A 42,231-nucleotide genomic window follows, 5' to 3' on the forward strand; every position below is an offset into this window, starting at 1 on the left:
ATGAAGCCGCAATCGATGGAGCTGACGGAAAAAGCTACGATGTTCTGATTGATATTACAGCGGTGAGCGGTGAGACCAATGAGGCAGATCACTACCTCATTGTTATTTCGGACATCACTGAACAAAAAAATGCTGAACGCAAGCTCTTAAAAATTGCGACCTACGACAGTTTGACGGGTTTAGTGAACAGACCGCTGCTGCTAGATAGGCTTGAACACGCCATTGGCTTGGCGCGTCACAATGCGCATCGTGTTGCGGTAATGTTTGTAGATTTAGATCGATTTAAGGGAATTAACGACTCCCTGGGGCACGACTATGGCGATAAGTTGCTGCGAATTGTTGCCAATAGGATGAGAAATCTCGTTGCTGAATCAGGAACCGTTGCACGACTTGGCGGCGACGAATTTGTTATTGTGATTGAAGAAGTCAATGCTGACGACGACTTGAGCCCGTTTGTCGCACAAATTATTGAATCTGTAGAAACCCCTATATCACTCGCTGAAGAGGTGCTTCGTGTCTCATGTAGCATTGGTGTGGCGTTTTACCCGGAGGATGCGTCTGAGCCTGCTGAACTGATAAAGCAAGCAGATGTGGCAATGTACAGTGCCAAAAAAGATGCGCTTAGCGGATTTACCTATTTTACCAGCGATATGAATGAGCGAGCGAAAACGCGTCTTCAATTAGAGAACAAGGTAAAGCGTGCTTTTTCCGAAGACGGCTTCTTCAATAACTATCAACCCATCATTGACGCGAGAAATAATTCCACTGTTGGGGTTGAACTGTTGCTGCGAGGAAGGATTAACGATGAGCCACTTTACCCAGACCAGTTTATTCCGGTGCTAGAAGAACTCAAATATATTATAGAAGTGACACGACAAGCTATGCGTCGGGCTGCGGCAGATTTATCATCATGGTATGAGCAAGGTTTTAAAGGGTATGTCTCAATTAACTTGTCGGCATTGCATTTTAAAACTGAGTTTGATGTCGCCGGTGTTTTAAGTCTTCTTGAAGAGTTTGGCTTACCTAAAGAAGCTTTCCGTTTTGAAATAACGGAAGGGGTACTGATGGACGACAGCGACAACGCGCTTAGACAAATTCAGCGTTTCGTCAATGAAGGCTTTATATTAGCGCTTGATGACTTTGGTACAGGGTATTCATCGCTTAGCTATTTAAAACGCTATCCACTATCGGTCTTAAAGATTGATAAGAGCTTTGTTAATGAAATGGCACCGGGTAACGCCAATGAAGCGCTAGTGACGACGACGATTACACTTGCCAGTAATTTGAAAATGACGTGTATTGCGGAAGGTGTTGAAACAAAAGCGCAAGTAGAAGAACTGAAAACTAAGTCTTGTTTTTTACATCAGGGCTATTTCTATGCAAAGCCATGTAAAGCGGAAGATATTGTTCCATTACTATTTAAGTCATGGTGATTAGGGCGCGTTGTTCTTCGCAGTATAAATGGTGCACAAAGTGCTGAAAAAGTGCACAGCAAGGATGAACACACCCTAATAAAAAATTCGTTGGTTTGGTCTTTTTTACCTATAACGATTAAAAAGCCCGAACTATAAAGAAACTAAATTTAACGCTATAGCCCTTGTCTTTCTTCGCATAGAAAGTAAACGCTTGTTTAAAAAAGCTTGTCATTCATTGAAAAATAAGGCTTATTAGAAGTCTGTGAAATCATTGTAAAAATGATCTACATTATAACAACATATGAGTGACTTATGCCGCTAGACATGACAGCAAATACTACGGAAGCAATAACATCGCCATTGAGTATGTTGTACCACTGGGAAAAAAGCCGAGGGGACGACGTATTTCTTACTCAACCAATTAAGGGTGAATATCACGATCTCACTTGGAAGGACGTCGCTGAACAGGCTCGAAAAGTCGCAGCAAGACTTCGTGAATTAGATTTCCCCGCTGGCAGCCGCATTGGGATTTTTTCAAAGAACTGCGCAGAGTGGTTTATTGTTGACCTTGGGATCATGATGGCGGGTCACATATCTGTCCCAATCTTTTCTACTGCCGGACCTGATACCGTTCAATATGTGCTAAAACATGCTGATGTTCAGCTTTTATTCGTCGGTAAACTGGACAATACCGCCGAGCAAGTCGCCTCTATTCCGTCAGAGTATCTTACCGTGGCTTTTCCATATCCCAATATTGCGACTAAGCAGCAGTGGAATGAGTTTATGGATATAGCGCCTATCGATGACTCGCCGGTTCAAGATATGGATGACATTATGACCATCATCTATACGTCGGGTAGTACAGGGCAACCTAAAGGCGTTGTCCACAGTTATAATACTGCGTGTTGGGCTGCGCGTCGTTCTCTTGATCAATTAGGTATTAATCAAAACGATCGCACTATGAGTTATTTGCCGCTTGCTCATATTACTGAGCGGGTATTGGTAGAGCTTTCAAGCTACTATAGCGGCGGGAAAATTCACTTTGTTGAGGATTTAGCCACATTCCAACGTGATGTTGGACACTGCCAGCCAACGTTATTTATTTCTGTGCCTCGCTTATGGACTAAATTCCAAATGGGTGTGCTAGCGAAAATGCCACAGAAGAAGCTTGATACGCTTTTAAGAATTCCAATATTGAACAAAATCGTAGCGAAGAAAATCCGCAACGGCTTGGGTATCAACAACGCGCGTTTGTGGGCGAGTGGCTCTGCGCCTTTGGCACCCGCTGTTATTGAGTGGTTTGCCAAAATAGGTATTTATATTTCTGAAGGGTGGGGGATGACTGAGAACAGTGCCTACGGTACAGGTAGTGTTCCGTTTCGCCACGACAAAATAGGTTGCATCGGAAAACCTTACGATGGCGTTGATATCCGCACGTCAGAAGAAGGTGAAATTCAAGTTAAGTCGCCATGCAACATGTTGGAATATTATCTAGAGCCAGAGAAAACCGCCGAAGTTTTTACAGAAGACGGCTATTTGCGAACTGGAGACAAGGGTGTCATTGATGCGGACGGTTACGTCAAAATTACGGGGCGTCTGAAAGATATCTTTAAAACAGCGAAGGGCAAATATGTTACGCCTGCGCCCATCGAAGCTAAGTTCATGGAAAACCCGATTGTTGAACAAGTATGCGTAACAGGCACAAACTTACCTCAGCCCGTGGCGTTACTGGTGTTAAGCGAAGAAGCTCAGAAAAAAGATAAGGCGGGTATTGAAGCGAGTCTCAAGAAAACATTCGAAGCCATTAATGCTAAGTTGGAAAGCCACCAGGTAATGGATCGTGTAGTCGTTATGAAAAACGAATGGAGTATCGAAAACGATTTGCTAACGCCAACCCTGAAAGTGAAGCGCCATGTTCTAGAAGCGCGTTTTGAAGACATTATTCAAGGTGATTACAGCGATAAATTAGTTTGGGTTGACGCTTAAGTAACGTGTCTTTTAATCAGCGTTTATTACTGAAAAGCTCTGCCTATAGCAGAGCTTTTTTTGTGTTTGTATTCGTTAGGATTGGTAATTAAAAAGGGTAACGGGCGTGCAAACCTTCGTAAACTAAATCACTGAATTCAGGCTTGGTTAAATCGAGTGCATCCATTATCTCCACTAGATGCTCGTTATCTTCACGGCCATCCCACACTTTTACATAGGTGCCTTCTTTGTAACCGTTATCTTGACGGAAAAAGTTGAGTACATTTTTCCCTACATATTGACGATAGAGTTCATCTGCCGACATTTCGCATTGATTGACGATGAACATAAACAGCGGAACGCTAAAACGTTTTGCTGCGCAAAGGCCAGTCATCAGTTCTAAATTATCTAAAAGCGACTGATTTGAGGCGTCGTAATCTTTATTATCAAACGTGACGAGAGTTTTGCCGCTTGCGAGTTCAGAGGCAATACTTTTCGCAGATTCTTCAATATTTCCTTTATATTCAATAATACAGGCACTAAGTGCGAAGTGCCAAATATCCACTAGCTCCATTTGAAGTTGAGGCAAATCTTTGTGCTGTGCTTTCCACCATTTCCAGCCGTGGTGTTCGATAGCTTCAACCGACTCGACCATTGCCGCACGAAGATAACCATAGCCAGCATTTAGCCAGTCTGGATTGACTTTGGCGTTCATTTTATCTTGAAGAGAAAGCATGGTGGCGAGTTGTTGCGCGGTTAACATTGTTGCTCCTGACCGTTAAATTGTATTGTGTTTATAAGGATGAAAGTGTACTTGAATGGAACGCATGGAGAAACTGCTAATTGCGCCGATCATCTGATCAAGTAGACGTTTGATATTAGCAACTTTAATGCTTGCTTATGGTGCATTTGCACCAGAGTAAAACTGAAGGTCTACAACTAAAGTGTAAGATATCGATTAAGTTTATGATTTTTAAAGAATAAAAAGTTGGCATTCAATCTGCAGAATAAAAAGTGTTAACAGTGCTGCGCAGTAGCGCTAACGTGAATGAGTGCCAGGCAACGCTTATTCACGTTGTTACTGGGTAGACCGTAAACCTTACCCATACAGATTTTTCGTGTCCTGAGGTCTGTATGGGTTTTTTTTTACTTTATCACAGTCCATCGCCTAACCTTTTCAATATTCTTTCAAACGACTTCTCCGTTTAACATTTTAAAACTTGCCTGCGCCTTCTGAATGGGCAACTCTCTATGCGGATTGGTATAATTACTTTGTCTAATGCGATACACTGAATTATAACGTAGACGTGGTGTGCACGGTCTTCGTATAGTATCTAACGGCACGTTTTACAAAGGATTTTTCGATTGCTTGCGCTATATCCCTCTAATAAATTAGAACACCTGAGCTTTCTTCTTACTACGCTTTTACGGCAACAGCCTTTGGGGGTGTTTACCCCAGAAACTATTTTGGTTGAAAGCCCAGGTATGCAGCACTGGGTAAGCATGCAGTTGGCAAATGAGCACGGCGTGGCCATGAATATCGACTATCCGTTGCCGGTACGGTTTATGTGGAATACAGCGCGCACCGTGCTTGGGGCTGACAAAGTGCCAAAGCAATCGCCTTATCGCCGTGAAGTTCTGACCTGGCGCATCGATAATATTCTTCAAGATGACTCGTTAATGAGCGGTGAAGCGTTTGAGCACGTTAACCGGTATTGGCAACATGCTGGAAGTGAGCAAGAGCAGGGGCTGCAGCGTCTTCAGCTTGCTACGGCGCTGGCTGACGTTTACGAGCAGTACTTACTGTATCGTCCTGATTGGTTGTTTAAATGGGAAGCTAACGAACGCGCAGCGTTTGACGACATGGAAATATGGCAAAGCGAAATTTGGCGTATTTTGGTTAGCGATCAGCCATTACATCCAGCACGCCTTCATCAAATGACACTTGAAGCGTTAGCAGCGGGGAATGTACCTAGCAAGTTGCCAAAGCGTGTTATTGTTTTCGCTATCAATACCATGGCTCCCCAACTTATTGCGTTTTTCGATGCGCTTGCGCAGCACATCGATATTCACATCTTTCACCTTAACCCGAGTGTAAACTACTGGGGCGAGGCAAAAAGCAATAGCGAGCAGGCAAAGCAGCTTCGTTTGGAAGGGCTTAAAAAATGGATGAACGAAGACCAGTCTAACCCTTTGCTTGGTAATTTAGGCAAACAAGGGCGAGAGCTGTTTAATCTGCTCACTGAACTGGACACGTTTGAAATAAGTGCTTTTGATTCGCCAGATTTTGAAGGGGCGGAGGGAAACGGTGAGAACCTCCATAGCCGCGGTCTGCTCGAGTATATTCACAACGACATTTTACACGCCGCTCCTCCCAAGCCACTTTCGTATGAATTAAGAGAAGAAGACGACAGTGTTACTATCATGTGCGCGCATTCTGCCCTTCGTGAAGTACAGGTATTGCACGACCACTTATTGCACTGGTTATCTCAAGACAAAGCGCGAACACCCTCAGATATTCTTGTGATGTGTCCAGCGATAGAAAACTATGCTCCGTTTGTCGATGCGGTATTTCACAGAGTCGGGACTAAATCTTTAGAAGGTACAGGGCAAGTGCGTCTTCCCTGTACCATCGCAGACAGAAGCCCGATGGATGCAGAGCCGCTTATAGCCGCGTTTATGGCGTTGCTACAGTTACCGGATAGTCGCTTCGGTGTATCGGATATTCTGGATTATTTGCAGCTCGACGCTGTTCAACAGCGCTTTTCTGTAACGCAAGGTGATATCGAGCAAATGGTAGTGTGGTTGAAACAGGCACACATTCATTGGGGGCTTAATAGCGCTCATAAAACAGCGGTATCAGACGGCGTAACTTTAGATGACACGTATAGCTGGTGGTGGGGAATTCGCCGACTGCTTATGGGTATGCTTGCGCCGGATAGCGAAGTCATTGTGAGTGATTTACTTACCATCCCAGATGTTGAAGGGCAAACCGCGGTTACCCTGGGCAAGCTTATTGACGTTGTGTCATTGCTGGGTGAGTTCGCGCAAGCGTTAACGGCTCCGAGGACCCCTGCGCAGTGGTCTAAAGCGTTAATAACGCTGCGTGATGCCTGTTTTATGCCCATAAAAGACCAGCAACAAAGCTGGGATCTTATTGCTAAAGTTGCTGCTGACCTTGCTGCAAGGTGCGAAGAAGCGGGCTATGAGCACGAACTCACCCTTCGCCAGGTACGCGATCTTTTACTCAATCGATTTTCGTCACCTGATGCCGGAAACCACTTTATGACTGGTCAAGTTACAGTGTGTTCTATGCTACCAATGCGAAGTATACCGTTTAAAAAAGTGTGTATCTTAGGGCTAAACGACAGTGAATTTCCCAGAAAATCAAGCCCCTTAGGGCTCGATCTCATGGCTGGCGCGGGCCGCAAGATAGGCGACCGCTCAAGGCGTTTAGAAGATAGGTACTTGTTTCTTGAAGCCATTATTTCAACCCGCGAAAGCTTATATTTGAGCTACCAGGGAAATGATGTAACAAACAACAGCGAACGCCAACCCAGTCTGGTATTGGCTGAGTTCATGGATATGATGGAAAATGGCTACGCAATGGACCTGTCAAAATACATTGTCCATGCACCGCTACATCCTTTCAGCGAAGAGGGGTTTACAGGCAAGTTACCGAGTTACGAAACAGGATGGCTTCGGCTCGCCGATGCGCTGCAGCAAACGAAATGGCATAACGATAAGGCAGATGGACCTGACGATGTTGACAAGGTGACGGTGTTAAATCAGTCAGCCAATACCTTACCAACACAAGCGCTTCGTTTATCAAGCAGCCAAATTGCTAGAGCGTTTAAAGATCCGCTAGAGCATTTTTCTATTCAAAGGCTTGGCGTAAACTTATCCCAATCATTTACGCTGCTTGAAAATAGTGAGCCATTTGAAACCAATGCGCTGCTGCGGTATCAGGTACTCGACGCTATTTTTTCGTCTCCAGAACGCAATACTGCAGTAGAACCAGACGCCGGCAATCTTACATACGGTAAAAAAGCGATCGCTTTTGCCATGTTGAGGGGAGATATCCCCAATAACCCGGTTGCCAAAGATGAAGTTGAAATGTGGAAAGAGGGCGCATTGGCACTGAGTCAGTCTATGGGGCCCCATGACGTTGAACCTAAAAAAGCGCATTTTCAAGGCCAATACATTACTTTTACGACAGCCGCTCTAGTAGGCAGTGATGCCTTGGTCGAGCTTTGTGCAGGCAAGGTTGACGCACACCGCGCCTTGGGTTTCTTCATCTCCCAATTAATATTTTCAAGCAGCGATGAAGCAACCCGCTACAGCAACTATCCGCTGGATATCTATTCCTGCTCGTGGGAAAAGGGTGAAACCGTTTTGAAAAAACAGCGCTTTCCTGCTTACGACCGGGAAACCGCTGTGCGGTTACTTTTGTTTATTGAACAGCTTTACATGGCAGTTTACACGTCGCCGACACCAGTGCATTTAAGCTTATTCGGTACCTTTATGCCGGGAACCAGAAATTCAGACACTAAACCGGTCGTTGAAAGCATAAAACCTGAGATGTTTAGCGATATCTTGCGTGTACTGCTTTATAGCGCAGACGAGACCAATGAAACCGACAAAGCGATACTTGTCCAAATTCAAAAGGCCATTGACGAGGTATGTCCGTTTGCTGACAAAGGCAACGCTGTAGCTAGCGACACGGCAAGTGATAAACACGCAAAAGCGAAACAGATAAAAGATCAAGCCGCCGCTCTCTTTGATACCGTTGAATTACAGCGTGCGCTAACTGACTGGCAGCAGAGCAGCGGGCAGTTTAGCGCGGATATGACAAACAACCCTTATCTAAATTGGCTATTTCCCCAGGGCGTGAGTTGGAACGATATGCCGCATTTAAGTACTTTTGTACTGCTTGCCATGGTCAACAATGCGTCCCAGGAGGAGAAGCTATGAGTTACAATCAAACATCCTCTGACCGACCTATGAACGAGCCCGCTCTTCTACAAACCGACGAAAACGGTGGTAATGAAGCCCAATTGCTCGATGTAGTCGTCATGCCGTTAAGAGGGCGCCACCTTATTGAAGCCAGCGCAGGGACAGGTAAAACCTTCAACATAACGCGTTTGTACCTGCGCTTATTGCTTGAGAAAAAGCTCACCGTTAAAGAAATATTGGTGATGACATTCACCAAAGCCGCCACAGAAGAAATAAAAGGGCGTATCGCTAAAACGTTAAGAGAGGCATTACTTGTTTGGCAGCAAGCCAAAGATAATGGCAATGAAATAGACAGTGGCTGTGATCCGGTTTATCAGCATTTATTTAACAGCTGTGATACTGACGAGAGTTTGGCACTGCTAAAAGCGGCGCAGCTAGAATTAGATGAAGCATCAGTGTTTACCATCCACGGGTTCTGTCAGCATGTGATTACCCAGCTAGCGTTTAACAGCGGCTTTGCCATGTCGCTCAATTTGGGCAATGACACCAGCGATTTATATCTTGAAGCTGCCGAAGACTTTATTCGAAAAATAAGTAAAAGTGAGGACGAGTTTAGATTACTGGCAGAGTCAGGGTGGCATACACCTGAAAAGCTGCTGCGTGAATTTAACGCCAGCATTAAAAGTACGCTGACCCCGTTAATGCTTAGTGAACAGGATATCGAGGCGGCGTGCAAAAAACAGTTAGATAATGCGCCACACACGTCTTTTATCTACTTAAAATCTTTACTACAAAGTGTGGAAGACAATGAAGGGCTAATAGTAGAGCAACTTATTAAAACACCGGCCCACAAAAAAGAACGGCCGCAGGAGTTGGCTGCGCTTAAAGCCTGGTTGCACTCTTGTGTAGATGAACAAAATTATTATCTACCACCGCCAGAAGCAGAGGCCTTCGTTAAAGGTACTCGATACGCTAAAAATTCTTCAGGTGTAAAAGAAGTCTTAACGCCTATCAAAGAATTCGCTGCAGCACTTAAAAAAGCATTTGGCGAAAAAGACAAGGCCCTTGGTAAAGTGCCCGTATTCAAGCTGGTGGTTGAAGCCATTTCCTTTATTAAATCTCGTGTTGAAAAACAGAAAAAACAGCTTGGCGTTATCGACTTCGACGATCTTATTCGCATGCTGGCTGATGAAGTGGTGAAGCCGAACAATACCCTTGTGCCTGAGCTTCGTAAAAAGTTTCCCGTAGCGCTTATTGATGAATTTCAAGATACGGATGCAAAGCAGTACGCGATTTTAGACGCAGTTTATCCGAATCTTGCGGATGCTGACGAAAGCGCGTTGTTAATGATAGGTGATCCCAAGCAGGCTATCTATCGCTTTCGCGGCGGAGATATCTTTACCTATTTAAAGGCGGGCAGGCAGGCTGATTACCGGTGGGTGATGAACACCAACTGGCGCTCGGTAGAGGGGATGGTTAAAGCCTATAACCGGTTATTTTACGGTGCGCCTGTGGCATCAAATCAACCCGGCGATGTGTTTGGCTTTGATATCAAATACAACCCTGTCGAGTTTACGCCTAAAGCGGCCGCGGCAAAAACACCACTTATCGACCCTGCCGAACAAGACAGTGTAATGAAAGGTGGCGCAATGAAACGCAGCGCAATGAACTACATTAGTATGTGTTTGGAAGAAAAAGAAAACTCCCACATTATGCGCCGCAAAATGGCCCAGTGGATTGCGCAAGAGATCTACCGCTTATTGAACGAAGCGCACTTCCAAACAGCCAATGGTGGCACCGTCCCGGTGAAGCCGCAGGATATCGCCATCTTGGTCAAAGACAGGACGGAAGCGGGCGCTATTAAAAGCGTACTGCAGCAAAAAGGTTTGGCGTGCGTTTATTTAAGCGATCGCAGTAACTTATTTGCCAGTGCCGAAGCCAAAGATGTACTCAGACTGCTCAACGGTATCTGGCACGCTAACGACACCAGCAAGGTGGCGTCGAGCTTAGCGTCGCCGCTTTGGGGGTATAGCGCACAAACACTCATTGAACTGCTGTATCATGAAGATGACGCGCAGTGGGATGCTGCTATCGACAAAGTGCTGTCGCTGAGAGGAATGTGGTTGCAAAAAGGCTGTATGAGCGTGTTGCTTTATTTAATGCAAGACAGCTATCAACCTCACGCTGACAGCGTGGAACGCGCCCTTACTAACTATCAGCATCTAGCCGAAGTACTGGAAAAAGCCAGCACGACTCATCAGCGCCCCGAGCAGCTACTCGACTGGTTGAATAAGCAAATTCATAAGCCCGAGAGTGATGAAGAGCTTACTTTGCGCCTTGAAAGCGATAGTCAGCTGATTCGAATTATCACTCAACATGGCTCGAAAGGGCTAGAGTACCCCATCGTGTTTGTTCCTTATGCCACCGGCTACAGAGACGCCGCTAAAAACGGCAACACGACGTCGCAAATATTTACCTACTACGATGAAGAAAAGCAAGATTTGCAAATGCAGCTTGGGCAAACGCCACAGGCCATAGCCCGTGTTCAAAGTGAGAGCGAAGCGGAAGACATGCGACTGGCCTATGTGGCGGTGACACGAGCCGCACATCGCTGCTACATGGGTGTTGTACCGCTAACCAATCACGAGAGAAGCGCATTAGCACGGGCCCTTGGCATAAGTGGCGATGACAGCAACAACGATTGGTCAAGTGTGTTAAACCGTATTGCTGAAGAAGAAGCGTCCTATGCCAGCCACATCAACGGCGATGAGTTTGAGGAAGTGTATTCAGGCTTTGAGCAAGAAGATGTGTTGCCGCAGCTTACAGTATCGCAATTTGCCGGAACGGCAAGCGAAGAATGGCGGCTGTATTCATTCTCAGCTATGAGCCGGTTAACGACGGTTGATGCGAGACAAAACACAGGGGCAGGCTCAGAACAAAATACAATAGCGTCAGCGCCTTTTGGTCAAAATTTACCTAGTGTACCCGTGCTGCGTACCATCCGAGATGAAGAAGTGTATGCAAGCGAAACGCTTATGGACGCTATCGAGATGCCCATGGCTGAACGAGAGGCTGCAGCCGCATTGAGCTCGGGCATCCACTCGCAGACGGGTTTAGCGAGTCCCGTGAGTAAAAGTGATCTGCGCTTCACTCTAGAGAAAGGCGCAAGTGCAGGGAATCTGCTTCACGACATTCTTGAACACAGTGATTTCAGTGCCCCTGAATGGGAAGAAACAGGCAAAGAGCTGGTTAACCGCTTTGGGTTAGATGAAAAACGTACACCGCTACTTTATGACTGGCTAGAAGAAACGCTTCAAACGCCGCTGTACCCTAACATGCAGCTAAGCATGAGTGATTTACCTTTAGATCAAACCCTACGTGAAGCAGAGTTTTACTTCCCAATGGACGATACGCATTGGGTTCAGCTTCGCAATGTGCTTACGTTCCATCGACAAGCCGTAGCAGAGGCGCTTGGCGGCAAGGCAGAGGCAGCCCCCCATTTAATCACGGCAACATTACAGGGAATGATGCACGGCTTTATTGACTTGATTTTCGAACATGAAGGTCAGTTTTTTGTGGCCGACTACAAATCAACATGGCTTGGCGATACGCTAGATAGCTACACGCCGACTGCGCTGTTTCACAATAACCAGCATCATCTTTACGACCTTCAGTACTTGATTTACTGCCTGGCGCTACATCGTTATTTAAAAAATACGCTGCCAAATTACGACCCAGACATTCATTTTGGGGGCGTATATTACTTGTATTTACGCGGCATGCACCCGGAGAACGAGCGTGGGGAAGGGGTGTTTTACACCAACATACCATCGTCAGTACTCAACCAACTAGACGCCATATTTGCGAGTAAACACAACGAGAGGCAAGGTGATAGTTCAAAGCATGCCGACACGGGACGTGAGCCTGTATCAAGCGATGCGAGCACGACGGCGTTGAGTGCAAGCGAAACGGACATATCAGCGAAGACTTCAACAAGGACAAATTCAAAAAAAGCAGGAAGTTCTCGCCAGCCTTCAGAACAACAGCCTTCTGGTCAACAGCAGTTTAGTTTCGATGACGAGTAGTGAAGCAAAGGAAAAAAATGAATAACAATCAACATTCTATGTCGTCGTTTTTCGATAATTTGTTTGGCATCGAGGCTATCGACAAGTTTGTCGCAAAAGAATTTGGCTTTATTGACGAGCTTGCTGAAGACGACCGTTTAATATGGGCAGGGAGCTTGGCGTACCTGTCATACATGCAGCGCAATGGTCACAGCTGTGTTTCTCTCAAAGAAATGGCAGGTACCACGCTTTTTAAAGAAGCAGTAATCGAGCAAGAAGGTGCCGTAGCGACAGAAACGGGCGTGGGTGTTAGTGAGTCTTTGGGCGAAGTTTCGCAAGCGCTTAGAGAACAAACTGAGCAGCAAAAAACGCCTAAAACAGGTGTTGATGTGCCACCGCTGACGCCTTTACTTAACATTGTTAAGCGCGCGTTGTGCAACGAACAGATTGCTCAATTATTCGTTTATGACAACGGCAAACTATATAGCCGTCGCTACTATGAATTTGAACAAGAAGTGGCGCGAAATATAGTGAAAAGAGCAGCGCTTGCACCGTTAACGGATGATGCGAGCGAAAGAGTAAAGAAACTGTGGCCCGCTATATTTCCAACCGAAACAACAGATCAACAAGATTGGCAGCAAATTGCGGTAGCCAAGAGCCTGATGCAGCGTTTTTGTGTCATCAACGGTGGGCCTGGTACCGGTAAAACTTATACCGTTCTGCGTTTATTGCTGGCACTACAAGCTTGTGATGAAAACATCAAAATTGTTCTGGCCGCCCCCACGGGTAAGGCGCAGCAGCGTATGACCGAGTCTATTATGAGTAGCATTGATGGCCTTCGCGGCAGGGTAGACGATGCCGCGCTTGATAATGTGCCTACCGATGCCGTGACGCTGCATAGATTGCTAGGGTTGCGTGAACACGGCGTATCGACAAAGTACAACCAGCACAATCAATTATCTGCAGATGTACTCATCGTTGATGAGGCGAGCATGGTCGACTTAGCGCTAATGACTCGGATAGTGCGTGCGTTGCCAGACCATGCACGGCTATATTTTATCGGTGACGCCGACCAACTCCCCGCGGTTGAGCTTGGTAATGTGCTAGAACAGCTAGTCAGCGACGGTGCAGCAAGTGTTGACGAAGGTGAGAATGCTATGACTGCCGTTGCGAATCGCTCCGCGAACTCACGAGGTCATAACGACGGGCTTTCTTTGGGTGGCGTGCCATCGTCAATGCGTCAGCATATCGCTACGCTGTGCCCGCATTTACCCTTGTTACCGGTTAATGAGAAGGCAAAAAGCTATGTGGCAACACTTCAAGCACCACAGCGCTTCAAAGGGCAGGTGGCTAAAGTTGCGACAGCCATACAACGAGGTGATGCGAGTGGCGCACTTTCCACCATTAAAGAAAACGGTGCTGACAATAACGAGGCGCAAGGTCTAGGTTTAAATAATAACTCACGCTTACAGCCTGGTGTTCATTTGTGGCCTGTAGATCACGTTAATGGCAATGACTTACACAGGTTGGCCAAGGAAAGCTTTGCGCCTATTTTCGACGCCAGCAGTGCAGAGGAAGCACTTAATCGTTTGAATGTTGTTAGGTGGCTCACACCTGTTCGCAAAGGCGCGATGGGCGTTGAAGGCCTGAATAACTTGGTGTTCGATGCCATCAAGCACAAAATAAGAAGAAGGGAAGGACACTTTTATCAAGGCCAGCCCATTATGATTGTAAAAAATCATCACCCACAGCGACTCTCAAACGGTGAGGTTGGCGTAATTTGGCCTGACAACAAGGGAAAGCTATATGCGTGGTTTTACCAAGATAGCCAAGGTTCAGGTCAAAAGGGTTCGCCAGATAAGTGGGAAAGCGCTGATGAGGCTCTAGAGCAAAAACACGCGTTACGCAGTATATCGCTATCACGAGTACCACAGTTTGAAACTGTGTATGCTATGACGATACATAAATCTCAGGGCTCTGAATTTAACCATGTCGTGCTTATTTTACCGAAACCCGATAGCGAGAGAGCCACTAATCTATTTCACCGAGGTCTAGTGTATACAGGGCTAACCCGAGCTAAAGACGGCTGTTTGATCATTTCTGATGACGCTACCTTTAGCCACATGATCCAACGGGTTGATAAGCGTTATTCAGGACTGTCTGAGGCGATTAGTCGTCATCTTTAGAATAATTCTCACCCCCGCTCTTAAATCAAATAAAAAACGTACACTGACCCCCAAGGTTTTAGGTCAGAGTACATTTCTGTGGGGTTATTTCACAGGTGTAAACAGGCACAAGCCGCGTTTGTTAATATCAATGGGGGTTTTGCTCACAAGGTAAATACGGGTGGGCGCAGTAACCCGCAAAATACCACCCTCAGCGTTTAAAAATTGAGAAGGCAAAAGCACAGATGTATTATCGGAGTCTGTTTTATTGGTTTCTGGTGTTATGACAAAGTGAGACAAGCCAAAGTGATCCAGCCAACCTAATATATTATCTGGCGTTGCCACAAAATTATCGTGCCTCAATACGCTGCTATGTAGCGTAATATTCGCACCGAAGACGGGCTTATTTTCTATCGCCATTTGCGTATTGGGTTTTAAATGAAGCCGGTATAACCCATGTGCTTCAGGCACAATCTCATCATTTGCATCTGTATTATTCACTAGCGTAAGCATACAAAGTTTCGCATGGTAGTTCTGATGGTATTATTGTGGTGGAGTTACTGCTTCACTGCGTTGATGTGGATCAACTGCTCAATGGTTTTGGCATTCTGCCCTCTGAACTAGATTTCTTGCGCGAAAAGCATATCACCAAGACGCTTGATAGCTTCTGTTTGCGCAGTCTGAGTACTATCAATAAAATTGAAGCGCAGGCAATGTCGATATTTTCCTGTTGCTGAAAATAGCTGACCGGGCGCGACATACAGTCTGCAATTGTAATTGTGACTGCTTTTGCCGTAATTGGTTTTCCAAGCTTCTCGCTGTGGGCCGCGGTAGGTGCAAAAATACGCGTAGGGCTGAGTTCGCCCATTCGCAGACGTTTGGGCGTCAGCCTATAGGCTATCGCCTCTAAAAATTTTACAAAAGGAGCAGGTCTTCATGGAATTGAACCAAGTTACCTTACCCGTTACTAACATGGCCGAGGCGGTAGAATTTTACCTGACACTTGGGTTTACCCAAATTGTAGATACACCGCATTATGCTCGATTTACGTGCCCTCAAGGCTCGTCTACGTTTTCGCTCTCTTTAGAAAGTGAGAGTGTGCAAAATTACAGTGTGATTTATTTCGAGCACGAGGCGTTAGATGAGCTGTATACAACACTTGTAGAAAAAGGTATTCGTTTTGAGCAGCCGCCAACGCAGCAACGCTACCTTTGGAAAGAGGCCATTTTAAACGATCCATCGGGTAACAAAATCAAGCTGTATTGGGCGGGAGAAAACAGAGTGAACCCGCCTTGGAAAGTAGAAATAGAGCAATAATTATTCAGAGAAGCCCCCATTGAAAACCGAGATAAACAGTGACAGAACCCCAAACTAGCGTGCACTTTCGCTTAACAAAGTTAGATGCCATGCAGGCGTATACACTAAAAAGAGAAATTGAAGGCGCTTACTTTATTAGGAGTGACGTCTGTGTTGATGAACAAAGCCCAGAGGTGTTTATCGGCATGGTGCCTTTAAAAGAAAGCCTGTTCGACGAACTTAACGACTATGTTATTCGCCAACAAATTAAATATGACGATTGCGATATTTTTGTTGAAGCAAAAAGCCCTAGCGGTGATGTTGCAGTGCCGAGGGTGGTAAACAAATTGCTCAAGTATATCGACTGTAGATTAACGTTCGCCTTAGCCAACTAGCGCCCATTAATGTAGGCTATGCCGCCTTGCTTTTTTAGCGTTGCAATAGAAGAAGGCCGCCGTATTAGATGTTTCTGCATCGCTAGATCTCGGCGACCACAATATGCCTCAGTCTCTACAACCATTCCCCCGGTCAGCAAGCCATCGACATTGCTAAAAAGAAAATGACCAACGAGCGACCTCGCCACATTAACAACATCGCTATCAGTGAAAAAAGAAAGCTGCATTTTTTCTGGCCGATTGAAGGGGTGATTATGATGATTTCGTAATTTCGCTATGAGATTTCAAGACTTTACTACCATCGTCCTGTTCGATGAGATAGGCAGGGTCGCTGTCGCTGGCCTCACGCTTTACCGACGACCCTTTAATGGTGCGCTCTACATCGCGGGTAAATTTTTCTCTAATATTGCCTGTGGCGCTGCCGTTACTCCATTCCCACTCAACTTCTGTATTTATCGCATAATGTTTCATCATCGCTCCTTGTGCTTTTTTAACGCCCTAGATAATCATTAACGAAGCCGAAAGGGTTTGAGTTCACACACCGCGTTTAAAATTACGGCAGAGTTTTAACGTTAAGACAGTGTTTCAATCTGCTTTTCTTTCTGAGTTATAGAGCTACCAGCAGTAGCAATCACCACCAATGCCACAGCGAACCATTGAGAGAGTGTTAGCATTTCATCGATAATAATAAACGCTGCTATCGCGGCAACGGCAGGCTCTGCGCTCATCATGATACTAAACGTTTGTTTTGGCATATTTCGCATAGCACTCATTTCTAATGTATAGGGAATAGCTGATGAAAATATGCCTACAGCGCAGCCAATAAAAATTACATCTGGGGACAGTAGCGCACTGCCTTGACTTATTACGCCAATCGGCACAACACAGAGAGCGGCTACCAGCATACCTAAGGTTACTGTTATACCGCCTGACCCTTCGTTACCTGTCTTATTACCAAATACAATATAACCTGCCCAAAACGCACCTGCAGTAAGCGCAAAAATGACGCCGATGGGATCTAGGCTTTCTGCCGATGCGCCACCAATATCAGGAAGTAATAAGCAAACGCCTGCAACAGCCAAAAGCGCCCACGCAAAATCTCGTTTTTTTCTTGCACTGAAAAACGCCACGGCTAACGGACCCGTAAACTCAAGGGCTACACCTATGCCAAGGGGAATGCGCGCAATGGCAAGATAGAAAATGATGTTCATCGAACCAAGGCATGCACCGTAAAAAAAGACGTTTCGCCATCCTCTTGCGCTTAGGCGTGCTCGCCAAGGCCTAAAAATTAGCGTTAAAATAAGTGCGGCAAAAAAAGCACGAAGCGCGCTAGTGCCCTCGGGACCGACTATCGGAAAGAGTTGTTTGGCAAACGATGCGCCAGACTGAATGGTTACCATCGCCAGAAGGACTGCGACTATAGCAAGTAAAAAACGTTGATTCACAATATATTGCAACGAAAGTTAAAGAGAGTTGGAGTATACCAATTCGCATAGATAATTACCCACTCAGCGAGATTTATACTATTCGTCATCGCGCCGTATTACCGCAGGTATATTTGTTCTAAGAAAGAAATGCGCGTTGCTAAGGTAATCTATTGAAAATTAACATGTACTGACTCGGCCTATTACTAATAGGGGAACATAGTAAATAGCAGCTAGATGTGTAACATGGCTTAATTGAATCGCGAAATTGAAACCAAAACCCTGCTTTGATGAGTACCAAGTAGACGGTGATCAGATCGATATAAAGCGGGTGTTAACGCAGTGCTTTCAATAAGGCCAATGCCTCTTTATGCAAAAAGCCAAGTTTGCAGGTGAGTTGTCAGCGCTTCCATGACCTATACTTAAACATAGATCAAGGCATCTAGTGCTTGACCGTCTTAACTTAAAATCTTTTTGAATACACGAAGTTTTTGGTTTAACGCGTTATTAACGGTTTCTGTTTCCTACTTAAGGAAAGCAATGCATACACTGACCCAATTACATATCGACATTGCTCGAAATGCGACGGACGATTTTAATCTATTTCACGACCCTATGCGGTGGCACGTCATCAAGGGAAATCCCTTCCAAGGTACGATTGCCCTTGGATTTCAACTTGGCCTTTTTGTCGAGACACAGATCAATCAGGGCGCCTCTACTATCAAGCCGAGGCGATATTCGGTGTATGAATTTACCTTTGTGAATCCGGCAAAAGAGGGGGACGAGCTTAACTTATTGGTTAAGCCTTCTCGAGTTTCTAGAAATGAGCAGGGGGAGCAAGAGTCTCAGCGAGTGATTTTAAAAGCGTCGGGAAAACCAAGTTTAATGGGGTTTTATCGGCAGTCAGATTATTTGTCTGTCACCTCCTTTTTGTTGAACTTCAATAATGAGGAATTATCAAAAATGAAAGACCGAACACTGTTAAAAGACAGTGTTTTTTTAAAAAGAAAATGGATGATTGTTGGTAATGCTAAAAATTACTTGTTAAGCGCTTTTGCTGATCAAACACGCTATATTGATGAGTTCGCAAACAAAGTGCGGTTCCCACAGTTTTACCCACTTTCGTTAATGTCATCCGCATTGTTAGAACGAGCTCAGGCCCTGAATTATGATCTCATTCAAAACCCAATGATCTACGTTTCACAAAACCTTTGTCTCGACAACGAGCAATTGGCACAACTTAGCAGCAATGATTGTTTAAATATGTTGGTTGCGCCTCTAGAAACTGACCCCAGCCATCTTACGTGCGCGGGATGGGTAAACAGCGAGTCCCCACTTTTTTGTGCAGAGGTAAAGCTTATGCCGTTGTCGGATATGATAAATAAATGAACCCCACTTTGACCTAAGCATTTATCTGCATTTGCGTTTAACTCTCATAAAAAACGGCGTAGACACGCCGGATTTCATTTCTATTCGGGATAAATGGTATGGCGTTTTAAAGTGTAAAAGGCCTTTTGTACACGGGGGTTAGATTATCAAAGCGGTCCATTTTGCTTTATGCAATGTCCGCTGATCCGATTCTCGCTGTGCCGTTTAATCGTTCACAATTTAGAAGGCCGTCAAGCCGAGCGTTTAAGCGCCAATTCCTTCCTGACTATCTCTGCGCCTGCACTCAATGCCTCAAGCTTACCTCGTGCAACTGAGCGAGACAGTGGAGCCATGCCACAGTTTGTACAGGGATAAAGCTTATCTGCATCTACGTACTTGAGCGCTTCGCGTAATGTTGCTGCCACTTCCTCTGGGGTTTCTATCGTATCTGTGGCTACATCGATAGCGCCCACCATCACTTTTTTGCCTTTAAGGAGCGAAATCAGTTCAATGGGCACATGAGAGTTGTGGCACTCTAATGACACCATATCGATATTGGATTTGGCTAACTTGGGAAAGCTTTCTTCATATTGACGCCACTCTGAGCCCAATGTCTTCTTCCAATCCGTGTTGGCTTTAATGCCATATCCGTAACATATATGAACTGCAGTTTCACATTTGAGCCCTTCAATTGCCCGTTCTAGCGCAGCAATTCCCCATTCGTTTACTTCATCGAAAAACACATTAAACGAGGGTTCGTCAAACTGAATAATATCAACTCCGGCTGCCTCTAGTTCTTTCGCTTCTTGGTTGAGAATTTTTGCAAATTCCCACGCTAGCTTTTCGCGACTTTTATAGTGGTCGTCGTACAGGGTATCGACCATCGTCATAGGGCCTGGCAAGGCCCATTTGATAGGCTGGTCAGTTTGGCTTCTTAAAAATTTAGCATCGTCAACAAACACGGATTTTGGACGTGTGACAGCCTTAATGACGACAGGCACGCTAGCATCATAGCGGTTGCGAATACGTACTGTTTTACGATTTTCAAAGTCGACACCATCAAGGTGCTCGATAAACGTTGTGACGAAGTGCTGACGGGTCTGTTCACCGTCGCACACAATGTCTATGCCAGAAGCAACTTGTTCCTGAAGCGTAACGCGAAGGGCGTCTTTTTTGCCTTCTTTTAACGCATCATTCTCCAGCTTCCACGGTGACCATAACGTTTCAGGCTCTGCAAGCCACGATGGTTTTGGAAGGCTGCCAGCAATAGAAGTGGGGAGTAGTGTTTTCATGTAAATTGGTTTCTTTTCATCAATAAATTGTATGGATACACAAAGGGCAGCGCTCACAGCCCTCTACCATTATTCGTGTCTTTGAACCCTGTGCCCTTGGTGTCACAGGTGTTCAAAGGATTCTATTAGGCATAGCTTGCCGCGAATTGCGCTAACTTGTGTTGATAGGGTTTTATAAAGTGCTCTTCTACAAACTTACCTTGCTCAACGGCTAATTGAGAACGCTCTTCACGGTCATATACAATGCGAGTTACAGAGTGATCGCTGTTTCTTAAGTTGGGTTTGTAACTTAATCCTGCCTGGGCATTAGCGTTATAAATCTCGGGCCGATAGATTTTCTGAAACGTCTCCATCGTCGCAATAGTGCTAATTAGCTCTAAGTTGGTGTAGTCATTGAGTAGGTCGCCAAAGAAATAGAATGCAAAAGGAGCTGCACTGTTAGGTGGCATAAAATAGCGCACGTTAAGGCCCATCTTTTTAAAATACTGCTCGGTGAGCGACGATTCATTCGGCTGATATTCCACGCCTAAAACAGGGTGATGATTTTCTATTCTGCGATAGGTTTTGTTGTCAGAAACACTCAAGCAAATAACCGGCAGCTTTAAAAAGTGCGCTTTATAGGCCTCTGAATTGACAAAGTACTTAAACAGTTTTCCGTGGAGATCGCCAAAGTCATTGGGTACGCTAAATGATGACTGACCGCGATTGTGATTAGATAGACGAACACTAAAGTCATAATCGCGAACGTAAGATGAGAAGTTATTTCCCACTATGCCTTGGGTACGCTTCCCTGTTTTTTTATCGATGATGTTGGTCTGCAAGATCTCGATAGTAGGGAAGGTGTTGCCGTTACTATCTAAATCGATATCTACCGACACAATTTCAAGTTCAACGGCATAGCGGTTACCATTTTCGTTATCCCAACTCGCTAATGCGTTAAAGCGGTTGTTTATCATACTCAGAGCATCGCGCAAGTTCTCTTTTCGGCGCTGGCCGCGAGCTAAGTTAGCGAAGTTAGTAGTGATACGCGTGTTATCTGAAGGGCGATAATCTTCATTAAACTGAACGCTGTTAATAGTAAAAGAAAAATTTGGGTTCACGTTGTTGTTCATGAGAATACGCTTTTATTCCTAAGATTAAACCGAATGTCGTGGAGCCTTTAAAGCTGTACGTACGTTATACGCGGTCTAAACTATGAATAAAAATGACTTATTTTCATTGAACTATGAATTTTTCTCAAAGTTTAGGGTTTGTGAAAAGCACTAGAGGTAGAAAAATAAAATCAAACCATCCATGGTAAAGGTAGAGTTGAAAACCCTTTAGTTTTCATCATCAATAAATGTTGCTAAGACAAGCGTAAACTCTCAGAACTCGAACGCTTCCCATAACGCTCTTTTCTGCGAGTTAGGGTCTTCTTCCTCAACCGACTGGTTGTCGAAGCGCATCGTTTTGCGGCTCTCTTTGGTGTATTCACTCCATCCTGGTGCCCCCTGTTTTGCAAATCTCACCCAATAGTTTTGCATCGCCTGACTCAGTTCTTCAGAAGGGTTATTGCCAACAAAGTTACTTGCTTCTTTTGTGTCTATAGTATCGAACGTATACGGAACATCGACAAAATGCGCGGCTCCTAACTCACCACCGTAAGCGTCCGACTTCCAGCCAAAATTGTATTTCCACACAGTATTGCCTTTTTCAGTTAAAAGCTCTGCGATGTGGATAGCAGGCATTCTAAACGTATAATCAGACTGAATGTCAGCATAGATGTCGCCATAGGAATCATGACGGTTTTTTTTGTAAACCTTTGGTGCATTCTCACCCAAGTTTAAATCATGTAAGAAAAGCGACACCTTGCGCTCGTCAATCGTTTCAATTTCATTGCCAGGCACTAGATACAATCTCGATTCTTGATCTGTACTACCAACGATGGTTGGAATAGACGGGTTGGCGCCGTTCTTGAGGCTCAATATTGGTGAATTGATGATCAGTTCGCCATCAACTACGGGTAAAAATGCGGTACCGCCCCATGATAGCATTCCCCATTCACGTCGATTATTAACAGCGTTACCGATATCTACCACGCCTTTGACTAATGCATCAAACGCCACATTTGATAGTGCTGTTAGTGTAGGTTCAATATTCAGTTTTTTCGCAAATGCTCGGGTCACCTCTGCGGCTTCCGCTTTAGAAATAGCCTGCATAGGGGGGCTTTGCATTATGGCTTTATGGAACAGGGTATTTGCCCGACGGCTTCCTAGAAGGATTGCTACGCTGCCTGCGCCCGCAGACTGCCCGAATAAGGTAATGTTGCTTGGATCCCCACCATAATCTTCAATATTGTTTTTAACCCACTTAAGGGCAAGAATTTGGTCTAAAGTACCCCGATTATCAGGGGCGCCATCAATATTCATAAACCCATCTACGCCTACTCGGTAATTGACAGTGACGATTACTACGCCTTTTTGGGCAAAGTGTGACCCATCATAAACACTTTCTCCGGCGTCGGCTCTAATATACGCGCCCCCTGGAAGCCATACCATAACAGGCCTTTTTTCATTATCTGAAAACGCGTCTTCAGGCGCCCAAATATTTACGGTTAAATCGCCAGGTGCGCCGACTAATGTTACATTCTTTCCTCGCCCTGGCTGTGGTACTGGCGGTTTCATCTCTATTGCACGAAGTGTATCTCGCCACGGTTCTATCGGTTCTGGTGCTTGAAAGCGTCTAGTTTTGACAAAAGGGTCAGCTGCATAGGGAACGCCGTAAAAAGTAACAACATGAAAAAGGTAACAACATGATTTTTAAGCCTGCCTTGCACCTTGCCAAGATGAGTTGAGATTGTAATTGTGTCATTCGATTCCATTGGCATACTTGTCGCCTTACTGAGGGGAGAAGCTGCAGCAATACACAGTATTGAGCAAAAACAGAGCAGTCTATATGGGCTGACCATAGTCCATTCCTTTAATGGTTGCGCAAAGCCTTGATTAATTGGTCTTTGCTCATGTTCGAGCGGCCTTCAATACCCACTTCTTTGGCTTTTTCATATAGCTCATCCTTGGTACGGCTTTCGTACTTCTTACCTTTTCCCCCGTCCTTTGACGGTGTTTGCTCACTGTTAGCTTGTGCGTTGGCAATGCGTGCTGATTTCTCCTTACTATAGCCTTCATCGCGCAAGGCTTCGTAAGTGTCGTCGTTTTTAATTTGGGTACCGTGATCCTTAGCCATAGTTAACTCCTGTTTTGCAGACTGTATTAGTTACTTATTTTCCTGTTTATTCATACTTGTTATTTGTGGAGATGGTTTACGCATTTGTTTATGACATGTATTTATTGAACATCGTTAAAGGCCGATAGAAATAGGCGCATCGCAGACGCTATAAAAATGTCACTCATCGCAAACGCTAAAATGTTCAAAATAATGTTGCACCGTAATGTAACGGCTTAACACGTTAAAACTTATTATGTTGTCAATTTTAGTGCGTCTCGTGCACGTAAAAAGGGCATTAGTGTCAATGCTTTAGCGTTTTTAGGCTATTGCGCGTACAAAATTAAGCCTTTAGTCTAAAGACATTCTAGATGGAGGGCAGAGCGAAATATGAATAAAAACGTACAACAAACCTTGGTGAATTCTTCTCGTCGTAATTGGTTAAAATCTGTGGGATTAGGCGCCGGAGCCGTGGCGCTGACTACCAGCGTCGACAGCATAATGGGAGACCTTCGTGCGGCAGGCATGCCGACCGAACATTTTCCATCAGCTACGCCGAATGTGCACGATGGTCTTATTCGCTTGTCGTCAAATGAAAATGCCTTTGGTCCCTCGAAGAAAGCTGCGAAAGCCATGCAAAGCGAGCTTTTAAATCTCGCGCGTTATACCGACGCTACGGTTGATGTGCTGGCACAAAAAATTGCTGAGCAAGAGGGCGTGTCTGCCGATCAAATCGTTATTACAAACGGTTCTTCACCTATTTTATTTGGTTACGCCGACTGGATCACGAAAAATGGCAACAAGCTGGTAACCTCGATGGCTACTTACGAAGGTGTGCCGCGAGGGGCAGAGTTTATGGGAGCAGATGTAACTTATGTGCCGCTCGCTGCCGATATGACTTTTGACCTAGATGCTATCGAAGCAGCAGTGACTGACGATACCACCGCTGTTTATGTGTGCAACCCAAATAACCCGACTGGCAGTATGGTAGATGCAGCCAAGCTTACCGCTTTTGCAAAACGGGTGTCGAAAAAAGCGCAGGTATTCATTGATGAAGCCTACATTGAGATGTCGGACGCTTACCCTGCTAACGTGCAATCGAAGCTGGTCGCAGAGGGGCACAACGTGGTGGTTTGCCGCACGTTCTCAAAAATCCACGCCATGGCTGGCCAGCGTTTAGGTTACGCTATTATGCCTGCTGAGCAAGCGAAAACCATGGGCGGCATGCTGCGCATGGGCGGTGTGAACTACTTGGCACTCGTTGCAGGCATGGCAAGTATGGATGACCACGCAAACTTAAACACCATGCGTTCACGGATTAAAACTGAACGTGATAAGTTAGTAAAAGTTGCCAAGGAATTAAAACAGCCTTATGCCCCAAATCCGCAGGGCAATTTCATTTATATGGACACGGGCATGCCACACGATAAATTTGCAGAGAAAATGAAAGCCGAAGGCATAAAGGTAGTAGGGCGTACATGGCCAGGGTATGACTCATGGTCACGTATAAGCGTGGGTACGCCCTCAGAAACAGATGCTTGCGTTAAAGCATTAAAAGCAGTACTTGCTTAAAGTAATAATAACACCTAGCGCAGAGAGAAAAGGCTGAACACACGTGTGTTCAGCCTTTTCACTTGAATCAATCGGTCAAATCAACCGACGAATAATCTGACTACATAGTTATATGGTTTTAACTACGACTCAAACAAAATTAAGCCTTTACAGAGCATTCACGTAGCAGCAAACGTTTCATTGAACGGCTAAACCAAGCCCCACGTGTTATCGCTGATCCTGACTCAGTTCTTTGCGCTGCTATTTCTCGATGGCGAACGTTAAGCCCGCCTTTTCTTCTAAGCGACTAATGAGCTCATGACCGAAAGCGGCCGCTGGCGTAAAGAAACCACCAGACAAGTTTACATCTTTACACAGGCAAAGAGCCGACTCAGAAATCATTTTGCTTGTTGAGCCATAGCCAGGGTCTTTATCGCCTTTTACCGATACCGCAAGCATGTCACCATTTTTTGCAGTACCCACAAACATTACATCGTAAAAACCGTTTTCACGTTCCTCTTTGCTTGGGCCTTCTCCTGGCTTGGGGCCATCATCGCTGGCGAGTGATTTATCTTTTGCCACATGATTAGCCATGGCTTCGCCTTTTTCGCCAGGCCCTGTCATCAGCATTTCATCATACTGGAAGTTTTTGCCGTAGGCATAGCCGTTCAAGTAATTCGTACGATGGACGTTTTTAGTGTTAATCGCTGCCATGATAAACGGCGCAACCCATGTGCCCAATTGTTCATCGAAGTAAGGTTTGTTACCGTCAGGCTGCGGTTGATTTGAAGCGCCATCGGTTAACGAGTGGGGATTAATCAATGCCGCCATGACTGACTTATCCTCGCGCGCAGCAGCCATGGTTGCTTTTAAGCTAGCGGCTGTTCCGCCTGAAAACGTCCCTTGCATCTTACGAACGCGACCTTTTGCATATTCAATGACGTCGCCGGTTTGCTTTTTAGCATGCTCTTGAAGATAGTACACACCCAAATCAAAAGGCACAGAATCGAAGCCACACGAGAACACAATATTCGCGCCAGTCTCTTTAGCTTTTGCTTCGTACTTATTGATCATTTGGTGCATCCAAGCTGGTTCACCGCACAAATCCGTGTAGCCTGTGCCGTTGTCAACACACGCAGAGAGTAGCTTTTCGCCGTAAATTTGATATGGACCAACGGTGGTAAGTACTACCGCCGTGCGCTTGGTCATGGCATCGAGTGCGTCAGCATCATCACCATCAACAACGATGCTAGTAACGCTCTCGCTAATACCTAATTCCTTTTTTACGTCATCTAGCTTGGTTTCGTTACGACCTGCAATTGCCCATCTAACGCTGCTGTCGTTACCATATTGCGCTTGAAAATACTCAGCCACTAACTTTCCAGTAAAACCTGTAGCACCGAAAATGACTACATCAAATTCCCGTTCGTTACTCATTGTTTTGTCCTGTTTTATTTCGTTTCGACACGTGTCATCAATATACGTTACTCAATATACGCACAAGCACCGATATCTATCATTTTTTTAGGTAATATTTGTCTATTCACGAAATTAAACGACGGGACTAAAGCCTTCAGCGCAATGTTTTGACAAACTCACCTAGCCGCGATAACCCTTCGTTCAAACGTTCAATGCTGGTAGCGAAAGACAGCCTGACGTAATGATCTGCATTGTGTTCCCCAAAATCGTTGCCTGGCGTTAGCGCCACATGATATTGCGAAAGCAGGGCATCACAAAATGCGACAGCACTTAGCCCTGTGTGTTTAATGTTGATGTATGCGTAAAATGCACCATCAGGCTGAGCATCAAGAGTCAGCCCCATGTTTTTAAGCGCACTTAAAACGAAAGAGGCTCGCTTCGCCAGCGTCATTCGGTTTTGTTCGCACTGTGCTAAGGCCTCAGGTTCGAAACATGAAAGGGCGGCTTTTTGCGAGAGTGTAGACGGGCAAATAAACAAATTCTGCGCAAGCTTTTCAATGATTGGCGTCATCGCATCAGGCACAACACACCAGCCCAAGCGCCAGCCTGTCATGCCAAAATACTTAGAAAAACTGTTTATCACGATCACAGTGTCCCGAAGCTCTGCATTAGCGAGTACGGTTTGAAGTTTGGTGTCAGCGCCTCCAGATGATTGGGACGGACAAACTTCAGTTAGTGCATCATCAGTAGAAAGCGAAAGATCCAAGTAAATCTCATCAACAATTAAAAAACCGCCTTTGGCTTTGCAAAATTCTCCAATTTTAGTCAGTTCTTGTAAATCTATTGCCGTCCCTGTTGGGTTGGCGGGGGTGGCTATGAGCACGCCCTTGGTGTTGTGCTTCCAATTATGAGCGACACTTGCAGCAGTTAGCTGAAAGTTTTCTTCACTGCGTGTTGGTACCAGCGTGACATCTGCGCCGAAGGCGTTTAAAAATCGCCTATTACATGGATAAGAAGGGTCACCCAATATCACGTTGTCGCCCGATTCAACCAAGGCAGCGCTTGCCAAAAGTAATGCGCCAGACGCCCCAGCGGTTACTACCACTCGAGAAGGGCTCACTACCACGTTGTGCTTGGTTCCATAGAAACTGGCGATAGCCTCACGCAGTTCCGTCATACCCAAAGCTGATGTGTATGGGTAATCTGGCGCGTTTAAGCTGTTTTTCATTGCAGCAAGTACTGGTAGAGGCGCGCCGAAGTCAGGCTCGCCCAGATTAAGGCGGATGACGTCTTTACCTTGCTGTTCCAGTGCGGTGGCTTTTTCGCCATAGGCCATGGCAAGAAACGGAGAAATGGCGGTAGCGCGAGAGGCAAACTTCAAAATAAAACCCTTATTAGTCGTGCCAGTTAAAAAAGTAACGCAATTAAGGCTTACTCTTGTTTGTGATTCAAGTCATTTCGTAAAGTGGCCAACAAGCCAGAAGTACAAGAAACATCTACTCTGCGGTCTTAAATAACAAACCAGTAAATAAAATAAATATTGATTAAAATATATATTCGGAAATTGCAAATAATGGTGAGTTTTATCTATGATTGAAGAGGAATAACAAAGATAAGCCACTCGAGGGTATCTCAATTATGTTATCGAGTCCCCTCAGGCGCAAGGATGGAATTAGATGGAGCAACCATGTCTATAAGACGACTAGTTGAATTCGATAAGGCAAATAGTCAAATTGGTCAAAGTCATAACCAAACCTGCTGGACCGTGTTGAGTGTTGAAGACGACACCTTTTATCAACAAACGCTTCGCTTAGCATTGAAAGGTTTGCAGGTAAATGGAAAGAGTGTCGAACTTATCTCTGCAAGTTCCGCTGCTGAGGCTTCACTCATATTGTCCTCAAGAGATGACATATCTGTAATTCTTCTTGATGTGGTTATGGAAACGGACGATGCCGGACTTCGTCTTGTTGATACCATAAGAAGTATCATGGGTAACAATCGAGTGAGAATAATCTTACTGACTGGTCAACCCGGAATGGCGCCACATGAAGACGTCATGAAGCAATATGATATCGATGAATACTGGATAAAAACGGATACCACCGAAGCGCAACTGCGTTCATCGGTGACCAGTAATGTTCGCACCTGGCATTATTTGACGGAACTTTATAACGCAAAACGCAGCCTGCAAATGCTTGTTGACGCTTCAAGGGTAATTACATCGAAGCGTGACATTAAAAGTTTTACGAGGACGGTTTTATCTGAGATAGCCAAGGTTATTGGAGTTCCCAGTGAAGGGGGAATTGTTTGCGCGCACCATTCTGCAAATAAATCGCTTAAAGAGTCGGAAGTGATAGCGGTAAGTGGTCGCTTTCAAGTACATCAGGCAAACCTTGTCCAGGATATTCTGGAAAACCCAGATTTTAGAGAGAAGTCAGAGGTTTTATCGTTATTGGAGAAGGCTATGCTTAGCCGAGAACACTGCTTTTCTAAAGGTTTTTCGGCGCTTTATTTTTCGACCGAAGATGTCGACAAGCGCGCTTACATGATTTGCGTGCAAACCCCAAATACACTGTTGCCAGAACACATTACCCTACTAAAAGTATTTTGTGAAAACATTCACAACGGTTTCAAAAATTTGGCGCTTTTTAACAGGTTGTCACAACTTGCCTATTATGACTTAGAATTGAATGCGCCCAATCGAAACTGGTTAGAACGAGAGATTTCTCAACTCGATGATGAAACCTTATCAAATTCAACATTGGTACTCGTTGATGTAAAAAACTACGCCGAAACGGCAGTGATGTTAGGTAAGCGCTACATACGAAGCTTGATTCACTCTTTCTATGAAGCATTGTTGAGTGAATTTCCGCATGCATCCGCGATATGCCGGATAGATGATAATCAACTTGCTCTACTATTTCTTGATAACGGCGGGGTCGACTCTAAAAAATTAGCTCGGTTGACCGAAAAAAAGATTGTGATTGACGGTGTTCAGCATACAGTACTGTCGACAGTTGGAGAGATGTCGCTTAAGCAAAGTGTTGACTGTGAAGCGTCTGAAATAGTCACAACAGCGCAAATTGCAGTAGCATCGACCAGAGAGAAAAAATTAAATTATTCAAATTTCGATGTCAAAACAACAGGGGAGATAGCACAACGACAGCTCATATTACATGAACTATACAGTGCAATGACGTCAACAAGCGAACTCGACATCGCGCTGCAGCCTAAAATTAATATGAAAAACGGCAAACTCATTGGCGCCGAAGCGCTTATTCGATGGCTAAAGCCTGACGGCACCGCTGTACCACCGGTAAAATTTATCCCTATCGCTGAGGCATCCGGATTGATAAATAAAATCGATCTTATTGTGCTTGAAAAAACAATTACTGCAATTGAAGCACTTTCTCAACATGGGCTAAGCATTCCCGTTTCATTTAATGTGACATGCGGTGAATTGCAAAACGATGGCTTTGTTGAAGAAGTGGTAAACTCTCTGAATTCAAGCAAAATCGATCCTTCACTTCTCGAGATAGAGATTACAGAAACCCAGGCCATGGAAGATTATACTATTGTTAATCCCATCCTTAAAAACCTCAGGCAACGAGGCATCAAAATCAGCATAGACGATTTTGGTACGGGCTACTCTTCTCTTGCGCATATCACTGATTTAGCTGCAACAACGCTTAAGCTTGATAAGAGTTTTGTATCAAAGTTGTCGGGTGAAGATAAGGAGGCCGGCGTTGCGGTGTGCGAAATGGTTTTGCGTCTTGCAAATAGGTTTGATTTTGACGTGATTGCGGAGGGCGTCGAGTCGGAAATCGAACGGTTGGCACTTATGGATATTGGATACGAAATTGCGCAAGGTTTCTATTTCGCGAAGCCGATGGCACTTCCCAAATTTATCGACTGGGCTAAGAAAAGGCCGCAGTAGTTGAAGTTACTTTCGATACCTAAATTATTAAGAGACAAAAACATAGCGGTGACGTTGCTGTTTGCGTTGCTAATGTCGATGTCCGTAACTGTAGCGATTTTTTTCACTTTAATTGATAGCAAACTTAACGAAGTGGCCAATGCGCATACCATGATGCTGAGTAGGGCAAATCAATCTCTTAACACAAAATTAGGAGATATTCGAAATAGTACCGTGCTTATCAATAGTCATGTTATCGACCTGCTACAAGCCAACGACGCTTCCGCTGCTGATGTGTTTTCTCATATTGGCAAAAACCATCCCTCTATTTCACAAATCCGCTGGTTGTCTAGTGACGGCCAAGAACAGATTCGCGTTAATTTCAACGAAATTGGGCACGAGGTTGTTCCGGATGAGAAGTTGCAAAACAAAAGTGCCCGTTATTATTTTAAAGAAGCACTAAGAAACAAAGACGGTAAAGTCTATTTATCGCCTATCGATCTCAATATGGAAAATGGCAAGATAGAACATCCTTTAAAAACCACTATCAGAAGTGCTATCACGGTAAAAGAGCATCCCTTAGGTGAAGGGGTATTTATCATTAACTTTGCTTTGAATTCTCTTTTTGATGAATTGCGTCTTGTCAGCAGTGACATAGCGAAAATACTTGTGGCAAAAGGCAACGGTGAGTGGATGCTTTCATCGAATAAAGATGAAGAATGGGGGGCAATGCGAGGCTTGCAGAACACGGGCGCAAACGTTCGTTTGGCCAAGCTTTGGTCTGAAGTTATTCAAAGTGGCAGTGTGTCTATATGGCGTGACGATAACAATGCGATATACAGTGCAATAGTGCTTAACCCTGAAGGGACGGAAAATTTAGAGAAGGAGTCCGTCGTTTTATTTGCCTACTCACCACCTTCCATTTATAACACTCAATTTTATAGTGCGTTTTTACCCGCTTTACTTGCAGGGGTGTTTGTTTGTATCGTTTTCATATCGTGGTTCCTAAGAGATAGATACAAGTCAATGAAACTCGATGAATTAGCGAGCCGGCTTGCAGTTGAACGCGATGCCCTTAAAAAGACGTTAAAAGAGCGCGAATTACTCCGAGAGGAATTAGTTGAATCAGAAAAGTTAGCGTCACTTGGTTTACTTGTTTCTGGCGTTGCACACGAACTCAATACTCCGATTGGTGGTGGCATCCTGGCAATAAGCGGATTGCAAAAAAAAGTTGCAGCGCTCAAAGCGCTTTTACCAAATAATCTAAGCAATACAGCGCTTTCTGATTTTTTAGTTTACACCGATGAAGCCGTTGATCTTGCATTAAATGGGCTCAATAGAAGTGCCGAAATAATCAAGCGCTTCAAACGTCTTTCTATCGACAGAGGAAGTGACGATATTATTTCTTTTTCATTGGGCGAATTGCTCAGTGACCTCATTGCTTCAATGAAGCCCTTGTTAAAGCCTAAACGTGTTTCCATAGTCCTTGATATGGATAATGATATTCAAATGCAAAGTTACCCCGGGATAGTGTCACAAATCCTACAAAATCTTTTGAGCAATGCTGTCGAACATGCCTTTGATGGAAATCTGGGAAATGAAATTACTATTGCAGTTTCTGGAAAGGATACGGTAACTATTGGGGTTCGCGACAATGGCAGTGGTATCTCGAAGAAACTCATGAACACACTCTTTAACCCTTTTGTGACAAGCGCTAGAGCTAGAGGCAATTCAGGGTTAGGCCTTCACTTGGTGTATTTATGGACAGTAAATAGTTTGCACGGAAAAATCAGTGTGAAAAGCGATGACCAGGGTGCCGAATTTACGCTAGTCATTCCTGCTAATATAGCGCATCTCGAAGCGGATAGCGTCGCCTAATTAAGTTTTTACCCATTTTACTCCCTAGGTCAATGACTTCAATCGGGTATGAGACCATGAACATCTCGCAATTCAAACCGCTGTTAAAAAGCACTAATGCTATGTGAAAAGTTGTGCCTACTTTCTACGCTTTTTAGATACGTACTTCACGATAAATTGTGCTCTAACACCTAACTGGGGCTCACTAAAGGCGGAGCGCGTTCTTTATTTAATGACAAACGAAAACAAGACATTAAAGCGATGAATTACCTTGGGCAAAAGCCGTTACATAGGGTAGGCTAGAATTTCAAAATAATAAGGATTAACTGCATGCTGCAATTGAACATTTTTCATAAAGCGGCGCGACAGGTAAAAGCATCAGGTAAATTGGCCATTGCGTTTACGATATTGTTTGTCGTGTCTACGTCTTCAGCTTGGGCTTCGTTACCGGGCATTGGTGAGTTCACCAGCGATATGATCAAAAAAGACGGACTGATCCCCGTCTACTACGATAATGAAAGCGACAAAGTATACTTAGCGGTGCCAGCAAACAACGCGGAATACTTGTTCCAAAGCAGCTTGCCGTATGGCGTAGGGTCGAACGACATTGGACTTGATCGTGGACAACTAGGCGACACTCGCCTAGTCAGCTTCGAAAAATTTGGCAATAAACTTTTATTAAAACAACACAACACCAAATACCGCGCAGCCTATGGCAGCGATGCTGAAAAGCAAAGCATAGATGAAGCCTTTGCCGACTCGGTCATTGCTGGTTTTACGGTTGTGGCTAAAGACGACAGCGCCAGCCTTATCGATTACACCCCATTCTTATTGAGTGACATACACGGCATTGGCAATCGCTTAGCAGGCACGAACCAAGGCAGCTTTAGCGTAGATAAAATGCGAAGCGGTGTGTATTTACCTAAAACCAAAGGTTTTGAAAAAAACACCGAGTTAGAGGCATTAGTCACCTTTGCTGGTAAAAAGCCGGGTGAATACATACAACAAGTTACGCCTGACCCAGAAAGCTTATCAGTACACCTACATCATTCGTTTGTGGCACTCCCTGACGATAATTACACGCCCAGAGAGTATCATCCATATTCAGGCTACTGGAAGTTCAGCTACTTCGACTATTCAACGCCTATCAGCGAGCCTATCGAACAGCGTTTTATTACTCGCCATCGTCTATACAAAAAAACGCCTCACGCGGCGAAGAGCGAAGCGGTTGAGCCTATTGTGTATTACCTCGACCCTGGTATTCCAGAACCCGTAATGACCGCGCTCAAAGAAGGCGCGAGCTGGTGGAATCAAGCCTATGAAGCCGCAGGCTATAAAGATGCGTTTCAGGTGAAAGTACTGCCAGAAGGCGCTGACCCAATGGACGTGCGTTATAACGTCATTAACTGGGTACATCGTGCAACACGGGGTTGGTCATATGGTTCGTCGGTTGTCGACCCGCGTACGGGCGAAATTATCAAAGGTCATGTAACACTTGGCTCACTGCGTGTAAGACAAGATTATTTAATTGCCCTTGGCCTAACCAGCCCATTTAAAGACGGCAACACCGACACCACTGCGCAGAAAGAAATGGCTTTAGACCGCATTAGGCAATTGTCTGCTCATGAGGTAGGGCACACCTTAGGCATAGCGCACAATTTTGCGGCAAGTGAAAACAACCGTGCTTCGGTAATGGATTATCCTCACCCTAAAATCAGTATTAAAAACGGCAAAATTAGCCTAGAAGGCGCCTATGACAAAGGCATAGGTGCGTGGGATATACATGCCGTAGCATATGGTTACCAAGACTTTGCCAGCGACGCAGAAGAAGCTGAAGCCTTGGCAAAAATTATCGTAAAAGGTCGTAATGAGGGCTTAAGCTTTAAGTCAGACCCCGATACCCGCAGTAGTCGTCATGCATCAGCAAACGGCCATATGTGGGAAAATGGCAGCAACCCGCTAGATGCCTTCGATGAAATTTCACAAGTGCGCGAAATGGCGTTAGCCAATTTAGGTTTGGACACTTTAAGCCTAAACAGCAGTTTATCGTCCCTTGAGAATGCCTTAGTGCCTATTTTCTTACTTCATCGCTATCAGCTAGAGGCCGTGGCAAAGCAAGTAGGCGGCTTAGTTTATGAATATGAGCGCAAAGGTGACTACACCCAAGCGCAGGGCCAACAGTTTGTAGCACCAGCGGTGCAGCAGCGCGCTATGCAGCAGTTAATTACGGCCACTACCGCCGATTACCTGACGATTCCTGAATCGGTCCTCGCGCTTATTCCACCTACAGCCTACGGCGACGACATTACTCGTGAGCACTTTACGGGCAAAATGGGGTTAATGTTAGATCCTGTCTCTGCCGCCGCTTCGGCATCGAACTTTGCATTTGAGTTGCTATTGCATCCAGAGCGCTTAAACCGCTTAGAGTGGCAAACAAGAAGCACTAAAGACCGACGCAAAAAGGTGGGCGTTTCTATGTTGGTGAAGCAAATACTTAACGTACACTGGTATAAAAATAAGTCGCAAAGCCCATTAGCAAAACGCCTACAGCTAGTGGCGTTAAATGCAGTGATGAAAGCTGTCACTAACGACAAGCTAGCGCCCGAAGTAAGAATGGAAGCCGAACTTGCACTGCTTGAATTCAGCGAGTGGTTAGAGGGTGAAGCTGACGACAATCAGTATGAAATACTGAAACAGCAGTTTGATACTTATTGGGCTAGTAAGACGTGGCCAAATACCTTTGAGGTAGAACCTCTACCGCCAGGTTCGCCGATTTAGAAAAGCTTAGATGGTTATTTCCCGTGGTTCGTTTTTGAAGCTGAAATTATTTGCACTGTTGCAAAATTAATGAGTATGTTTTGGTTACCCAATGTTGAAAGTGAAGTGTCTCTGGATAGGCTAATGACTCAGGTAATTAGTTTAGAATTGTATGGTCCGCAAAAAAATCTAATTGATTTTTACTTCACTTTTTCAATTCAGGGTAACCAAGCGTCGTGATATTACCATGCTCTGAAATAATAATTTCAATTTCGTTGGTTTCGTGCGAGTGCCTATCGAGCCGTGAACGTTTGGGGTAGAATATTTCTTGGTTTTCTGAGCCTCGCCAGCGAAGGTAAGTATTTCTTTTGTCTTCTTGGTACCTCCCTGCAACTATGATGTCTGCGTATTCAAGAAGCGGTTTCCAATATCCCATTTGTTTCAGTTCGTGCGGTTCGTAACCTGTGTAAGTCATTATTGATAGGCTACTATGCTTCCGTATTTCTGATAGAAGCCAGAGCGTATTTTCAGGTTGTTGCATAGGCTCGCCACCGAGAATTGTTATGCCATCTATGTTTGAGGCCCGCAAAATTTGTTGAAGCAATTCAAAGCGGTGGATTAAGGTTCGAGGCCTATTTGGCCACATCTCTTCATTCCAGCAACCTTTACATCCAAGAGTACAGCCCTGCACCCATACTGTATAACGCGAGCCAGGGCCATATATATGAGTGACGGGCTCAATATGAGAAATGTTGAAATAATCTGCTGGCTGAAATTTCATATTGTTCGTGAGCATACTAGCTGAATTTTTCCGTTTATATGCTTTTCTTTAACGACATAGCCTTGCGCTTTTGCTCGCTCAATGGCTCGCTTTCGAGTTTCCTCTACTCTAGCTTTACGCTCTGCCTCAATACGTTGCTTTTCCAACTCAGCTAGATATTCAAGGTAAATGTTATATTGCTTTGTGTACTCAGCGGAAAGCTCTTTTAAAAAGAGTCCAACCGATTGATATTGTTTGCTAGTTTTACTAACTAACCTCCCATTCATTTCACTTGAGTCATGAAGTAAAACCCATTGGTCATTCACAAGGCGAAAGTATTGATGCCCGTAGTAATCTTTGCGATTTGTTATTATGTCACTCACTTGAAGTGGGTTGCTGTGGTTAAAGGAACTTACATTGTCAATTGTGACAATAGTTGGCTCGTAACCTAATACGTCTAGTGCATTTACAAGAACATCTTGAATTGTAAATGGGGTTGCTGTGGTGATTACTGCACTCAAAGGCTGCCTCGATTATTGGTTATGGTTCGATTACTCACTAGTTCATTTGCTTGGAAATATTCATCTGTCTTTTTAATATTTACTATATTGAGTTCTTGCTCTAATAAGCTTTCTACTGCTTCTAGACAGGTTTCTCCTTTGAAGCCATCCGTCTTCGCTGTGATTTTTCCTTCATCATCAATCGTGAGAATCACTTTTTGCTCAGGCATTTTCTTTTTCCTGTTCCCGCTTTATGCATAAAGCAGCTCCTAGCCGAACTGCATCCTTTCTTGCTTGTTCAATGTGCTCTTGAAAATACACAACTAAGTACAGTTTATTATTTGCACTGAATAGCTTTAAATTATTTGCAGGTAATTCAGCTGACGGCCAATTGATATTGAGTGATTGGTCTTCTTTGATACCAAGCTGTTTATCAAAGTGGTCGGATAGTTCCTTCGATATAGTGTTTTCGCTCTTGTGATCTTCCAATGCTTGCTTGCAGCTAACGACATTTCTTTTTGACTGCTCTACTTTGTCGGCAAGTGTTTCTAGTGACTTTGATAACTGATTAAGTTGTGAATTAGCGTTGTTTATCAGACTTTTTAGTTCACCAGGCCACTTTTTCGCTGCTTTGCTGGTTTTAATTAACTTGCTAAGCTCTTCAAAGTTCGATGGAGTATTTTCATACTGTTCGTTTTTTTCGTTGAAAGACTGTAATTTCTCTTGCGCTTGACTTTTAACAAGGTCTTTTTTCTTCTTAATTTCTATAGTTTGCTGCTCTTTTCTTGAAACGCTTTTTTCATAAGCATCTTCACTTTCCCTTAGTTTAGCTAGAAGCGATTCTTGTTTTTCTTCCCACTGTTTCAGCGCCTTAGCTTTCTGCTTTTCAGCCTCAGTATCTTTTTTCCTGCGGGATATATCAAACCCCACCTTTTTTAAAAGCGCCATTTTTTCTTCACGGTCAGCTGGTGAGCTTGAGCTTGGCAAAAAGCTGCTAAGCTCTCTCAAATTTCCAGTGTTTTCCTTCACCGCACGATTCTGACCCAGCAAAAACTGCTTTAATTTTCCGATCAATGGACCCTTTTTTAATTCATCAAATGTTGACTCTAAACTTTCTATTTTAGCTCTCAGCGTATTTATAGCTGCATGCCATTGTTTATCAGCTCTTCCCCATTGTTCGACTAACTCAGCTTGTACTGCGCCTTTTGGTAAATAGGGAGGATGGATACGTACATCGTACTGAACGCTCTTAGCAATGTTATTCTTTTGAAACCCTGTTTGGCTGCAAACAAGTGTCGATGGTTCAGCGTCTAAAAACTCTTCGAAGGAGTCGCAAATGAAATCTTTAAGTTCAGTAGATATATTTTCTTTGCAAGTAAGAGGCTCTGAGTTTAATGAATCCGGGTATAGAATCGCTTTGCCAACTATATTTTCAACAGTCGTTTCGTAGGATAGCTGCCATTTCATGGAAGCAATTAACTCTTCCAGTGAAGTTTTAAGCTCTAAGGCTTGTTGTCCGTTAAGTTCTAATGCCCAATTTACGCTGTTAGAATTAGCTTCGTCAGGGAGAAGCCATATTTTATTATTGCCAGCGCTAATCGTTGGTAAGTTTCTTTCTGCTAAAGCAACGTGCAGCTGCTTTTCAATACTTGAAGATACTAATTGATTCAGCTTTCTACTCGCTATAACTTTTGCTTGTAGTGCAGTTGATAACTGAAGGTCAGTCGTACGCTTTGTTTGGCAAAGAAACTCAGCGGTGTCACACTTCAAATGATCGTTTAATTTATGCGCTTGATGAAAATCATGATTGGTTACTATTTTCGTATCAAAAGATGCGACTTTCGACTCTTCACCTTCAGAGATCTCATGCGTAGCGCTATTCCAGAATAAATAGCAAAAGCTTCGATAGCTATCATCGAGTTGGCTTTTATTGAGTGTTGCTTGATAACCACCAAGGTTAATACTGCCTCGTGCATTTAACGTATTACAGTCTGAAATCCACAGACTTCCTACTTGTGCAACGCCATACCGAATAAAACAGCGGTCTTTTAGTTTAGCAATTACTGAGGTGTTCTTTTTTTTATCGCCCAAACATAGATAAACACGAAGATCTTTTTCATCTACATTTTTACGAATGATATCTACGTATTTTTCTTCTAAAGCGTTGGTGCTAATAAAAAGGGTCTGCCTACTCCCATTAAGAAGATCTTTTACAGCCTCGTCAGTTGAGGGGGTAAGCCACTCGGTTTTAAATTTGCTTTCTTCACAACCTTGACTGATGAACAATGGAGGTAAAGGATGCGATGAAAAATCTTTGGTGAATCGCTCTTCTCTAGCAACTATTTGCTCCATTAGTTTTTCTCCAAATACTTTAAAAGGAACTCGGGCAAATCACTGCGCGACATTGGCGTAAACGTGGGGTAGCCGACTACTTCCCATTCATCATTTTGTTGTTGTCTTAAAAAGTCTAGGCTAGTACTGACTTTCCATATTCGTTCATTCTGGCTTGTTTCTATAATCCAATAACGGTCGTGATTTTCTGGTTTGTTTTTTTCAAAAAAGTCGAGGTCCCAACCATGGGGCTGAATTCGTGTCTCACTATTTCTAGCCGTTAAAAGTGTGCCTGGGCAAGTGTTTGCTATTGCATTAAGAAGTTGCTCTTGCTTATCTGTTCGATAGTATCTGTCTGAAATAAATATACTCGTTATACTGCGATCGTTTGTTAAATGCTGGAGCAGGCGTTGAGGTGTTACGCTGTCTCCACTCTGCAAGGTTAGCGGTATACCTTGCTGGCTGGTTTGTGATGGAATTAGGTCTATTGTTGCTGCAGCATTCCAGTAGGCCCTCTCTCTTCCATTTTCAGCTAGTAAATCCAAAATTTCTTTTTGTCCAATCGGCGGTATATCTAAGTGTGCTAACTGTTTTTTACTTCGCCACAAAAGTTGATCTTTCTCTGCCTGCAATGGGGATACTGGTCGTTGAGTGAAATAACCTTTTAGCCATGTTTGAAGCCAAATTTGTTGATCACTTTTACTATCTGTAGGCTCAATGTTAATAGGCTTGAAACTTTTAATATGCATTTTGCCGACTTCATGAATGTTCAGCGGCTCAGCTGGTAAATCTCTTATTTTGCATGCATTTAAAATAGCAAAATCATCTATTTTGTCTGAAAACGGTAATTGTATAGATAGCCTTTTTGCTATCCATTCACCTTCGAAGTAATCAGCCACAGAGTCGTAAACAACAGTGGTTGGTTTTTGGCTTTCACCTTTAAATGAAAGAGGCAACTCGACTTCATGTTGATGAGCATTTTGCGGGTTACCACCGTGTTTCTTTTCTGGCCACTTAACTTTTACGTTGCATTTCAACTCTACGCTGTTATTAGCATCAAGATTCCAAATTAGCGTAGCATCGTGGCCCATAACTTCTTCAGAGATAACATCAATATCTTTAATTTCCGTATGACAAGTCTTCCAACTTTTGGATTCCTTATCGAACACTGAACATTTAGCTCCACCGTTTATAAAGTGTAGCGTTCTACCTTGCCCTTTTTTGCCTAACGTCTTGCCTTCAATATTAGGACTAAGCGCATCAAGGCGTTGTAACGCTATCAGCTGATTTCCTATCAGTGGGTGTTCGCAGAACCAAAGTTGATATAGGCCTTTTTCTTCAAGTTGAATTGTACCTGTGCGACGGAGCTCTTGCCCTTTTTCGGTAAGGTCAAAATTATTATCATATACGCCGATTTTTTTTAAGTACTCTCGAAGTCTAGGCGGTAATTTATCTGTATTTAATATTCGTTGTAAATCTTCTCTATTGTTAGCAATAGAAAGGGTAGCAATAGCGTGAAACGCTTTAAGTCTTGTTTGCGATTCTAAAATAGTAGCTTTGCTTTGGCTTTGGCTTTGGCTTTGCTTTGGCTTTTCTGTGCTTTTCTTCCGTGGAGCGTTGTTGCGTTTTTTAGGTGTTTTTCGCTCGGGTTCTTTTTCTAATAACACTCCAAGATCGGCAAGGCTGTTTAAGGTTGTCATAGTTCAGTTCCTTTGACGGTATAAGTGCTTCGGGCTAGATTTTTTAGCTCGACCGTAGGTGATTTGTTGGCAAAGTAATTTTCATCTCCAACTATCACCAGTTGGTATCTTGCGCGAGTAATTGCCACATTAAGACGGTTAGGGGAGTCAAGAAAGCCATCTCTCTCGTTATTAACCATAGATAGAATGACTAAGTCTGCTTCCTGCCCTTGGAAGTAATCGACAGTGGCGAGCTTTACGTTGGTATCTTTTAGTTTAAATGTTGAATAGCCCTTATTATTTCCAGAAAGTTTTTGGAGCTCAGAGCGCAGTGCATTTTCTTGGCCTTTATAAAAAGTAAGTATCGCTACAGTAAATGGTTCTCCATCAATATTTTTGCTTCCTTCTGCCCAATCTGCAAAGCGGGAAAGCTCTTCCATGACTTGTTTTACTTCTGCATGGTTTTTATTCTTGTTCACTCTCGCGTTTTTCAAGCTTTTAGGAACATCAACCCAAATTTTATGGCAACACTGGCCGTTACGATTGTATCGCGTGTAGTTCCACTCTCTGTTGTGAGAAACTTTACTGCCATTTTTTAACGACTTTCCATGGTAAAATTGTTTACCTGGGAATTTGGATATATCTGGATGCATTCTATGTTGGTAGCTAAGTGTTACTTGTCGGGCATTCTTCTCACTCGAACGAAAGCCACCATTCAGTGTGTGCAAGCTGTCTCTTTTTCGCTTTTGTAACCCAGCACCAGATAACGCTTCTAAAACAGATGGAAATGCAATATTTTTCAACTGAAAAACTCGACCTTCTGTATCTTCAGTTTTTGGCAATAACCGTTCTATCGTTTTTTTGTAATTACGTGTTTTATCGTCGAACGAACTTACTAGCCTTAACCAGTACAAACGTTCCAAGCGCCAGCAAAGCTCTTCTGCCCAACTCGTGGCTTTAAGTCCTTTCATCAGTTCAGAATAGATCTCTTTAGATGAATGGTAGCTTGACCTTCTATCACTCCATTGTTGCGAATTCTTAAACAATTTATTGTTTACAAATGCATGATGACTATCTTGCCATTCGGATGAAAGTACCACGGCGTCGGCAGGCAATTTGTCTTGTATTTGTGCAAGCGTATTTTTTTCTACAAACAGGATATTGTTCTGCCAAAGGGGCAGATAGTCTATTGGTTTTCTATCTATTACTAACAGTTGGTCAACTGCCTCATCGCCCAACTCCCATCTTTTCGCTATTTCTTTGTTCAAAGATTTACAAACGTCGTGACTTACCGGCAATACAAGTTGATTAGTGAACTTATTATACTTATCGCGCAATTGTTCAATTAAAAAGCAGGCCTCTTGAATCGCTGAGCTGAGTAAGATGTCTGGCTTTTTTCTGTATCCCGGCCTAAGCATTAACTTTTGCAGATTAGCGACAATTTGTTCTCTATCTGTAAATGGGGAAAGCTGCCGAATATCACCAACCAAAATATGCTTAGCTGCGTAGCGTGCGGGTACTAGAAACTCTTGAAAAGGTGTTTTGCTGCACTCGTCTATAATCATCACATCGAATGCTGGTGTAACGTCGGGAAGGGTTACATTCTCGTTGTTGAACAGGCGCATGATCCCAATGGTTGTTCCACATACAAGGTTGGCACTATCGACCAGTAGTTGCTCGCTGCATTCAAAATCGACACTATAGTCTTTTTTTAGGTTATCAAACTGATAATGTTCTACTCCCCTCGCGTTATTGGCATCACCAATACGAAGAGGAAATACTAAATCTTGAAGACTATTACTATCTATCCGCTCTAAAACATTATTAATAGCCGCGTGTGTTGAAGCTGTTAATAACACGCGTTTTCCTTGCTTAACCAATTGAACAATGAGTTCTAATATCGCAGTCGTTTTTCCTGTG

The 42,231-nt window shown here is 44.1% G+C and carries 28 protein-coding genes and 1 pseudogene (1 of these 29 cut by a window edge); 12 read left to right on the forward strand and 17 right to left on the reverse strand.

The genetic code is table 11. From position 1 onward, the window contains the following. Together GVO63_RS05585 and GVO63_RS05590 are read left to right on the forward strand one after the other, a co-directional pair. Positions 1–1,433, forward strand: partial view of an EAL domain-containing protein gene (locus GVO63_RS05585; RefSeq protein WP_159578430.1) — the final stretch only. It extends 2,740 nt beyond the left edge of the window; 1,433 of the gene's 4,173 nt are visible here — the last part of the coding sequence; its start codon lies off the left edge, out of view; the stop codon is at positions 1,431–1,433. A gap of 294 nt (positions 1,434–1,727) precedes the next feature. After that, positions 1,728–3,401: an AMP-binding protein gene (locus GVO63_RS05590; RefSeq protein ID WP_159578431.1), complete on the forward strand. Its 1,674-nt coding sequence runs from the start codon at positions 1,728–1,730 to the stop codon at positions 3,399–3,401. Positions 3,402–3,489: 88 nt separating this feature from the next. Here GVO63_RS05590 and GVO63_RS05595 read toward each other — a convergent pair whose 3' ends face one another. Beyond that, the gene (locus GVO63_RS05595; protein WP_159578432.1) at positions 3,490–4,143 is read right to left on the reverse strand and encodes a dUTP diphosphatase; all 654 of its coding nucleotides are present in this window, start codon (positions 4,141–4,143) and stop codon (positions 3,490–3,492) included. Between the two features lie 602 nt (positions 4,144–4,745). On the opposite strand from GVO63_RS05595, the gene recC reads away from it, so the two are divergent. Genes recC through recD form a run of 3 tightly spaced genes read left to right on the forward strand, consistent with a single transcriptional unit; the run spans position 4,746 to position 14,586 of the window. After that, positions 4,746–8,354, forward strand: a complete 3,609-nt coding sequence (gene recC / locus GVO63_RS05600; RefSeq protein ID WP_159578433.1) for an exodeoxyribonuclease V subunit gamma — start codon at positions 4,746–4,748, stop codon at positions 8,352–8,354. Then, entirely contained in the window at positions 8,351–12,421 is a 4,071-nt protein-coding gene (gene recB / locus GVO63_RS05605; RefSeq protein WP_159578434.1) for an exodeoxyribonuclease V subunit beta, read from the forward strand. Before recC ends, recB begins: the two co-directional genes overlap by 4 nt. Before the next feature lie 17 nt (positions 12,422–12,438). Then, positions 12,439–14,586 (forward strand): exodeoxyribonuclease V subunit alpha, encoded by a 2,148-nt coding sequence (gene recD / locus GVO63_RS05610; RefSeq protein WP_159578435.1) that lies wholly within the window; start codon positions 12,439–12,441, stop codon positions 14,584–14,586. An 84-nt stretch (positions 14,587–14,670) separates the two neighbouring features. Here the strand turns inward: recD and GVO63_RS05615 are convergent, their stop codons facing one another. Beyond that, complete coding sequence (locus GVO63_RS05615) at positions 14,671–15,078, reverse strand: hypothetical protein (RefSeq protein WP_159578436.1); 408 nt, start codon at positions 15,076–15,078, stop codon at positions 14,671–14,673. Positions 15,079–15,501: 423 nt separating this feature from the next. On the opposite strand from GVO63_RS05615, the gene GVO63_RS05620 reads away from it, so the two are divergent. Beyond that, positions 15,502–15,882: a VOC family protein gene (locus tag GVO63_RS05620; protein WP_159578437.1), complete on the forward strand. Its 381-nt coding sequence runs from the start codon at positions 15,502–15,504 to the stop codon at positions 15,880–15,882. A gap of 38 nt (positions 15,883–15,920) precedes the next feature. Then, positions 15,921–16,256: a hypothetical protein gene (locus GVO63_RS05625; RefSeq protein WP_159578438.1), complete on the forward strand. Its 336-nt coding sequence runs from the start codon at positions 15,921–15,923 to the stop codon at positions 16,254–16,256. On the opposite strand, the gene GVO63_RS05630 is transcribed toward GVO63_RS05625, so the two are convergent. The 3 genes from GVO63_RS05630 to GVO63_RS05640 form a co-directional block, all read right to left on the reverse strand. After that, entirely contained in the window at positions 16,253–16,483 is a 231-nt protein-coding gene (locus tag GVO63_RS05630; protein WP_159578439.1) for a DNA-3-methyladenine glycosylase, read from the reverse strand. The two genes, GVO63_RS05625 and GVO63_RS05630, sit on opposite strands and share 4 nt — an antisense overlap. A gap of 25 nt (positions 16,484–16,508) precedes the next feature. Next, a complete protein-coding gene (locus GVO63_RS05635) occupies positions 16,509–16,730 on the reverse strand; it encodes a DUF2945 domain-containing protein (protein WP_236552066.1) in 222 nt (73 codons plus the stop codon). Positions 16,731–16,828: 98 nt separating this feature from the next. Then, positions 16,829–17,701 carry a DMT family transporter gene (locus GVO63_RS05640; protein ID WP_159578440.1) on the reverse strand — a complete coding sequence of 291 codons (873 nt, stop codon included), beginning with the start codon at positions 17,699–17,701 and terminating at the stop codon, positions 16,829–16,831. Between the two features lie 519 nt (positions 17,702–18,220). Here GVO63_RS05640 and GVO63_RS05645 point away from each other — a divergent pair. Next, entirely contained in the window at positions 18,221–19,069 is an 849-nt protein-coding gene (locus GVO63_RS05645) for a hypothetical protein (RefSeq protein WP_159578441.1), read from the forward strand. A gap of 230 nt (positions 19,070–19,299) precedes the next feature. Here GVO63_RS05645 and GVO63_RS05650 read toward each other — a convergent pair whose 3' ends face one another. From GVO63_RS05650 to GVO63_RS05665, 4 genes and pseudogenes are all read right to left on the reverse strand, one after another. Beyond that, complete coding sequence (locus GVO63_RS05650) at positions 19,300–20,340, reverse strand: methionine synthase (RefSeq protein WP_159578442.1); 1,041 nt, start codon at positions 20,338–20,340, stop codon at positions 19,300–19,302. Between the two features lie 125 nt (positions 20,341–20,465). Next, the gene (locus GVO63_RS05655; protein WP_159578458.1) at positions 20,466–21,440 is read right to left on the reverse strand and encodes a DUF1852 domain-containing protein; all 975 of its coding nucleotides are present in this window, start codon (positions 21,438–21,440) and stop codon (positions 20,466–20,468) included. A 264-nt stretch (positions 21,441–21,704) separates the two neighbouring features. Then, positions 21,705–23,054 (reverse strand): annotated as a pseudogene (locus GVO63_RS05660) (carboxylesterase/lipase family protein); the annotation flags it as partial. A gap of 244 nt (positions 23,055–23,298) precedes the next feature. Further along, positions 23,299–23,562 (reverse strand): Rho termination factor N-terminal domain-containing protein, encoded by a 264-nt coding sequence (locus GVO63_RS05665; RefSeq protein WP_159578443.1) that lies wholly within the window; start codon positions 23,560–23,562, stop codon positions 23,299–23,301. A gap of 369 nt (positions 23,563–23,931) precedes the next feature. Here GVO63_RS05665 and GVO63_RS05670 point away from each other — a divergent pair, with 369 nt between their 5' ends. Beyond that, on the forward strand, positions 23,932–25,113 hold the full coding sequence (locus tag GVO63_RS05670; RefSeq protein ID WP_159578444.1) for a histidinol-phosphate transaminase: 1,182 nt from the start codon (positions 23,932–23,934) through the stop codon (positions 25,111–25,113). Positions 25,114–25,353: 240 nt separating this feature from the next. On the opposite strand, the gene GVO63_RS05675 is transcribed toward GVO63_RS05670, so the two are convergent. After that, positions 25,354–26,529, reverse strand: a complete 1,176-nt coding sequence (locus tag GVO63_RS05675) for a trans-acting enoyl reductase family protein (protein WP_159578445.1) — start codon at positions 26,527–26,529, stop codon at positions 25,354–25,356. Between the two features lie 136 nt (positions 26,530–26,665). Further along, complete coding sequence (locus GVO63_RS05680) at positions 26,666–27,892, reverse strand: aminotransferase class I/II-fold pyridoxal phosphate-dependent enzyme (protein WP_159578446.1); 1,227 nt, start codon at positions 27,890–27,892, stop codon at positions 26,666–26,668. 306 nt (positions 27,893–28,198) lie between these two features. Here GVO63_RS05680 and GVO63_RS05685 point away from each other — a divergent pair, with 306 nt between their 5' ends. The 3 genes from GVO63_RS05685 to GVO63_RS05695 all read left to right on the forward strand — a co-directional run bounded on the left by GVO63_RS05685 (position 28,199) and on the right by GVO63_RS05695 (position 35,062). Continuing rightward, positions 28,199–30,448 (forward strand): EAL domain-containing protein, encoded by a 2,250-nt coding sequence (locus GVO63_RS05685; RefSeq protein WP_159578447.1) that lies wholly within the window; start codon positions 28,199–28,201, stop codon positions 30,446–30,448. Beyond that, the gene (locus tag GVO63_RS05690; protein WP_159578448.1) at positions 30,449–32,305 is read left to right on the forward strand and encodes a sensor histidine kinase; all 1,857 of its coding nucleotides are present in this window, start codon (positions 30,449–30,451) and stop codon (positions 32,303–32,305) included. It begins immediately after the preceding gene. Positions 32,306–32,614: 309 nt separating this feature from the next. Continuing rightward, positions 32,615–35,062 (forward strand): zinc-dependent metalloprotease, encoded by a 2,448-nt coding sequence (locus GVO63_RS05695; RefSeq protein WP_159578449.1) that lies wholly within the window; start codon positions 32,615–32,617, stop codon positions 35,060–35,062. 184 nt (positions 35,063–35,246) lie between these two features. Here the strand turns inward: GVO63_RS05695 and GVO63_RS05700 are convergent, their stop codons facing one another. The 6 genes from GVO63_RS05700 to GVO63_RS05725 form a co-directional block, all read right to left on the reverse strand. Next, positions 35,247–35,822, reverse strand: a complete 576-nt coding sequence (locus GVO63_RS05700) for a 4Fe-4S single cluster domain-containing protein (RefSeq protein ID WP_159578450.1) — start codon at positions 35,820–35,822, stop codon at positions 35,247–35,249. Continuing rightward, the gene (locus tag GVO63_RS05705) at positions 35,819–36,322 is read right to left on the reverse strand and encodes a hypothetical protein (RefSeq protein ID WP_159489458.1); all 504 of its coding nucleotides are present in this window, start codon (positions 36,320–36,322) and stop codon (positions 35,819–35,821) included. Before GVO63_RS05705 ends, GVO63_RS05700 begins: the two co-directional genes overlap by 4 nt. Then, entirely contained in the window at positions 36,319–36,531 is a 213-nt protein-coding gene (locus GVO63_RS05710; RefSeq protein ID WP_159578451.1) for a DUF2997 domain-containing protein, read from the reverse strand. Before GVO63_RS05710 ends, GVO63_RS05705 begins: the two co-directional genes overlap by 4 nt. Beyond that, positions 36,524–38,653 (reverse strand): hypothetical protein, encoded by a 2,130-nt coding sequence (locus GVO63_RS05715; protein ID WP_159578452.1) that lies wholly within the window; start codon positions 38,651–38,653, stop codon positions 36,524–36,526. Before GVO63_RS05715 ends, GVO63_RS05710 begins: the two co-directional genes overlap by 8 nt. Further along, on the reverse strand, positions 38,653–40,332 hold the full coding sequence (locus GVO63_RS05720) for a hypothetical protein (protein ID WP_159578453.1): 1,680 nt from the start codon (positions 40,330–40,332) through the stop codon (positions 38,653–38,655). Before GVO63_RS05720 ends, GVO63_RS05715 begins: the two co-directional genes overlap by 1 nt. Continuing rightward, a partial coding sequence (locus GVO63_RS05725; RefSeq protein ID WP_159578454.1) for an AAA domain-containing protein occupies positions 40,329–42,231 on the reverse strand: 1,903 nt, incomplete at its 5' end. The genes GVO63_RS05725 and GVO63_RS05720, both read right to left, overlap by 4 nt.

Origin of the sequence: Alteromonas sp. KUL106 (assembly GCF_009811415.1) — a bacterium.
In the GTDB taxonomy this organism is placed as follows: domain Bacteria; phylum Pseudomonadota; class Gammaproteobacteria; order Enterobacterales; family Alteromonadaceae; genus Alteromonas.

Coding starts and splice junctions, on each gene's coding strand:
- GVO63_RS05710 (WP_159578451.1), bottom strand. CDS start 36,531: ATGCCTGAGCAAAAAGTGATTCTCACGATTGATGATGAAGGAAAAATC.
- recD (WP_159578435.1), top strand. CDS start 12,439: ATGAATAACAATCAACATTCTATGTCGTCGTTTTTCGATAATTTGTTT.
- recB (WP_159578434.1), top strand. CDS start 8,351: ATGAGTTACAATCAAACATCCTCTGACCGACCTATGAACGAGCCCGCT.
- GVO63_RS05695 (WP_159578449.1), top strand. CDS start 32,615: ATGCTGCAATTGAACATTTTTCATAAAGCGGCGCGACAGGTAAAAGCA.
- GVO63_RS05630 (WP_159578439.1), bottom strand. CDS start 16,483: ATGCAGCTTTCTTTTTTCACTGATAGCGATGTTGTTAATGTGGCGAGG.
- GVO63_RS05650 (WP_159578442.1), bottom strand. CDS start 20,340: ATGAAAACACTACTCCCCACTTCTATTGCTGGCAGCCTTCCAAAACCA.
- GVO63_RS05670 (WP_159578444.1), top strand. CDS start 23,932: ATGAATAAAAACGTACAACAAACCTTGGTGAATTCTTCTCGTCGTAAT.
- GVO63_RS05645 (WP_159578441.1), top strand. CDS start 18,221: ATGCATACACTGACCCAATTACATATCGACATTGCTCGAAATGCGACG.
- GVO63_RS05700 (WP_159578450.1), bottom strand. CDS start 35,822: ATGAAATTTCAGCCAGCAGATTATTTCAACATTTCTCATATTGAGCCC.
- GVO63_RS05620 (WP_159578437.1), top strand. CDS start 15,502: ATGGAATTGAACCAAGTTACCTTACCCGTTACTAACATGGCCGAGGCG.
- GVO63_RS05685 (WP_159578447.1), top strand. CDS start 28,199: ATGTCTATAAGACGACTAGTTGAATTCGATAAGGCAAATAGTCAAATT.
- GVO63_RS05720 (WP_159578453.1), bottom strand. CDS start 40,332: ATGACAACCTTAAACAGCCTTGCCGATCTTGGAGTGTTATTAGAAAAA.
- GVO63_RS05595 (WP_159578432.1), bottom strand. CDS start 4,143: ATGTTAACCGCGCAACAACTCGCCACCATGCTTTCTCTTCAAGATAAA.
- GVO63_RS05665 (WP_159578443.1), bottom strand. CDS start 23,562: ATGGCTAAGGATCACGGTACCCAAATTAAAAACGACGACACTTACGAA.
- GVO63_RS05675 (WP_159578445.1), bottom strand. CDS start 26,529: ATGAGTAACGAACGGGAATTTGATGTAGTCATTTTCGGTGCTACAGGT.
- GVO63_RS05590 (WP_159578431.1), top strand. CDS start 1,728: ATGCCGCTAGACATGACAGCAAATACTACGGAAGCAATAACATCGCCA.
- GVO63_RS05615 (WP_159578436.1), bottom strand. CDS start 15,078: ATGCTTACGCTAGTGAATAATACAGATGCAAATGATGAGATTGTGCCT.
- GVO63_RS05635 (WP_236552066.1), bottom strand. CDS start 16,730: ATGATGAAACATTATGCGATAAATACAGAAGTTGAGTGGGAATGGAGT.
- GVO63_RS05715 (WP_159578452.1), bottom strand. CDS start 38,653: ATGGAGCAAATAGTTGCTAGAGAAGAGCGATTCACCAAAGATTTTTCA.